Source organism: Pseudoalteromonas sp. NEC-BIFX-2020_002, from assembly GCF_013002825.1.
GTDB classification, from domain to species: Bacteria; Pseudomonadota; Gammaproteobacteria; order Enterobacterales; family Alteromonadaceae; genus Pseudoalteromonas; species Pseudoalteromonas neustonica.
Genome location: NZ_JABEPJ010000006.1, coordinates 1 through 57,671, shown reverse-complemented (window position 1 = coordinate 57,671; position 57,671 = coordinate 1). Strand labels below are relative to the sequence as shown.

General features: G+C 38.7%; 50 protein-coding genes and 1 pseudogene (1 of these 51 running past the window's edge). 17 read left to right on the top strand and 34 right to left on the bottom strand.

Translation table 11 applies throughout. From position 1 onward, the window contains the following. The 7 genes from HJP15_RS08660 to HJP15_RS08630 all read right to left on the bottom strand — a co-directional run. Positions 1 to 1,916 carry the 5' portion of a S9 family peptidase gene (locus tag HJP15_RS08660; RefSeq protein ID WP_170173544.1) on the bottom strand. It extends 574 nt beyond the left edge of the window, so the window shows 1,916 of its 2,490 coding nt (coding positions 1-1,916); its start codon is at positions 1,914 to 1,916; its stop codon lies beyond the left edge, outside the window. 97 nt (positions 1,917 to 2,013) lie between these two features. Further along, on the bottom strand, positions 2,014 to 3,186 hold the full coding sequence (locus tag HJP15_RS08655) for an endonuclease/exonuclease/phosphatase family protein (RefSeq protein ID WP_170173543.1): 1,173 nt from the start codon (positions 3,184 to 3,186) through the stop codon (positions 2,014 to 2,016). After that, positions 3,186 to 4,118, bottom strand: a complete 933-nt coding sequence (locus tag HJP15_RS08650; RefSeq protein WP_099458965.1) for a YeiH family protein — start codon at positions 4,116 to 4,118, stop codon at positions 3,186 to 3,188. The genes HJP15_RS08655 and HJP15_RS08650 overlap by 1 nt, the downstream gene beginning before the upstream one ends. Positions 4,119 to 4,125: 7 nt before the next feature. Next, positions 4,126 to 4,350 carry a DUF2798 domain-containing protein gene (locus tag HJP15_RS08645; protein WP_054452976.1) on the bottom strand — a complete coding sequence of 75 codons (225 nt, stop codon included), beginning with the start codon at positions 4,348 to 4,350 and terminating at the stop codon, positions 4,126 to 4,128. A gap of 56 nt (positions 4,351 to 4,406) precedes the next feature. After that, a complete protein-coding gene (locus HJP15_RS08640; protein WP_054452978.1) occupies positions 4,407 to 5,555 on the bottom strand; it encodes a 5-(carboxyamino)imidazole ribonucleotide synthase in 1,149 nt (382 codons plus the stop codon). Between the two features lies 1 nt (position 5,556). Beyond that, positions 5,557 to 6,042 (bottom strand): 5-(carboxyamino)imidazole ribonucleotide mutase, encoded by a 486-nt coding sequence (gene purE, locus HJP15_RS08635; RefSeq protein ID WP_054204607.1) that lies wholly within the window; start codon positions 6,040 to 6,042, stop codon positions 5,557 to 5,559. Positions 6,043 to 6,438: 396 nt separating this feature from the next. Further along, complete coding sequence (locus HJP15_RS08630) at positions 6,439 to 8,025, bottom strand: ABC-F family ATPase (protein ID WP_082355598.1); 1,587 nt, start codon at positions 8,023 to 8,025, stop codon at positions 6,439 to 6,441. 311 nt (positions 8,026 to 8,336) lie between these two features. Between HJP15_RS08630 and HJP15_RS08625 the strand changes: the two genes are divergently transcribed. Then, positions 8,337 to 9,545 carry a porin gene (locus HJP15_RS08625; RefSeq protein ID WP_170173542.1) on the top strand — a complete coding sequence of 403 codons (1,209 nt, stop codon included), beginning with the start codon at positions 8,337 to 8,339 and terminating at the stop codon, positions 9,543 to 9,545. A gap of 259 nt (positions 9,546 to 9,804) precedes the next feature. Here HJP15_RS08625 and HJP15_RS08620 read toward each other — a convergent pair whose 3' ends face one another. Together HJP15_RS08620 and HJP15_RS08615 are read right to left on the bottom strand one after the other, a co-directional pair. Then, the gene (locus HJP15_RS08620) at positions 9,805 to 10,662 is read right to left on the bottom strand and encodes an alpha/beta hydrolase (protein WP_170173541.1); all 858 of its coding nucleotides are present in this window, start codon (positions 10,660 to 10,662) and stop codon (positions 9,805 to 9,807) included. Positions 10,663 to 10,790: 128 nt separating this feature from the next. Then, on the bottom strand, positions 10,791 to 10,973 hold the full coding sequence (locus HJP15_RS08615; RefSeq protein WP_054204610.1) for a hypothetical protein: 183 nt from the start codon (positions 10,971 to 10,973) through the stop codon (positions 10,791 to 10,793). Between the two features lie 107 nt (positions 10,974 to 11,080). Between HJP15_RS08615 and HJP15_RS08610 the strand changes: the two genes are divergently transcribed. Next, the gene (locus tag HJP15_RS08610) at positions 11,081 to 11,602 is read left to right on the top strand and encodes a TetR/AcrR family transcriptional regulator (RefSeq protein WP_054452988.1); all 522 of its coding nucleotides are present in this window, start codon (positions 11,081 to 11,083) and stop codon (positions 11,600 to 11,602) included. A gap of 165 nt (positions 11,603 to 11,767) precedes the next feature. On the opposite strand, the gene HJP15_RS08605 is transcribed toward HJP15_RS08610, so the two are convergent. The 3 genes from HJP15_RS08605 to HJP15_RS08600 all read right to left on the bottom strand — a co-directional run bounded on the left by HJP15_RS08605 (position 11,768) and on the right by HJP15_RS08600 (position 14,619). Continuing rightward, positions 11,768 to 13,132 (bottom strand): S41 family peptidase, encoded by a 1,365-nt coding sequence (locus HJP15_RS08605; RefSeq protein WP_170173540.1) that lies wholly within the window; start codon positions 13,130 to 13,132, stop codon positions 11,768 to 11,770. Between the two features lie 331 nt (positions 13,133 to 13,463). Next, positions 13,464 to 13,706, bottom strand: a complete 243-nt coding sequence (locus HJP15_RS22410) for a transposase (RefSeq protein WP_502706977.1) — start codon at positions 13,704 to 13,706, stop codon at positions 13,464 to 13,466. Positions 13,707 to 14,151: 445 nt separating this feature from the next. Further along, positions 14,152 to 14,619, bottom strand: coding sequence for a GNAT family N-acetyltransferase (locus HJP15_RS08600; protein WP_249365821.1), 468 nt, complete (start codon positions 14,617 to 14,619; stop codon positions 14,152 to 14,154). A 117-nt stretch (positions 14,620 to 14,736) separates the two neighbouring features. Here HJP15_RS08600 and HJP15_RS08595 point away from each other — a divergent pair, with 117 nt between their 5' ends. Beyond that, positions 14,737 to 14,931 (top strand): CBS domain-containing protein, encoded by a 195-nt coding sequence (locus tag HJP15_RS08595; protein WP_054204615.1) that lies wholly within the window; start codon positions 14,737 to 14,739, stop codon positions 14,929 to 14,931. 296 nt (positions 14,932 to 15,227) lie between these two features. Continuing rightward, positions 15,228 to 16,745 carry a hemolysin gene (locus HJP15_RS08590; protein ID WP_054204616.1) on the top strand — a complete coding sequence of 506 codons (1,518 nt, stop codon included), beginning with the start codon at positions 15,228 to 15,230 and terminating at the stop codon, positions 16,743 to 16,745. Positions 16,746 to 16,829: 84 nt separating this feature from the next. On the opposite strand, the gene htpX is transcribed toward HJP15_RS08590, so the two are convergent. The 5 genes from htpX to bioB form a co-directional block, all read right to left on the bottom strand. After that, a complete protein-coding gene (gene htpX, locus HJP15_RS08585) occupies positions 16,830 to 17,693 on the bottom strand; it encodes a protease HtpX (protein WP_054204617.1) in 864 nt (287 codons plus the stop codon). A gap of 445 nt (positions 17,694 to 18,138) precedes the next feature. Continuing rightward, a complete protein-coding gene (gene bioD / locus HJP15_RS08580) occupies positions 18,139 to 18,822 on the bottom strand; it encodes a dethiobiotin synthase (RefSeq protein ID WP_170173538.1) in 684 nt (227 codons plus the stop codon). Then, on the bottom strand, positions 18,819 to 19,622 hold the full coding sequence (locus tag HJP15_RS08575; protein WP_064435402.1) for a methyltransferase domain-containing protein: 804 nt from the start codon (positions 19,620 to 19,622) through the stop codon (positions 18,819 to 18,821). Before HJP15_RS08575 ends, bioD begins: the two co-directional genes overlap by 4 nt. Then, complete coding sequence (locus tag HJP15_RS08570; protein ID WP_054204619.1) at positions 19,619 to 20,761, bottom strand: 8-amino-7-oxononanoate synthase; 1,143 nt, start codon at positions 20,759 to 20,761, stop codon at positions 19,619 to 19,621. The genes HJP15_RS08575 and HJP15_RS08570 overlap by 4 nt, the downstream gene beginning before the upstream one ends. Beyond that, on the bottom strand, positions 20,761 to 21,801 hold the full coding sequence (gene bioB, locus HJP15_RS08565; protein WP_054204620.1) for a biotin synthase BioB: 1,041 nt from the start codon (positions 21,799 to 21,801) through the stop codon (positions 20,761 to 20,763). Before bioB ends, HJP15_RS08570 begins: the two co-directional genes overlap by 1 nt. A 95-nt stretch (positions 21,802 to 21,896) precedes the next feature. Here bioB and bioA point away from each other — a divergent pair, with 95 nt between their 5' ends. Beyond that, positions 21,897 to 23,186 (top strand): adenosylmethionine--8-amino-7-oxononanoate transaminase, encoded by a 1,290-nt coding sequence (bioA, locus tag HJP15_RS08560; protein ID WP_170173537.1) that lies wholly within the window; start codon positions 21,897 to 21,899, stop codon positions 23,184 to 23,186. 76 nt (positions 23,187 to 23,262) lie between these two features. Here the strand turns inward: bioA and HJP15_RS08555 are convergent, their stop codons facing one another. Beyond that, positions 23,263 to 23,697 carry an AAA family ATPase gene (locus HJP15_RS08555; RefSeq protein ID WP_054204622.1) on the bottom strand — a complete coding sequence of 145 codons (435 nt, stop codon included), beginning with the start codon at positions 23,695 to 23,697 and terminating at the stop codon, positions 23,263 to 23,265. Between the two features lie 288 nt (positions 23,698 to 23,985). Between HJP15_RS08555 and asnS the strand changes: the two genes are divergently transcribed. Beyond that, positions 23,986 to 25,383 (top strand): asparagine--tRNA ligase, encoded by a 1,398-nt coding sequence (gene asnS / locus HJP15_RS08550; RefSeq protein WP_054453000.1) that lies wholly within the window; start codon positions 23,986 to 23,988, stop codon positions 25,381 to 25,383. A 114-nt stretch (positions 25,384 to 25,497) separates the two neighbouring features. Beyond that, positions 25,498 to 26,442, top strand: coding sequence for a substrate-binding domain-containing protein (locus tag HJP15_RS08545; RefSeq protein WP_170173536.1), 945 nt, complete (start codon positions 25,498 to 25,500; stop codon positions 26,440 to 26,442). Positions 26,443 to 26,513: 71 nt separating this feature from the next. On the opposite strand, the gene HJP15_RS08540 is transcribed toward HJP15_RS08545, so the two are convergent. From HJP15_RS08540 to HJP15_RS08520, 5 genes are all read right to left on the bottom strand, one after another. Then, complete coding sequence (locus tag HJP15_RS08540; RefSeq protein WP_054204625.1) at positions 26,514 to 28,070, bottom strand: SulP family inorganic anion transporter; 1,557 nt, start codon at positions 28,068 to 28,070, stop codon at positions 26,514 to 26,516. A 305-nt stretch (positions 28,071 to 28,375) separates the two neighbouring features. Then, positions 28,376 to 28,834 (bottom strand): Lrp/AsnC family transcriptional regulator, encoded by a 459-nt coding sequence (locus HJP15_RS08535; protein WP_016707271.1) that lies wholly within the window; start codon positions 28,832 to 28,834, stop codon positions 28,376 to 28,378. A gap of 88 nt (positions 28,835 to 28,922) precedes the next feature. Then, a complete protein-coding gene (locus HJP15_RS08530; protein WP_170173534.1) occupies positions 28,923 to 29,564 on the bottom strand; it encodes an MBL fold metallo-hydrolase in 642 nt (213 codons plus the stop codon). Between the two features lie 3 nt (positions 29,565 to 29,567). Then, positions 29,568 to 31,373, bottom strand: a complete 1,806-nt coding sequence (locus HJP15_RS08525; RefSeq protein ID WP_054204627.1) for a M14 family metallopeptidase — start codon at positions 31,371 to 31,373, stop codon at positions 29,568 to 29,570. Between the two features lie 184 nt (positions 31,374 to 31,557). Beyond that, positions 31,558 to 33,456: a beta-ketoacyl synthase gene (locus tag HJP15_RS08520; RefSeq protein WP_170173532.1), complete on the bottom strand. Its 1,899-nt coding sequence runs from the start codon at positions 33,454 to 33,456 to the stop codon at positions 31,558 to 31,560. Positions 33,457 to 33,582: 126 nt separating this feature from the next. Between HJP15_RS08520 and HJP15_RS08515 the strand changes: the two genes are divergently transcribed. Next, the gene (locus tag HJP15_RS08515; protein WP_169326420.1) at positions 33,583 to 34,593 is read left to right on the top strand and encodes a GlxA family transcriptional regulator; all 1,011 of its coding nucleotides are present in this window, start codon (positions 33,583 to 33,585) and stop codon (positions 34,591 to 34,593) included. Between the two features lie 55 nt (positions 34,594 to 34,648). Further along, complete coding sequence (locus HJP15_RS08510; RefSeq protein WP_170173529.1) at positions 34,649 to 35,440, top strand: alpha/beta fold hydrolase; 792 nt, start codon at positions 34,649 to 34,651, stop codon at positions 35,438 to 35,440. 24 nt (positions 35,441 to 35,464) lie between these two features. Here HJP15_RS08510 and HJP15_RS08505 read toward each other — a convergent pair whose 3' ends face one another. The 5 genes from HJP15_RS08505 to HJP15_RS08485 all read right to left on the bottom strand — a co-directional run bounded on the left by HJP15_RS08505 (position 35,465) and on the right by HJP15_RS08485 (position 40,603). Continuing rightward, positions 35,465 to 35,980, bottom strand: a complete 516-nt coding sequence (locus HJP15_RS08505; protein ID WP_054204631.1) for an MgtC/SapB family protein — start codon at positions 35,978 to 35,980, stop codon at positions 35,465 to 35,467. A gap of 16 nt (positions 35,981 to 35,996) precedes the next feature. Further along, positions 35,997 to 37,124, bottom strand: coding sequence for a GNAT family N-acetyltransferase/peptidase C39 family protein (locus tag HJP15_RS08500; RefSeq protein WP_054453014.1), 1,128 nt, complete (start codon positions 37,122 to 37,124; stop codon positions 35,997 to 35,999). Further along, entirely contained in the window at positions 37,124 to 38,518 is a 1,395-nt protein-coding gene (locus tag HJP15_RS08495) for a RimK-like ATPgrasp N-terminal domain-containing protein (RefSeq protein WP_170173527.1), read from the bottom strand. The genes HJP15_RS08500 and HJP15_RS08495 overlap by 1 nt, the downstream gene beginning before the upstream one ends. 408 nt (positions 38,519 to 38,926) lie before the next feature. Beyond that, positions 38,927 to 39,853, bottom strand: coding sequence for an electron transfer flavoprotein subunit alpha/FixB family protein (locus tag HJP15_RS08490; RefSeq protein ID WP_054204634.1), 927 nt, complete (start codon positions 39,851 to 39,853; stop codon positions 38,927 to 38,929). After that, complete coding sequence (locus tag HJP15_RS08485; protein WP_054204635.1) at positions 39,854 to 40,603, bottom strand: electron transfer flavoprotein subunit beta/FixA family protein; 750 nt, start codon at positions 40,601 to 40,603, stop codon at positions 39,854 to 39,856. A gap of 195 nt (positions 40,604 to 40,798) precedes the next feature. On the opposite strand from HJP15_RS08485, the gene HJP15_RS08480 reads away from it, so the two are divergent. The 6 genes from HJP15_RS08480 to HJP15_RS08455 all read left to right on the top strand — a co-directional run bounded on the left by HJP15_RS08480 (position 40,799) and on the right by HJP15_RS08455 (position 47,454). Continuing rightward, positions 40,799 to 42,445 carry an electron transfer flavoprotein-ubiquinone oxidoreductase gene (locus tag HJP15_RS08480; protein ID WP_170173525.1) on the top strand — a complete coding sequence of 549 codons (1,647 nt, stop codon included), beginning with the start codon at positions 40,799 to 40,801 and terminating at the stop codon, positions 42,443 to 42,445. Between the two features lie 99 nt (positions 42,446 to 42,544). After that, on the top strand, positions 42,545 to 43,018 hold the full coding sequence (locus HJP15_RS08475) for an acyl-CoA thioesterase (RefSeq protein WP_054204637.1): 474 nt from the start codon (positions 42,545 to 42,547) through the stop codon (positions 43,016 to 43,018). 211 nt (positions 43,019 to 43,229) lie between these two features. Beyond that, positions 43,230 to 43,802, top strand: a complete 573-nt coding sequence (locus tag HJP15_RS08470) for an outer membrane beta-barrel protein (RefSeq protein ID WP_054204638.1) — start codon at positions 43,230 to 43,232, stop codon at positions 43,800 to 43,802. A 94-nt stretch (positions 43,803 to 43,896) separates the two neighbouring features. After that, positions 43,897 to 44,601 (top strand): tRNA (N6-threonylcarbamoyladenosine(37)-N6)-methyltransferase TrmO, encoded by a 705-nt coding sequence (tsaA, locus tag HJP15_RS08465; protein ID WP_054204639.1) that lies wholly within the window; start codon positions 43,897 to 43,899, stop codon positions 44,599 to 44,601. A gap of 90 nt (positions 44,602 to 44,691) precedes the next feature. Further along, entirely contained in the window at positions 44,692 to 46,416 is a 1,725-nt protein-coding gene (locus HJP15_RS08460) for a proline--tRNA ligase (RefSeq protein WP_170173523.1), read from the top strand. A 207-nt stretch (positions 46,417 to 46,623) separates the two neighbouring features. Beyond that, a complete protein-coding gene (locus tag HJP15_RS08455; RefSeq protein WP_054204641.1) occupies positions 46,624 to 47,454 on the top strand; it encodes a UDP-2,3-diacylglucosamine diphosphatase in 831 nt (276 codons plus the stop codon). On the opposite strand, the gene HJP15_RS08450 is transcribed toward HJP15_RS08455, so the two are convergent. The 5 genes from HJP15_RS08450 to HJP15_RS08430 all read right to left on the bottom strand — a co-directional run bounded on the left by HJP15_RS08450 (position 47,451) and on the right by HJP15_RS08430 (position 53,085). Then, positions 47,451 to 50,510 (bottom strand): ATP-binding protein, encoded by a 3,060-nt coding sequence (locus HJP15_RS08450; RefSeq protein ID WP_170173521.1) that lies wholly within the window; start codon positions 50,508 to 50,510, stop codon positions 47,451 to 47,453. The two genes, HJP15_RS08455 and HJP15_RS08450, sit on opposite strands and share 4 nt — an antisense overlap. 281 nt (positions 50,511 to 50,791) lie before the next feature. After that, positions 50,792 to 51,568: a hypothetical protein gene (locus HJP15_RS08445; RefSeq protein WP_170173519.1), complete on the bottom strand. Its 777-nt coding sequence runs from the start codon at positions 51,566 to 51,568 to the stop codon at positions 50,792 to 50,794. Between the two features lie 399 nt (positions 51,569 to 51,967). Beyond that, on the bottom strand, positions 51,968 to 52,105 hold the full coding sequence (locus HJP15_RS08440) for a hypothetical protein (RefSeq protein ID WP_170173517.1): 138 nt from the start codon (positions 52,103 to 52,105) through the stop codon (positions 51,968 to 51,970). Positions 52,106 to 52,123: 18 nt separating this feature from the next. Further along, positions 52,124 to 52,567, bottom strand: a complete 444-nt coding sequence (locus tag HJP15_RS08435; RefSeq protein WP_170173516.1) for a hypothetical protein — start codon at positions 52,565 to 52,567, stop codon at positions 52,124 to 52,126. A 347-nt stretch (positions 52,568 to 52,914) separates the two neighbouring features. Continuing rightward, positions 52,915 to 53,085, bottom strand: a complete 171-nt coding sequence (locus tag HJP15_RS08430; RefSeq protein WP_170173514.1) for a hypothetical protein — start codon at positions 53,083 to 53,085, stop codon at positions 52,915 to 52,917. Positions 53,086 to 53,189: 104 nt separating this feature from the next. Between HJP15_RS08430 and HJP15_RS08425 the strand changes: the two genes are divergently transcribed. Next, positions 53,190 to 56,270 carry a VWA domain-containing protein gene (locus HJP15_RS08425; protein ID WP_349304616.1) on the top strand — a complete coding sequence of 1,027 codons (3,081 nt, stop codon included), beginning with the start codon at positions 53,190 to 53,192 and terminating at the stop codon, positions 56,268 to 56,270. 420 nt (positions 56,271 to 56,690) lie between these two features. On the opposite strand, the pseudogene HJP15_RS08420 reads toward HJP15_RS08425, so the two are convergent. Further along, a pseudogene (locus HJP15_RS08420) lies at positions 56,691 to 57,488 on the bottom strand (transposase); the annotation flags it as partial. Positions 57,489 to 57,565: 77 nt separating this feature from the next. Between HJP15_RS08420 and tnpA the strand changes: the two are divergent. Next, positions 57,566 to 57,671, top strand: a 106-nt coding sequence (gene tnpA / locus HJP15_RS22405; RefSeq protein ID WP_432651944.1) for an IS66 family insertion sequence element accessory protein TnpA, incomplete at its 3' end; no start/stop codon positions are given.

Sequence of the window (57,671 nt, the reverse complement as noted above, 5' to 3'; positions counted from 1 at the left end):
TCAGAGGCGAGTAGCGAGTGGAACATAAATTCACGAAAGTAACCTGACCAACCCATGTGTGAATTTTGTAAATAGCCAGCACCATGGTTGAAGATGACTGCTTTACGGTTTTGGCCGCTTTCGCCCTCTACGTAATCCGCTGGGTAATATACTTTTGCATAAATAGGTTGTTCAGTATGACTAGAGGGAACTGCAATGATTTTAGGTGCAATGAGTTTTTTAGCTAAAAACTCTTCAGATACAGTATTAGTTAAACGTGTAGCTTGAGTGTTAGCTTTTGCCGGTGCTACATAAAGCTCGGCCGGTTGCATAATTTTTGAATGTGTTAGCAACAGTTTAGTTTGATCTGGACTTAATTGATAATCGGTCATCCCATCAAGATTAGTAACTTGCTCTGATTGGCCTGATTCAACATTTACTTTGTAAATCTCGTATAACCCTGGGTGTTCAACATTCGCTTTATAATATATAGCGCTATTGTCATCAGTGAGTGTTAGATTTGAAACAACAAAGTTACCCTTTGTAAGCTCAGTAGCCTTACCTGTAAGCGGCTTTTTATAAATATGGCTATAGCCTGACTCTTCAGATAAATAATACAAGGTGTCTGAGTTATTTAACCAACCAAAATCATTATACGTGTAATTAACCCAGGCATCATCATGAAGACGATGCTGCGATACAAGTTTGCCTTCGTCCACATTAACGGTCGCTAGCCAACGATCTTTGTTATCCCATGCTTCAAGCATAACAGCGACTTGATCGCCTGTATCATTCCATACTATTGCGCCTTGATCCCAGCCCCAATCCATCATTAGGTTTATATCGCGCGGTGCTTTTTCTGATTTATACGTTTTACCATCACGGGCATAGTTTTCTGTTTTTACAGAGGCTAGCACGTCTTCATCAAACCCAGGAAGGCTCGTCATTGAAATTGTTTTTTGGCTATTGTCGGTTAAATCAATATAAATAAGTTCAGAGCCGGCTGATTTTTCATCTGCTACACGTCTGCGTACTTTCTCAGCTTTAATTGTGCCATCGTCACCAATGTAGTTAGGCATTATATCAGCGTCATCGCGCCATGATTTTTGATCTTTAATAACCGCAAGGATGGCTTGACCATTTGGTGATAACTGCGCATTTACCAGCGTTTTGCCTTTACCTAAATAAAATTGGGCATTGGCAATAGAGGTGTTTTGTTTTGTTAACTGCTCTTTACGAGTTTGCTTGTCTTGCTTGTTTTTATGCATCAAAGAGACATAATCAATTAGTTTATGCTGCTCTTTTGCTATATATGTAGCAGGCGCTTCTACACCTTTGGGTTTATCACTTAGCTTAATATTCGCAAGTTCACTTGTAATACCTGTAGCTAAATCAACTTTATTAAAAGTGGTGCCTTGTCGATAAACAAGTGCGCCGTCATTCAAAAATTGTAAATTAGACTCTCTGGCACTACTGTGAGTAACCTGTTTTATAGCACCCGTTTGAACATTTTTTACAAATACATTGCCTTCAAATGTGTACGCTTGCAATTTCTTATCATTTGAATAAACCGCATTTTTAGTGCCAAGTGTATGATGTGCACTTAAGGCAACTTGCTCTGCTGTTTGCGATGTCACACTTTGACTAAATACATCTCGTAATTCATTACCTTGTTGCTTACGCGCATAAAAAATAGTGCTTGAATCTGCAGACCAATATGCACGCTCAGGTTGACGCCCTAACCAATCAGGATGAGCCATTGCTTGCTCTAGTGTAATAGCTGTTGAGCCAGTATCTTGTGGGGTTACGACAACATTTGGGGCTACTGTTTTTGTAATAGGTGCTTGTGATGCTGTTGATTGACAACCTGAAAGCATAAAGCTAGATGCTACGGCAAGTGCAACTAAGGTTTTTTGAGTAGAAGATTTAAAAGTCATAGTGCTTCTGTAAGGTTATTATAATTAACCTAATTTAATCAGAAGCACCTATGTAATAGCAATTTTTTTAGATAAACAACACAACTTTGCTGTTCAATTACTTCATTGAAATATCTAGCCAGACCATACGATGATCTGATGATGCATTGCGGTCTTTAATAAGCCGATACAATTCGCTGTTTTTTACAGGCCAAAAGACACCGCCATCCACTATATCTAATCCATAGGTAGATGGTAATACATAATCAACCCGCGCTTGCCAATAAGCAGTGTACGCAGCACCGTACTTTTGTGGGTAACTGGTTTTAGCCCCTTTACTGTGAGGTACAAATTGGCTATTGATCAACGGGTTTTTTAGTAACTGATTTGTCGTATCTGGGCGTTTTTTATCGCCCTCAGGTGCGGCATTTAAGTCACCAACAATAACAAAGCGCGATTGCGCAGCTAACCCCCCTTTTACGCCTTTGTCATCGTATAAATAGTTTGCGTTGGCAACATAGTCTTTTATTAAGCGTATTTCATCGTGATTACGTTTACCGTTTCGATCTTCAGCGCCATCAAATACCGGTGGTGTTGGGTGTGAAGCAATAACATGAAGTGTGTTGCCTTTTATTTTAACGGGAATATCCCAAAATGACTTTGAGCTTACACGTAGCGCTTGCCATTCTTCATTGTTATACCAATTCTCACCTGTTACTGGATCTACAGGCATTTGAGCACCAGGCATATCTTTATTCTTGAAATTTTGAAGAGTACGAATGTTATCAAAATCGATTGGATAACGTGACAGCACAGCCATACCATAATGGCCTTCAAACAAACCAAAGCCATACGCATCGCCTTTTACACCTGTAACCTGCCCATCATTATCAAGGTCGAACGGTGTTTTTAACCCGGTGTTAACCGGTGCAATGTAGGTATAAGGGTAATTAATAGCAGGTTGTTTGTTTTGGCTTTTAGTTAAATAATGCGTCTTAAAGTATTCAATGCCTTGCTCTTTAGCCACATAATCAAACTCATTGAGGAGTAAAATATCAGGGCGAACACGTTGGATAATTTCGGCAATATTTTTAATTTGTGGGTGGTTATTTTGCAGCGCTTCAATTAATGCATTTGGGTTAACTTGTTCACCTTGTTTGGTATAATTTGTCGCATCCATACTCACATTAAACGTTGCAACGCGTAATGTGTCTGCAGCAAACGCTGCGCTAGAAGTACCGGCAAGTAGTAACACACTACTAATCGCAGCCATATAAACCTTACTATTCATTATATGAATCCATCTAAAATTAATAATAAAATGACACTGCTTACCACTATCCACAAAAATGTAGCCATTATAAAGGGCTTAAGTCCTGCTTGCTTTAATACTGCAAGCGATAACCCACTGCCAATTAAAAATAAAGTCATCACTAATACTTGTTTTGCCGCACTATTGATAAGTTGCCAGGCCTCTGAAAATTGCGGTAAATAGGTGTTGATCAATGCAGCGGCTAAAAAGCCGATGATAAATAAAGGAATGCTGGCTTTTTCTTCTGAGCGCCAAAATACCCCTGCTAATGTGGTATACGGAATGATCCACATTGCACGAGTAAGCTTGACTGTAGTGGCAATGCTCAGTGCAACTGCACCATACGTAGCCGATGCACCCACTACGCTACTAGTATCATGAATAGCTAAAGCAGCCCACAATCCAAATTGTTCTTGGCTTAAGTTAAAATAATGGCCGATACTGGGAAATAACAATAGCCCAACGCCATTAAGCAAAAATACCACCCCAAGGGCAACGGCAACTTCATGATCTTTTGCTTTTATAACTGGCGCCATAGCGGCAATGGCGCTACCGCCGCAAATTGCCGTGCCAAAGGATATTAGCACGCCGGTATTACGATTAAGTTTAAAAACTTGTGTTAAAATTTCACCTAATCCAATAATCGCGGTGATACTGACTATTGTTAATACAAGTGAGCTTCGCCCCACTTCTATTACTTGGTTAAAATCAACAGCAAAACCCAGGCCAACAACCGCCGCTTTTAACATCCACTTACTGGCTTTTTGAGATAAGTCGGCGAAAGGGTTTCCTAAAAATATGGCGAAAGCCGCGCCAATAATCAGAGCACTGCCAGCACCAACCCAAGGTGTAATACACAGAGCAAGTAAAATAAGGTACAAAGGTTGTGTTATCGTGTTTGATAAAGACATTTCAATCCTATGGACGTACTAACTTAGCGGTAAGCTTATCAACCATTGGGGCTACAAATGTAACAGTTGGAAACGCGATACAAAATGCAAAGATCCACGCTTTTAGCCACACAGATATAATAGTATCAATTATGCCAACATTAAAAATTGAAATAACTAACGACATAAAACCAGACATAAACAATGCCATAAAAAAAGCAAATACAATGGCTCGATACCTAGCGCTTATCATTGGCAACATCCTTTTTTAGGTACTATTAAAAAAGCCGAGATAAACTCGGCTTATAACTAATTTAAAATCAGCGCGGTGCTGGTGGCAAGCACTCCGGGATAATCTTCCTCAGGAAGATGCTCTGAGAGCTCCGCTAAGCGCTCCCCTAGCTCATGGAGGGTTGCTGCTGAGACATTTATATGACCCATTTTTCTACCTGGTTTCGCAGTTTTTCCATACCAGTGGCTTGTTACATCGGGTACGCTGAGTACCTGCGTAGGTATAGCGGCTTGACCTAATACGTTTATCATTGCAGTGACTCGTTGTAATTGCGTATTACCAAGTGGTAATCCTGCAACGGCACGCATATGATTTTCAAATTGACTGCTGTGTGTACCTTGTTGTGTCCAATGACCAGAATTATGAACACGTGGGGCAATTTCATTCACAAGTAATTGCCCGTCAACATCAAAGAACTCAATAGCTAATACACCAACATAATCAAGCTCAGTCGCTAATTTGTTAAAGGCATCTTCAGCTTGCTGTTGGATAGTCGTCTTCTCTTTCCCAGCAATTGATAATGTTAGTACACCATTGGTGTGCTGATTTTCAGTTAACGGATAAATAACGGTATTACCGCTTTTGTCTCGCGCACCAATAATCGATACTTCGCGATCAAAAGGGATCATTTGCTCAGCGATAATAGAATGCGGCGCTATATCGGTCCCTGATGCTATAAAGTCAGCCATTTCAGACCAAATTTGTTCGATTTGCTCATCTGACTTTAATCGCCATTGACCTTTCCCATCATAGCCAGCTTGACACGTTTTAATCACTAACGGTTTGCCTAAAGCAATAACGGCTTGTTCTAGATGAGCTTTTTCTGTTATTAACTGATAAGGCGCACATTTTACAGATGTTTTACTAAGCAATGCTTTTTCAAGAGCACGATCGCCCCCTGTTTTAATGGCGGCTTTACCTGGGTAAAACTTATTGCTTGCACAGCATAATGTAAGTACGTCATCAGGGATATGTTCAAACTCAGCAGTAATTGCATCTGCTTGATCAATTGCTTGAGTTAATGTTGTGGTATAAACTTCACCCGTTAATGGATGGACAACTTTTTGGCTACCGACATCGTAAGCAACCACATTTAAATTAAGTGGTGCACCCGCTAAACACATCATGCGTGCTAACTGACCTGCACCTAAAATTAAAATAGTCATATTACTCTGCTGGGTTCGGATTAGCTAAAATTGTTTCAGTTTGTTCTTTACGAAACGCTTCGATTTTTGCAAACATCTCAGGTTGATGACACCCTAAAATTTGTGCGGCTAATAAACCTGCATTTGCAGCACCGGCATCACCTATGGCTAAAGTACCCACTGCAACGCCTTTTGGCATCTGACAAATAGATAATAATGAGTCTACCCCATTGAGTGTTTTTGATTTCACAGGAACACCTAATACTGGTAACGAGGTAAAGGCCGCAGCCATACCAGGTAAATGCGCAGCACCGCCAGCACCAGCGATAATAACTTTAATTCCGCGCTCTGCCGCAGAACTTGCATAATCAGCAAGCAGTTGAGGAGTGCGATGCGCAGAAACAACTTTAGTCTCGTATGCAATGCCAAACTTATCTAGCATAATCGCTGCGTGTTCCATAGTTGGCCAATCTGATTTGGAACCCATAATAATGCCAACAACACTCATAAATACTCCTCAGTAATAGTTTTGTACTAATAGCGGACTTATGTCCGCATTTATGGCACGTATTATATACCCAAGCCACATCAAGATGCGAGTGTCGTTAGCATTAAAAGCGATTTAAGCAAGGCATTGAAGCAAATAATGACTGTGATCTTTTAAAATCGGTAACGTAGTACAAACAGCTTTTAAACCAATTCGAGGGCGCTTCACGGGCACTTACTTTCTGCGTTATTACTCCTTAAAAGGGATCGCCATTATTGCGAAGTCACGCTGACTATTAAGCTATGGGAAAACGTGGAATGTAATCTTTCTGCAGGCCTGTGTATTAATGGCTAAATTGCAAGTATCAAAAAACAAAAAAGCCATGACAGGCATGGCTTTTTTTGAACGAATTAAAATTTAGCTTTCTTTACTCGCTAAGTATTCAGAATAAGTGCCTCTGAAATCAATTATTTTACCGTCTTTAACTTCCCAGATACGTGTAGCAACAGATGATACAAATTGACGGTCGTGGGATACGAATAATAACGTACCTTCATATGCTTCAAGCGCAAGGTTGAGCGCTTCAATTGATTCCATATCCATGTGGTTAGTTGGTTCATCCATTAATAGGATGTTTGGCTTATGCATCATAATCTTGCCAAACAGCATTCGACCTTGCTCACCACCAGAGATAACTTTAACAGATTTAGTTATGTCATTTTGTGAAAATAACATACGGCCTAAGAAACTACGAACAACTTGCTCATCGTCACCTTCTTGTTGCCATTGCTCCATCCATTGAAACAAATTGAGATCTGTATCAAACTCATCAGCATGATCTTGCGCGTAATACCCTATATTATGATTTTCAGACCACTTAAACTCACCTTGTTTAGGTGCTAAGCGCCCTGCCAGCGTATTTAAAAGTGTTGTTTTACCCACACCGTTTTCACCAATAATCGCAATTCGTTCGCCAACTTCAACTAAGCCTTCAAGGTCGGTGAAAAGCATATCGTCAAAACCTTGGCCAAGATTTGTCATTTCTAATGCATTACGGAATAATTGTTTTTCTTGCTCAAAACGAATAAATGGGGTTTGGCGCGATGATGCTTTAACTTCATCTAACTGAATTTTATCAATGCGCTTAGCACGCGAAGTTGCTTGCTTAGCTTTAGATGCATTCGCAGAGAAACGAGAAACAAACTGTTGAAGTTCTGCAATTTGATTTTTCTTTTTAGCGTTTTCACTTAGTAAACGTTCGCGGGCTTGTGTTGCTGCAAACATGTACTCATCATAGTTGCCCGGGTAAATGCGTAATTCACCGTAGTCAATATCGGCCATGTGTGTACACACTGAGTTTAAGAAATGACGGTCATGCGAGATGATGATCATTGTACAGTCACGTTGGTTTAAAACGTCTTCAAGCCACTTGATAGTGTAAATATCCAAGTTATTGGTAGGCTCATCAAGTAGCATAATATCTGGATCTGAAAATAATACCTGAGCCAATAGCACGCGTAGCTTAAAGCCCGGCGCAATTTCAGACATAGGACCGTAGTGTTGCTCAGTCGCAATACCAACACCTAAAAGTAATTCACCCGCTTTTGATTCAGCAGAATAACCATCCATTTCAGCAAATTCTGTTTCAAGATCGGCAACTTTCATACCATCGGCTTCGCTCATTTCTGGCAAGCCGTAAATACGGTCACGCTCTTGTTTTATTTCCCACAATTCCTTATGGCCCATGATCACAGTATCGATTACTGAGTATTCTTCATAGGCAAACTGGTCTTGATTAAGTTTAGCGACACGTTCGTTTGGATCAGTGCTTACATTGCCAGCTGATGGTTCAAGCTCACCACTTAAAATTTTCATAAATGTTGATTTACCACAACCATTAGCGCCGATTAAACCATAACGGTTTCCTTCGCCAAATTTAGCTGAAATATTATCAAATAATGGTTTAGCACCAAATTGCATGGTGATGTTAGCTGTACTAATGATAGCGCTACCCTCCAAGGGGAAAACAAAGGAATAAAATTGGCTGGAGTTTAAACTAAATAACGCAATTTTTCTATGAATTATTAGTGTAATAGCAAAAGCCTGAGTAGCATTATTATTAAATAAAACCAACCCAAAAGAACTGCTATTTTAATGAGTTTTAGCGAACTTAAAACCCTGTTTACGATTAATTTACAGTTAAATTTCCTCCATGCTTTTTAAATGATTTTTTTTCACTTTAGACCCAAATAGAGCTTTGTTAGTCTTCGCCGCTAAACACACAATATGAAATAATTTAAACAAGGCAGTACCGCATGAAGAAAATATTAGTTGCCGCTACTCTCACGAGTATTTTAATTACGCCAAATCTCTATGCTATCGAAATTTATAAGGATGATAAAAATACCGTTACCATAGGTGGGTTTATCGATGCGCGCGTTATTAATACGCAAGGGCAAACAGAAATTGTAAATGGTGCATCACGAATTAATTTTGATTTCAGTAGAGAACTAAACGATGAATGGACGGCGTTAGCCTTACTTGAATGGGGAGTAAACCCTGTTGGCAGTAGCGACATTATTTATAATAACCGCTTTGAATCAATTCAAGATGAGTTTTTATATAACCGATTGGGTTATGTGGGCTTAGCACATGAAAAATATGGTCAGCTGACTCTTGGTAAACAGTGGGGAGCTTGGTATGACGTTGTTTATAGTACCAACTACAGCCTTGTTTGGGACGGAAATGCCGCCGGTGTATATACATATAATAAAGACGATGGCGCTGTAAATGGCACCGGTCGAGGTGACAAGCTACTGCAATACCGAAACACATTTGGTGATTTTAGTATTGCCACACAAGTACAATTGAAAAATGATAACTTTTATACCTGTGATATTGACGCAATATCACAATCAGCATGTGAAGATCTGTGGAATTCAGGTAATACAGCGGCCCAAAAGGTAGAATTTAATTCAACTTACGGCGCTGCGCTGACCTACTCAATGACAAATAAGATAAAACTTACCGCAGGTGTCAACCGTGGTGAATTTAATATTGCCTACGGAGATGGTCAAAATAAGTCAGTCGTTGACTTAATATATGGTGCAGGTATTACCTTTGGTAAAATCAGTTCTCGCGGCCTTTATGTTGCAGCAAATATAAATAAAAATAAAAATCACGACACTGATAATTTAGGCCGGTTAATCAAAGATGCTATTGGTGTTGAGACTTTTGTCGCTTACAGGTTTGATAACGACTTTAGACCATTTGTAGCCTACAACGTATTTAATGCAGGTGCTGACTACGTAATTCAACCAAACTTCAATGCCGACCCAAACGATGTATTTAAGCGTCAGTTTGCGGTGGCTGGTTTGCACTACCTTTTCGATGAAGACACAATTGTATATATTGAAGCGCGTAAAGACTTTAGCGATTTTACAAGTAGCAATAAACAACAACAAGCTTCAATGGAGCAATCTGAAGATGATGGTATAGCATTTGGGTTTAACTATACTTTATAAAATTTAAATAAGCAGAGCTTACATGTTCTGCTTATTTCTGACTTTACTGATCCACACTCTTTTCTTTAGTTCTTTTAATCGTTGTAGCCATAGAAATAATGAAAGTAAACATACTCCTGAAGTAAACTTTCCTTTGGTAATTATTAATGAGCCTTGCACCTTTGTTGAGATTATGATTATCAAAAAAAATGTATGATGTGTTCTTTTTCGTGTGTGATACTAATAAGGAGTTTTCTGTTCAATACTTTGCATATACGCGTCATTTTTCTATAAATTTATTATAGCGAGTTAGCGCACTTTCGACGCTTAATGCTGGGTTCTCAGAATGCTCTGCATGTGCATTTATGGTGCTGTGCCACTCAAGGCGGTCATTTCTATTTACTGTTAATGTATCTTCAAGCTTATTAAACGCATTAAGCATTAGTGGATGCTCAGCCCCACCAACTGAAATGTACAAATAAGTTGGCCGATGTAACTCGTGTAACGATGTTTGTAAAAAATCAGTAAAGTGTTTTACAACAGTCATATCGTCATACCACGCAGCAGGGCTAAACGCGAAATAACCATTAAAAAGCTCTGGTTTTGTATGCAATGTGTAAAGTACAAAACTACCGCCTGCTGAAAAACCACTTAAGATACGATCATCTGTTAGCTTATAATTTGAAGACAGGTAAGGGAGTAATTCAATTTCAATAAATTGTAAAAATTTATCAGCCTCACCTCGCGCTTCAAAATTCGGCTCAGGTCTAGCATCAGTATTTACATCTTGTCGAGCATATGGCGGCACTAAATCTCTATTACGTGTGAATTCCCAAAATTGATTTGGAATTGACACTAATATAACTCCATTTTTAGTGTGTTCGTTAAGCACAGCATCCCATTTTGTTAAGTTAAAATTACCATCAGTCCTGATAATTAACGGGTAAGCTTTATTTGAATCAAAATTCTCAGGTAATCGAATAAATACCTTTCTTGACTCATTCAATACATTAGATTCTATTGTAATATCCATAAAGGAGGATACATAATGATCATTATAACGCGCAGTAAGTGTAATCACTCCCACCAATGCAATGACTAAACAAAAAGTAATTATATGACTTTTATTTATTTTCATTCGTTCTTTGTAATGAGATTTTAGAGTTCACAAAACGTATCAAAAAATAGATAACAAGTCACATCTTTATTATAAGTAAGCACAGTGACTACACTTAAAACAGGCGAACAAGATGAAGGGCTAAATAATCATTTTGTTATAAACGCTTTTTTTAAGGCAAGATACCCCTCTTTTGGGCCTAAAATAAGCCACAGCATGATCAAGCCACCAGGGATCAATATACCTTTAAGTAACGGGCCTAACATGTAAGAATAAAAACCGATGAATGGTAAAAATAAAACATAACCGATAACACGTTTGAAAAAATTCATTTTGCTTCCTTTTTATTGAGCGTGCTCATAAATATAATTGAGCGCGCTCAACAAATCAAGCTATGTAATTTAAGTCACTCTAAAAAACAAATAAAGTAATGAAATAAATGAATAAAAAAAATATAACACGGCATAAAATTTTAGATTCTGCTTGGCTCTTATTTTTAAATCAAGGCTATGAGCAAACATCTACACGGCAAATAGCTAATAATGCAGGTGTTGCAACCGGCACGGTATTTAGTCATTTTGAAAACAAAATTGACCTACTTAAAGCTGGTATGCATCAGCAGATAGGCACAATAATCATGCAGTCAAAAGAGACCGATGTTCAACATTCACCTCGATTGAAATTACATCATTACGCCCAACCGTTATTTGAATTTTATTGTAGTAATATTGAATTTAGTAAAATACTAATTAGCGATATGATTTGGCAAACTGAGTTTTTTGAGCTGCAAATAAATGACTTTAAAGCACTACTATTTAGTGAACAACCTCAATTTGATGACATTAAAGCGTCTATAATGATGGATTGTTATTTTATGACAATTATTTCAGGTTTGAATCAAACAACCCCCGATCCAAAAAAAATGTTACGCATGTTAATGAATAAAATAGCAATTATCTAGCTTATAACTGTAGTTTTAAGCTACTTAATTCACAATATGTAATTAAAGCCTAATATTATTAGGCTACCATTTCCAACCACAGCTTTTATATGGCGCTGAACCTTTTCTATGTTGGTAATTGAATATTACGCAATTTATCAATTGTTAAGTGCAGCTCAACTTAAATTAATTTCTATCGGGTTGTTCATCTAAAAGTTTTATTGCATATTCCAACGCAGAGTCTTTACTCTCCTCAAGGTCTTTGATGTTAGGAAACTCAAATGCATGTTCCACAGGAACTCCGACAAATTCATAGCTTTGCCCTTCACTGTCGGCATAAAACTCATTAGATAACGTAATCCCCCAACCATTTGGTAGTGCTTTTATCAACGCATCACTTAAGGCTCCATAACTATTTTCACCGATGAATATCACATTATTCCTCGCCTTTAATGCTATTAAAAACACCTCTGCAGCACTTGGCGTGAGGTGACTGGTAATCACAACAATTTTACCAACGAAAGGTTTAATGTTTGCGGGGGAAACAAGTATGCCTTTCTTTTCACTCATGCCAGTTGGAACTTTGAAGCTTTTAGTGCCAATTCGAAGTGGTTTATCTATAAGGTAGGACATTATTTGTAAAGCGACTAAATCACTTCCGCCAGAACTATCCCTAAGGTCTATAATCACTCCTTTAGAGCGATTAAAGTGTGGCGTTATCTTTTGCATTACTTCCTGTGTTTCATGTGCATCGAAACTTTCGACTCTAAAGTACGAACCACCACCTTTGAGTTTTGCAATAAGGAAATTATCCGCTAGATATTGTGCAGGTTTGTTGGTAGAAAAATAGGATTCTACATTTTTTATCCATTGCCGATAGATATACCTGTAAACTTGTGAAATATCCGAAAACTCAGAGTTTTCAACTAGATATTCTTTCAGTCTTATTTCTGAAGCAGACTTTCTCGGTGAGTAATGGCTTAGCCTATTTAAAGAGCCATCAATCAATATCGCATGACCATCTCTGATATATTCAAGAAATTCGTCAATGATTTGTTGTAGTTCATCAGGGGTTGTATTGTTATCTGCGCGTTGGAGCCACCGTGACTTCAATGCCTTCCAGTTTAGCTCTTTTTCTTCAGTAAATGCGTAATGATAAGAAAAGCTGTCTAATACAACTCTTAATACCTGACGACTATTGAATACATAGCTATTGCTTTGAAAGCCATTTAGCTCATTAGAAGTACAAGTTTTTGGTAATACACCGAGCTTTGTGACAGATAGAGGGAATAACTTATCAAAGTCTAATTGTTTAGTTTTTTCATCAATGGTTACACCATCTCTTTGAGCTTCATCAGTTAAAAAATGATTCAAAAGACAATAATTATCACTGATATCGTAGACAAGTGGTTTCACATGATTCGTTAAATCAAACACATATCCATACCCTTCAGTTTTCCAAATGGCAGTTGCCGAAGAATGAAAACTACTCATAATTGTAGTCATTAAAAATAACAAACCAATGAGCAGTTGTTTAACTAAATAATCCATATCAATCTCTCATATTTACAGTGCTAAAACACAGCGCACCATCCAGTTGTTTAGTGTTTGAATATGGTATATACCATCTATACCGCTATAAGTCGTTAATGGTCAAGCGCGAAAGGCAGGTTGCCATCTGTACTCAATGCACTCTCAAGTGTTAATGCCTGCGCTAGAAATTTCTCTAACTCTTCTCTTGAGTTTCTTTTAATACGCAATGCGTAACTGCACCGTTGCGATCTAATGCAAGAAAAACGGGCACTTTGGTTATGTCATGGCTTATAAACCCCACGTTTGCGAGCTGGTCTATCCAATTGGCGTTTACCCTTGACCGACTCATTTATAAAGGTTTCATCGGCTTCAATAATCCCACCTGAATATTGATGCCATTCTTGACTGTAAACCAAATGCCTTTTATCTTGTTCTTCATGCCAAATAGTGGCGTATCTGAAAGTGAATTAAACGTCCGAGTGCAGGCTTTGTATTTGTATCGCTTTAGACCTCGCGCTGTTGTTCCGTATTTTGTGAATTCGTGACTACCACAATGGGCGCATTCAGCTTCATCATGCACAATTGCCAACATTATTCGAAAAATCATATCCTCTACATGCTGTCGAAGTCGTTTTAATTCAGTGCCTTTACATACAGCTTAAAGTTGGTTATGCATAATCAAATAAATCGTAAAGACAAGCATGTTTAATACTTAACCAAAGTTTTGAAGGCCTATTTACTTTATATATTAGAAAGCCTTATACAAAGCGGACCTTATTACTCTTGAGAAGCTCAGTTTTAATTTTTTATATTTATAATTTAATAAGTTAGATAAATGCGTCACAAAATTATAGCCATGTCAGCATGCCCAACTAAAGTGCCCTATTCTGACAGCAAGTATTTTTATTGAGCCACCAGCTGTATGATGTGTTCTCAAGTTAACCAAGCTATCCGCTTACAATAAAAACGAACACTGTATATAAAAACAGTGCCATGTATATTAACTGATTCAACGGTACTGTTAATCAAATGGAGCATTAAATAATGGTGCGCATCCACACAGTATTTTCTTTAAGTTCAAAACCAAGCTTGGAGAGTAGTTTTATACACGCTATATTGTGCGGTGATACATTAGCTTGAAAGGTCTGTATTTGATGAGTAAAATCTGGGAAGCCCGTTTCCAACATTCTTTTAGTAATCAGTAGTTCAAGTATTTCAAACATATAGCCACACTGCCAATAGTGCGGGGCTAATTCAAAACCCAGCCACGCAGAGTCACCATTAATATCATAAATACCCACACTGCCTATAAATGCGTTTGTTGTACTTTCAATAATGGCAAGCCTTACTACTTTTTGTTCGTAAAAGCCGCTGATGTCATCTTGGATCATTTGTTTTACGTCACTTCGGCTTAATGGCAAATCATAGTCGTTGAATTCTCCAACCCGTCTATCTGATAATATTGACCAAAGCGAATGACCATCTTTGTGATTTAGTAATCTCAATGAAACTCTAGGCAGTTGTAATGTACTAAACATAATTAAAAGTGTTACTTATGGCTTTATAGCTGCCTATTATTACCTTAAGATACTTAGCTAACAAGTTTAAAGGTATAACATATTATGAGTAAAGATTTTGAAGTGATCCAACCGACTACTACCGTTTACTGCCCAACGAGAGGCGAAGGCTGGACGTTAACGGGGATCACGAGTATTGAAGAATTCACATCTGTGATGTTTAATGGTGTTAGACACACACTCCCCGCCCGTGAAATAATTGAGAGTTTGTTACCTAACCAACAAGCTAGAGAATCTTAACAATTACCAACCAAGGACCATTAATAGAACCAAAAACAATACTTTATTCTAATTTATTTATCCCTACTTACCAGCATTTTGTGTATAAATTATTTCTAAAAGCTCATTTTTGTTGATTTAGTAGTCATTGACTAGGATACTAAAGTTAGTTTTTGAGGTTAATAATGGATGCGCTAGGCTTATAGGAAACAAGCAATACACATTTGGTATTAGGGAAAGACAGCTATAAACCAAATTGTAATTACCTCAAATTTACTGTAGCTGTGTTTATGGAATAAAGTTTAAGGTCTATTATTATGAAATCATCGTTAAAAATTGCTTCTTTATCAATTGCTATTTTATCTTCTTTGCAAGTTGCGCATGCAAATCAATGTTCAGGTCAACTTTATGGGATTAATGCAGGTCGTGGTGACACGGCAATTGTATTTAAACTAGATGAGTTTACACAGCAAGCTCAAGCCCACTCTCGTGCAAAGTATAGCTCTTCAGCTTTAGCACATGTCACAGATTCTAATCGTTTGTACTATATTTCAGCACCTCGCCCTACAGGCTATAAAGTTGAAGTAGACCATCTTGACTTTAACTCAACAGAATTAAAGTCTTTACCTATCAGTGGTAGCAAGTTTAAATATGTAAAACTTGCTTATGTTGATTTAAATACCAATGAACATGTTGAAGTGGGTAAAACTAACAACATGTATCGTTTAACGTATGATCAACAAAATAACCGACTAATTGGTTCATATAAAAATAAACTTTATGCGATCTCTCCTGATACAGCCGAGACCACTGAGCTAGGTGAAATCTCAGGCCTTGAAAATGCGAAAGGCATTTGGCGTGGTGATATGGTTTACAAAAATGGCGAGTTAATTCTAGTTACTAGTAGTAGCCTATATAAAGTTGATGTTGAGTCACTTTCAGCAACTAAATTGTCAGATCACAAGCTAACAACTGTAACCGGTGCTAGTTTAAATCAGCAAGGTGATATCCTTTTAAGCCGTACGTTGTTAACGGACTTAGGCCACTCTAATAAATCACAAATATATAAAGTTAATGAGAATACTGGTAACACTTGCCATGTTGCAGATTTCCCTGTTCGTATTAATGATTTAGCAACGAACCTTAATGAGTCGGTTGCGTGTTATGAAGCGCCTATTTGTACTGTTTCAGATATTCCAACTTTTACATTAGTCGCAATAGCAGACACTGTTGATGAAGGTAACACGTTATCTTATCAATTAGAGCTAAGTAACAGTTATGAAGAAGATATAGAAATTTATATCTCTACCACGCCTGATACAGCCACATCATCAGATTATAATTATCCTGATCAATTAATTACGGTTCCAGCTGGTGAAACGCGTGTCACTATCAGTATTCCTACATCTGAGAACGATGATTTTAGTGAGACAAAAACATTTACCGTTAATGCCGTAGCAGAACAAAATGCGACCGGCTCTAGCTCAGTAACAGCTTCAATATTGAATAATGATGAACAATGTGTTCCTGAAAACTTTACTCGCATCAATTATAGTTTTGTGTCTGAAAGTGCAGGATACGATAATGATTGGGGTGTAAAAGTTAATAATCAGTACATAAAACTACTTGACGAACGTGGTGCAGCTGGTTACTACGATGTTGCAGCAAGCGCCTCAATTACGTATGTACTTGCAGTCAATGGTAATGCAAGTAAACTAAAAACAGCTTATAAAACGCATGGCACTAAGCAGTACTGGGAAGACCAAAACGATAATGACTTTAACGACTTTGTCGTCAACGTTACTACACAGCCAATTCAAAAAGGGTGTAATTAAACACTTAAAGCCTTCGCTTAAAGTAATAAATTACCCCACAAATAAGCCAGCATTGCTGGCTTATTTGTTTTTAATAACATTTAGTTATTTACGTAAAGCATCTATTCGCTCATCCAATGGTGGATGTGATGAGAATAATTCTGCAACACCTTTACCACTGGCAATACCGAATGCCATCATTGATCCTTCTAATTGTGATGGGTGATTCTGTTTTAAACGCTCAAGCGCAGAGCGCATTTTATCGGCACCGACTAACTTAGCAGCTCCCGTGTCTGCAGCAAACTCACGCCTACGACTGTAATAAGCCACAACAATACTCGCCAGCACACCAAATATCATTTGGAAAATTATGTCGAATAAGAAGTAAGTCCAGCTACTGCCGCTCTCTTCTTTATCGCTATTTATAAAGTTATCAACAATACCTGCGAGTACTTTAGCAATAAAAATGACAAAGGTATTTACCACGCCTTGTATCAGCGTCAACGTAACCATATCACCATTTGCTATGTGTGATACCTCATGGGCTAGTACAGCTTCGGCTTGATCTTGGCTCATGTGCTGCAATAAACCAGAACTCACAGCAACCAATGAATTATTTTTACTCGGGCCCGTTGCAAATGCATTCATTTCAGGACTGTCGTAGATCGCTACCTCAGGCATTTTTATACCTGCTTTGTGTGCTTGTTCAGCAACTGTTTGCATTAGCCAATGCTCAGTTTCATTACGCGGTTGTTCAATAACATACGCGCCGGTCGATCTTTTCGCCATCCATTTGGACATAAGCAATGAAATAAACGATCCACCAAAACCAAACACAGCAGCAATCATTAGTATACCGCCTAAACTTCGGTTACTAATGCCAAACACACTCATTAAAATAGACAATACAATGCCTAAAACCAGCATGATTGCTAAATTAGTTAGTAAAAACAAAAAAACACGTTTCATAATATCCTCAGTGTAACAACAATTGTATTAAGTAACGGTTGTATCTCTTTCAGAGATAAATTTGAAACCGCTACTTAATAAAATTACATATCACTGAACAGACTATCGTAAGGACACTATAGGATATGGTCGCTATTGTGTGACAAACTATGTCATAAAAGCAAGTGATTTACTCAAGTCATATCAAGGTACAGGATTCAACGTTTCATAGGAGCTTAAGATCAAGGCTATACTTCGCGATAATGGCAGTCCCTTTTAGGAAAAATAACGTATAGAGTAAGTGCCTGTGAAACGCCCTGCTGGTTGGTTTGAAAGCGATTCAAACTAAGTTACTTTTATAAAAGACTGATTTTAATAAGGGAATAACTATTGTCTGTAATCAATCCCTTGCCTAAATCGCTGTTAACTCCAGCTGAAAACCACAGTTTGATGTGACTTGGTATACCTATGGTTTAATTGATAAAACTTCAAGGAGAGATTTATAAATTTGTAATTTAGCCGGGTTGTCAGCATAAGGGCTTATAGCAAGTAGTGGAAATGGCAAACGCAGTTTCAACGAATCTATATTAGCTTGGTATTCATTCATAGCAGGATCAATCTGATTGGCAATCCAACCCACACAATTTATACCCAGCATTTTAAAATGTGCCGCTGTTAATAATGCATGATTTAAGCAACCTAATTTCATCCCCACAACAAGAATCACCGGCAACTGCTCTTTGCAAACCCAATCATATAAATAATCAGTATCATTTATTGGTAATGCCCAGCCACCAGCGCCTTCGGTTAGAATATGATCACATTCTAACTCACTTAACTTTGCGTAAGCTTGGCTAATACCCTCAACAGTAATAGTTGCATCCGCTTTAGCAGCGGCAATATGTGGCGCTATGGGCGGTGCAAAAGTAAAAGGGTTTATTAGATCATACTTGGCACTGACAGTGGCACTTTCCATTAAGGCAAGCGCGTCATCATTAACCAATTCATCAAAGGCTATTTCAGCACCAGCTGCGAGCGGCTTAAAACCCAATGCACGCTTTTTATGTTGAGCTAATAACTTTAATAATAAACAACTAACATGCGTTTTACCGGCATCTGTATCGGTACCTGTGATAAAAAATTGTTTCATATTTTTTTAAGTTCCATAATCGCTACTTGATAACTAACAATTGCGCGCTCATTTACTAATGGGAAAGCGGCACACACTTGCTGTAAGCGGTGCTTAGTCATCAAACCTTTACGTTTTTGTTGGCTAAGTTGGTTAGTTGCTCCAATAGCTTTTAAAGAGCGCAGTGCTGCCATGGGAGATTCATAACTATCTTGGTAGCAGGTTTGGTTTAAACTGCTGATATCAAGCTTAGCAGCGCTAATATACTGCTGTAATTGAACAAGTGTATGAAATTTATTTACATGACTTTGCGAGTCAACTTTATTAAAAGCTGTTTTGATCTCAGCCAGTGATCCATCGACAACACAACTTAGGTATATTACCCCACCTGGCTTTAAAACCCGATACAACTCTTTTAATAAATGTGGTAAATTTTGCGACCATTGCACGGCAAAATTACTAAATATACAGTCAACACTTTTATCTAATAAAGGAAGTGCATCCATATCGGCACAAATAGCCATCCTAGCCTGACTATGTTTTAACATATCAAAACTTAAATCAAACGCGATTGTAGTGCCAAATAGAGCCTGTAAACGCGCAGTATTCACACCGGGTCCTGCACCTAAGTCTAAACATATCCCTGTAGCGTGTGATTTAACCTTAGCAAATAAATCATCTGCGCTGCGTTTTTGCACATTGGCGTGCTCAGCATAACCTGCAACAGCACGGGAGAATTTAGTCGCAGTTATCTGCTTTATATGCCGAGCGCTAACATCATTATCACTCTCTGTGTTACATAGTTGCTCTACAGCCATCATAAAATAGCCTTAAGTTCACTCACTAATCGGTTAATATCATCATGAGTATGTGCAGCACTTAAAGTTATTCGCAAACGCGCAGTGTTAAAAGGAACGGTTGGTGGGCGAATTGCAGTCAGCCAAATGCCCTTTTCTTTTAATTTATTGGCAGCTTCTAAGGTTTGCTCTGCACACCCTAGCACTATCGGTTGAATCGCAGACATTGATGGCATAACGGCTATTTTATGTGCCAATGCTTGTTTCTTAAAATGGTCTATATTATCAGCTAGTCGATTGCGTCTTAGAGCACCAACGTCACCTACAATCTGCTTAATACGTTGGCGTGTTAAATTAGTAATTAATGGCGATAGTCCCGTAGAGTAAATGTAATCGCGATTAAACTGCTGCATATAATCAACAAGCTCTTTACTTGCTAAAACACACGCCCCGCTGCTGGCCAGTGCTTTGCCAAATGTAATAACGAGCAAATCAGGTTTTATTGTTTCACAGGTCCCTAATCCTTGATTACCAAATACACCAAAACCATGCGCATCATCAATCATAAGCCATGCATTATGTTGCTTAGCTAATTCCTTTAATTTAGCTAATGGCGCCTGATCGCCATCCATAGAGAACACACCTTCACTAATAATGAGCTTATGCTTAGCTGATGATTTTTCTAATCGCGATTGCAGGTGCTGCATGTCATTATGATTAAAACGGATCATCGCCGCTTGGCTATGTAATCCGCCATCAATTAAACTGGCATGATTGAGTTTATCGTGGAAGGTCGCACTTTCTTGTGCTGTTTTCTTATCGTGGAATAACGCTTTTAACACACTATTGTTTGCGCTAAAGCCACTATTGAATAACATAGCCGCTTCAAAGCCCATTAGCTCACACAAATACGTTTCAAGTTGGTGCTGCTCAATACCGTAACCTGTAACAAGCGGAGAACTATTACTCCCTAAGGCAATACCTGTGTCATGCTGGATAACATCAGCGGCAAACCCTAGGTAGTCATTACTGGCAAAGTTTAAGTATTGCTGTGTATTAACAGTGATTTCTCTGCCTGTGGAATGGCTTATTAATTGGCGCTGGCGCGATAGCGCATCGTCAGCGCGTTGCTGAAGATGCGTTTTTATGTATGAAAAAGGCATTAGGCTTCGTAAAACATCTCAGAGGTTGCTTTATCAGCAACAGCCGATGACAACGATGCTTCATACGCTTCATCTGAATAGTCATGGCGCTTTTCAGGGTTCATACCTAATTTTCTAATTAAGTTCATATCGGCATCCGCCTCAGGGTTTTCTGTGGTAAGTAATTTATCGCCATAAAAAATTGAATTTGCGCCAGCAAAGAAACACATTGATTGCATTTGCTCATTCATTGCGTTTCGCCCAGCAGATAAACGTACATAACTCAGTGGCATCATGATACGCGCCGTTGCGATAGTACGAATAAATTCGAAATGATCTAAATCGTCTACATTTTCAAGCGGTGTGCCTTTTACTTTAACAAGCATATTTATAGGGACACTTTCTGGTTGTTGCGGTAGATTAGCTAGTTGCATAAGTAAACCAAATCGATCAGCAGCTTGCTCACCCATACCAACGATACCACCAGAACATACTTTCATACCCGCATCTCTTACATTACCTATGGTATCTAGGCGGTCTTGGAATGTACGTGTAGTAATGATTTGCTCATAATATTCAGGAGAGGTGTCTAAGTTATGGTTATAATAATCAAGTCCTGCGTCACGCAACGCATGGGCTTTATCATTATCAAGCATACCTAATGTCATACAGGTCTCAAGACCCAACTCTTTTACTTCTTTTACCATTTGAGAGATATATGGCATGTCTCTGTCTTTTGGATCTGACCATGCAGCCCCCATGCAAAAGCGCGTTGCGCCTTTTTCTTTTGCTAAGCGAGCTTGCTCTACTACCTTTTCAACTTCAATAAGGCGTTCTCGTTCTAAGTCTGTTTTATAATGACCTGATTGAGGACAGTACTTACAATCTTCTGGACACGCACCCGTTTTAATAGATAGCAAAGTCGAAATTTGCACTTCATTTGGATTAAAGTTTGCACGATGAACTGATGCGGCTTTAAATAATAAATCATTAAACGGCATTTCGAATAAGGCTTTTACTTCTTTATGTGTCCAATCGTGGCGAACTGGTGCAAGCTCCATAACTCTCTCTTTTTATTTTTAATGACGGTGATATTGGCTTAGTCTACTTCTTGACGTAACATTGTCAACGAACCCCAGCAAGTAGAAGTTTACAAATGAGCAATAAACAACCGATCGATCTCGATTTTGATCGCCACCATATATGGCATCCTTATACATCTATGGTTAACCCACTTCCCGTTTACCCTGTTAGTCATACACTCGGGAATAAAATTCACCTACAAACAGGTGAAGCTCTTATTGATGGGATGGCTTCATGGTGGAGTGCTATCCATGGTTATGGGCATCCCAACCTCACCAAGGCAGTCGTAAATCAAGTGAACACTATGAGTCATGTCATGTTTGGCGGTATTACACACCAGCCAGCCGTTGAGTTATGTAAAAAACTCGTTGCGATCACCCCTTCTAATTTACAAAAAGTATTTTTAGCAGACAGCGGATCTGTGTGTGTTGAAGTAGCAATAAAAATGGCGCTGCAGTACTGGTTAAGTCAAGGCATTACAACAAAGCAAAAACTCATGACGCCTTATAAGGGTTACCATGGAGATACTTTTGCAGCAATGAGCGTGTGTGACCCGGTGAACTCAATGCATTCCCTATACAGCGGCTTTTTACCTGAGCATATATTTGTGCCTGCTCCGCAAAGTAAATTTGACCAGCCTTTTGATGAATCTGAAGCCACAATACTTACTGAGTATTTTAAAAACCATCATCACCAAGTAGCCGCTTTTATTATTGAACCTATTGTACAAAATGCCGGCGGCATGAATTTCTATCATCCACACTATTTAAAAACGGTGCGCCAGCTATGTAATCAATACGATGTATTGCTGATTTGCGATGAAATAGCCACTGGATTTGGCCGTACGGGCAAACTCTTTGCTGTAGAACATGCGGATATTGAACCCGATATTATGTGTATTGGCAAAGCGCTAACAGGCGGGATGATGACTCTCTCGGCAACGTTAACTACAGATAAAATTGCCATTGGCATTAGCAATGGTGAAGCTGGCGTACTAATGCACGGCCCTACATTCATGGGTAACCCACTTGCGTGTTCTGTCGCATGTGCCAGCATTGATCTGCTAATGAATCAAGATTGGAAAAAACGCATAACACAATTAAACAACGCGCTGAGCCAACTAAAGTGCTGCCTTACTCTTGAAGGTGTCGTTAATGTTAGAACGTTAGGCGCTATCGGTGTTGTGGAGTTAGACAGAAGTGTTGATGTAGCAAAAATACAAGCGTATTTTATTAAACAAGGTGTTTGGATAAGACCATTTGGTAAGCTTATCTACCTAATGCCGCCATATGTAACAAGCGATGATGATATTAGCACATTAATAACTGCCATTTACAACGCGATTAACGACGGCCATTACTAAACTAACATAAACGCGAAATTACATGTAAAGGAAGCTCACATTACGTCAGCTTCCTTTACATTAGGACCGACTGTTCCTACCATTCAAACATATATGCCATTTTACTGATCATTTTTAAAGGTACATTATGGCCATTACGTTTTGCATATAGATGCTGCAATGACTTATCTTTCACTTCACCAACAATCACTTCTTTTACTTGATACCCTAACGCGATTGCAGCTTGATTATATGCAATAAATTCCCACTTCTTAATATTTGTGTTATCCACGATCACAAGCGGAATTGACTGAGCTAATGCATTAATAAATCGCGCTAAATTTAAATTATGAAATTGCGACTGTTTGAATTTATCAAATTGGTACTCTCCTCGCTCATTATAAAAGTAATCATCTGTTGAACAAATTAAGTACTGACTTTGGTCACCAGCAACTAATTCGTCCGCGAGGTTTTGAGCATAATAAGACTTACCACACCCTGGTAATCCACGTAAAATAAAGACTTGTTTCATAATACCTATAATATTTGGCAAGTTAATTTAAACACCTTGAGTGGATATAATGCCATAAAAGACGTATTGATCGCAGTGTAATTCTGTTTTTTATTGCTATTACGTTTGCTTTTTATGACTAAAAATCACACATTTGGCTATAAAGCATAAAAAAACGATAAAAAAATGAAAAGAATAAGCAAAGAGTTGCTCACACATGTTTTTTTATTTTACATTCAAAGGTAAGATACACCGTTCAAGTGCGATGCAGCACATATAATGTAGGCAACTTATATCATTGGAGTGAAGATGAGCCACTTAGCGATTTCAGAGCTATTAAAAGGCAAGGTTGCGGTAGACAGCCAAGTAACAATTAAAGGCTGGATCCGTACACGCCGCGATTCAAAAGCAGGAATTTCATTTTTAGCCGTTCATGACGGTTCATGTTTTGATCCTATTCAGGCGGTAGTACCTAATTCACTTAATAATTATGATGAAGTTACCAACCTAACAGCGGGTTGCTCTGTATCAGTTACAGGTGTTTTAGTACAATCGGCTGGCCAAGGTCAATCATTTGAAATTCAAGCAAATAGCGTACAAGTATTAGGTTGGGTAGAAAACCCAGATTCATACCCAATGTCAGCAAAACGCCACAGTATTGAATACTTACGTGAGCACGCTCACCTTCGCCCACGAACTAACATGATTGGTGCAGTAACACGTGTTCGTAACTGTTTAGCACAAGCTATTCACCGCTTCTACCATGAACAAGGCTTTTATTGGATCAGTACTCCTATTATAACAGCAAGTGACTGTGAAGGCGCTGGCGAAATGTTCCGTGTATCAACGCTTGATATGCAAAACTTACCGCGTACTGATAAAGGCGATGTTGATTACAGTGAAGACTTCTTCGGTAAAGAAGCATTTCTTACTGTATCAGGTCAGTTAAATGGTGAGACTTACGCATCGGCTATGTCAAAAATCTATACTTTTGGCCCAACGTTCCGTGCGGAGAACTCAAATACTTCACGCCACCTAGCTGAGTTTTGGATGGTAGAGCCTGAAGTTGCCTTTGCTGATCTTGAAGATATCGCAAAACTTGCTGAGAACATGCTTAAATATGTATTTAAAGCGGTACTTGATGAACGTCGTGATGACATGGAGTTTTTTGCTCAACGTGTTGAGAAAACAGCTATATCTCGTTTAGAAGAGTTTGTAGAAAAAGATTTTGCCCAAGTTGATTACACCGACGCAGTCGAAATTCTTAAAAACTGTGGCAAGAAATTTGAATACGCTGTTGAATGGGGTGTAGATTTACAATCTGAGCATGAGCGTTACTTAGCTGAAGAGCACTTTAAAGCGCCAGTAGTAATCAAAAACTACCCACGTGATATTAAAGCGTTCTACATGCGTCAAAATGAAGACGGCAAAACAGTAGCAGCTATGGACGTAGTTGCACCAGGTATTGGCGAAATCATTGGTGGCTCACAACGTGAAGAACGCCTTGATGTACTCGATGCGCGCTTAGAAGAAATGGGCTTAAACAAAGAAGACTACAGCTGGTATCGTGACCTACGTAAATATGGTTCAGTGCCACACTCTGGTTTTGGTCTGGGTTTCGAACGTTTAGTGGCTTATGTAACAGGTATGGGCAACGTACGTGATGTAATCGCCTTCCCTCGTACAAAAGGCAGCGCAACTTACTAAACTAAGTAACTAAGTAACTAATAAAAACCAACCTTTGTGTTGGTTTTTTTGTAAATTTAAAATACTTTTTTAAATTTCAACTATAGTTATAAAAAACAATAACCTGATATATATATGATTAAACACCTATTGCTTGTCACTAATTTATTCTTTTGTGTTGCCGCCTCATCAACACAACTTTCAAACCTTGATACTCAAAAACTTGATACCCAACAGCCTCAAACAATTTTAGTTGCAGGTTCAACCTCTGTAGTACAAATGTTAGAGCTTGTTCAAGCTGACTTTAACAATACTGAACAGAGTGTAATGCAGTTACGAGGGATGGGCAGTGATAAAGGTATACAAGCCATTGGTGAGAACTTAGTAGATATAGGCGCATCTTCTCGCTATATGACCAAAGCAGAGCAAGAACGTTGGCCGAATTTAAAACAAACTGTTTTGGCCCAAGACGCTTTAGTTTTTTTTACCAATATTGAAAATCCAATAAAAAACCTATCCACTGAACAACTCAGTGATATTTATCGCGGTAAATATACCCTTTGGAGTCAGGTGAGTGGTAAAAACACTGCAAAGTCAGAGCAAGATAACCAAATACACTTATTCAGCAAAGGTATTCAACACGGTACATTTGATGTGTTTTTGGAATTTTTAAACCTTGATTACATGAAATCAGCACAACCGGACGCCATTAAATTTAAATCAGCAGGAAATAGAGGGCTCTTTTCCAAACAAGACGTGGCTTTATACAATGAATTTAATCAGGCGTTAGGAATTGTACAACGCATACCAAATGCAATCGCGTTTGATTCCTTTGGTGCAGTATCACAACTTAAAAACTCAAAGCTAATCGATAAGATTAGAATACTAAGTATTAATGATGTCAGCCCAACGCAAGAGACCGTTAAAACTAGCCATTATAACTTTGTAAGACCATTAGTTTTAATTGTAAATACGCAGTCTGCTGAGTCAGTTAAAAAAGGTAAATTAATATCTGACTTTCTAAAGACAAAAGATATCAGAGAATTACTAACTAGCCATCATTATATAATGGTTGATTGATATTATTTATGCGGATAGTAAAAAGCGAAAGCATTTATGCTTTCGCTTTTTAATCCATATGAGAAACGTGCTTATGCAAGTTTATCCGACACAACTTTGTAAGTTGGATCTTCTATCACATTAACCTCAACTAAATCACGTGCCTTATGAAGCAACTGTGTACAGTCAGGGCTTAAATGACGTAAGTGAAGTTGCTTACCTGCTTTAGTGTATTTATCAGCTAAAGCATCTATTGCTTCTATCGCACTATGATCAGCAACACGACTGTACTTAAACTCTATAATAACGTCTTTAGGATCGTTTTTAATATCGAATAATTCAGAAAACTGTTTCACTGATCCGAAGAATAAAGGTCCGTGTAATTCATATACTTTAGCACCCTCTTCATCTATATAGTTTGTAGTAAAGATATGTTTAGCATGTTGCCATGCAAATACTAAGGCCGATACAATCACACCTACGCATACTGCAATCGCTAAATCTGTAATAACTGTCACACCCGATACTAAAACAATCACAAAGGCATCTGACTTTGGTACGCGTTTCATCATTTTGAAACTCGCCCATTCAAACGTGCCTAATACAACCATAAACATTACACCCACAAGAGCAGCGAGTGGGACCATCTCAATTAAGCCTGCAGCAAAAATAATGAAACCTAGCAACATTAATGCAGCGGTAATACCTGATAAACGCGAACGGCCACCTGAATTAATATTGATCATTGATTGGCCAATCATTGCACACCCGCCCATTGCACCAAAGAAACCACACGTTACATTTGCAGCGCCTTGACCAATACACTCTTTATTACTGTGCCCGCGCGTTTCTGTAATTTCATCAATTAGGCTAAGCGTTAGTAATGATTCAATCAAACCAATTGCAGCTAAAATTAATGCATAAGGTAAAATGATTTTAAGGGTTTCAAACGTAAATGGAACCATTGGAATATGAAACTCAGGTAAGCCACCAGCAATTGTTGCCGCGCTATCACCCGTCATATCTTTGAGGAAATCAAGTACAGTGCGTGCTTCTAAATCTAAGCCCATTACCAATGCTGTTACCGTCACAATTGCCACCAGCGTAGACGGTACTGCCGTCGTTAATTTTGGTAGAAAGTGAATAATAGCCATTGTTAAAGCAACTAACCCTAACATGATCATCATCGGCGAGCCTGTCATCCATTGCATACCACCTTGACCATCTGGCACTTTAAACTGACCAAGTTGAGCGAGGAAAATTACAATTGCAAGTCCGTTCACAAAGCCGAGCATAACAGGGTGCGGTACCATGCGAATAAACTTACCAAGCTTAAAGACCCCGGCTAATATTTGCAGTATCCCCATGAGCAGAACAGTGGCAAAGAGATATTCAACACCATGATCCATCACTAAACTTACCATTACTACGGCAAGTGCACCGGTTGCACCTGAGATCATTCCCGGACGTCCACCAAAAATAGCAGTTATCAAACCAACTATAAATGCTGCGTACAAACCAACTAAAGGTTCTACATTTGCAACAAAAGCAAACGCAACAGCTTCAGGGACGAGTGCAAGCGCAACCGTGATACCTGACAGTATGTCGTTTTTAGCAGAGCTTGGCGCCTTGCTGAGTAAGTTAAACATTGAATTCCTCTTGGGTGTGTGGGATCAAAAAAAGCGCTGAATTCTAACAAATTAAGTACAGGTTAACAATGTATACCCAAACAACATCCGGTGCGCGTTTCTGTTATGGGTTTAATAGAGGCTTACACTGCACATTGTTCCTTTTTTAAAAGGGAATAGCATTAATGCAAAGTAATTTAAAGATAATAAACAACGATGATACAGCTAAAGTTTGAATCGTTACGCTGCTTTAGTATAGTAGTATAAATTGTAGAAACAGGTTAAAAAAGAGTAATGATAATCTATTTAACCTGTTAAACATGGTATTAAAGAGGCAGTGACGTGCTGCGTTTAACGCATGTCATAGTCACATTAGAGTGAACTTCTTGAACAAATTCTAGATTTAATAAATTATCACGTACAAACTGCTCATACCCTTCAATTCCTTTTGAAATAATGCGCAACATAAAGTCCATTGTACCTGCCATACTGTAACACTCAGTTACTTCATCATAGCTCAAAATTAATCTTTCAAATTCAGCTAAATTTGTACGGCCATGATTTGATAAGCGTACATGAGCGTAAACTAGCATGTCAAAGCCAAGTTTTTTCTCGTCGAGTAAGGCAACTTTTCCTTTGATATAACCATCTTGCTCAAGTTTAGCAATACGGCGCCAACAAGGCGATTGAGACAAACCTACTTTATCAGCAATGTCAGCTGTAGAAAGACTAGCATCTTGCTGTAATAGTGCCAAAATTTGGCGATCAACATGATTTAAAGACATAATAATTCTTTTTTATATTACTAATTGGTTAAATTATACATTGCTTTATTTAATCCGTCTTGTATTTTTATGCATTCTTTATGCGTTATTAACCAAATTTACCGCTTATAAATGGATTTGATATGCGCTCCGTCACTACTTTAGTGTCCGGTCCATGCCCAGATAAAATACGTGTTTCTTCTGGCAAGGTTAAAATATGTTTTTTAATCGACTCGAGTAGTTGTTGCGCATCCCCTTTAGGAAAGTCAGTGCGCCCTACTGAGCCTTTAAAAATAACATCCCCCACAAATACAACGCCATGCGTCGGTTCGTAAAACACTATATGTCCAGGAGTATGGCCTGGGCAGTGGCGTATTTCAAAACGCAGCTCACCGACAGAAAATATATCACCACCTGATAACCAATGTGTTGGCGTAAATGGCGTTATCGGTTTAAAGCTAAACATCTGAGCTTGCATTGGTAATGCGTCAAACCAAAATAACTCATCCTTGTGCGGCCCTACAATATCAATACTAAAATGATCGGCCAGTATTTTTGCTGCGCCAACATGATCAAGATGACCATGGGTTAACAAAATACAATCTGGAGTTAAATCATATTTAGCAAGCTCAGTAATGATTTTATCTGCATCTCCACCAGGGTCTAAAACCGTTGCTTTACGTGTTTTTTTGCAAATAACAATACGGCAATTTTGTGCAAACGCTGTTACTGGTAACGTAATAATTTCCATGACTTAATTCTTTACTTCTGGTTGAGCATTAAATGCCATTAAGATTGGGTATTTCAAATATGCTTGATCATAAAATGGGGTTTTTTCATATAACCAATTCAATCGAGCTTGAGCATTGTTTGCAAAATTTGAATCTTCCCTAATTTTTTTATCGAATTCAAGTGCCAACGCAGGTTTGTCTTTTAACATTTGGCGTGCATAGGGGGCTAATGCGTAATTTTCCATGTATTCAGTACGTTGAAAAATCGTATTAAACTCCCCCCATGCGAAAAATGAGTCTGGTGCTGCTGGGTGAAGCAAATGTGCAACTAATTCACCTAGAGGTTGCGCTGTAACAACCTTAAACCAACCCGTTAAGTTTTGGGGAGCAGCTGTTTGAATGTCAAACTTCGCATTGACTCTAAAGCGTCCTTCAAATGGCGCTTTATCAAATTCATGTTCAGTGACTACTGCAACCTTTAAGTCATCTACACCTTGTGAAGCTGTCGTTATTTTTTCAACTAAAACACCCTGCAATTTCAATTTTTCAATTATATTTGGGTATGCCGCAGGTATATAAAATGCTGCAGGCACTGTAATTGTCTTAGTAACTTCTTTTTGCCAATAGATAGGTAAATCTGTGTATGCTTGCTTTTCACCTAAATATTTAACTTCCATTTGACCACTGAGGGTACTTTTGCTGCGAGCGTATTTTATGCCTTTGAATTCAATCGAATTGGCTTTTTTTGCATACCCGCGTTGCACTATAAGCTGACTAGGAACAAATTCGTGCTCTTTTTGCACAGCAGCTGCTAATTGCTGATGATGCTGTGCTAACGCAGATATTGCACCATCTAAAAACACATATGTACCAAGTACGCGTTGTTTGTAAGGTTTCAGCGAATGATTTTCAACAAGTATCGTCGGTAACGATCTTAAATCTCCCCACCCATTTGAATAGCGTGGTGTTGCTACCCATCCTGCTAACCCTTTTTTAAACTCGCGTTTATCCATTACAAATACAAGTGGGCCCGGTATATGACCCGACTCTTGTAATTTAGTATCAATTACAGGCTTGAAGTATTGGTTAAGTGCATCTGAAACGCTCGGGGACTCACTTGCAAAAACAGGATTGTAACCGTACGTTACATCGTACTGGTAATCCGCCCCATCAGTGACATGAACGTCAATGTATAAGTCAGGAGAAAATTGATTAATCATATTCATAACCCCTCTTACTTCCGGGGTATCTAGTTTTGTATAATCTCGATTTAAATTAAGGTTGTTTGCATTGGTTCTAAAGCCCATTTTTACAGGCCCACGTTGATTAATACGATTAAACTGGCTACTGCGCTCGTGGCCATCCACATTTAAAATCGGAATAAAGAGTATATTCACTTGGCTTAAAATATCACGACGTTTACCAGTCGCTATATCGCGTAATAACATAAATGTTGCGTCTTTACCGTCAATTTCACCCGCATGAATACCAGCTTGAATAAAGATGGTCGGTTTATTGGTATGCGATAATTGCGAGGCAGAAAACTCGCCGGTTTCACTTGCTATGATCATTTTGATAGCGCGGCCACTTGCACTGTGAGCAATGGTTTGAACTTTAAACTGAGTTGGATTAGCTGCGACAAGACGATCTACAAATTCCATCGTTAACTGATAATTTGGTGATTCTAAACCTTCGCTCAGCTCAAAGTCGGTTGTTAAAGGACCTTTTTGTTGCAGTAGTGCCAAACTTTGCCCTTGCCATGGTAGTAACGGTGGCAAATGGCTATCTAATGTAATACTGGCACTTAATAATAATAAACTGGCAATCATAGGTCTCTCTAACTTTAGCCTTTTAAGTGCTTGAAATTATAACAAGGATACAGAGCAGGTCGCGTAAACTGCGGTAGTTCAACAAAAAAATACAGCCAATGACAATTACAGCTTTTAACACGCACCTATTTTAAACAATAAAAAAGGCGCTATAAAAGCGCCTTGCCATTCAAGAGTTATGTGCTTAAAACATATCTTGATAAGGATTCGTCTTACTAAATTTAATGGCTTTTTCAAAGCCTGGAATATTCATTTGCGTATTAGAAATGACAATGTCATTTTCTTCAATCATGCCATCTCCAAAGCGATAAATAAGCGCATACTGACCTAAATCAGCTTGTTGCTGGTAATCAGCTTGAGCTGCTTTAACTACTTTATTACTTTGTGCGTATTTATTCATAACTGCACTGCCATGGCGCTTAGCAAGCATATTTATTGTTACTTTAGGTGAAAGTACCGTGGCAGTTGCATTATTTCCACCAAAACCTTTTGAGTTAATAAAGGCAATATCCATATCATCACATTGATAATGCGCTGTACGGATATCTAAGTGTTGGCTATGGACGTCATCAGCTACTTTATCTATCGTGGTAATACCCGGCATAATATTGTGTGTAAATACACCTAGCGCCATTGCTAACTGATCGCCACTCGCGGGGGCTAATGTATGACCAACGAACGCTTTAGGCGCTGACACTTTCCAATTATCTATTGCAAATGTTTGTGCCACTCGGTGATAAATAAGTGACTCTGTTACGCGGTTTTGAGGTGTACTTGAGCCATGCGCTAAAATAAAGCTTCGCTGTTGAACAGCGTCAATACCTAAAATATTAGCAGCCAATGCAACCGATTTAGCCATCGTAATGTAATTACCTGGACCTGGGGCTGTAATTGATTTTTTAACACCATCCGCATTAACAAATACATCGGCAACAGATCCCATGATCTGAGCGCCAAGCTCTAATGCAAGTGCATCATCCATCAAAATAACAACTTGCGCGCCTTCACCAATTGTAAAACCACAGTTTTCGCCAAAAGGCCGACTTGTACGACGATGATCCACCGTATCAGTTCCATCTAAACGTTTTAAGCCCTCTTCGTTAGCGAGCGCCCCCATATTACCAAAGCCTTCGATCATCTCAGGTGTAATTGCACACTCAACGCTGGCAACGACTGCAACACGAGTACGCCCCGCTTGAATATCATTTACTGCCGCACGTAAATTGTACAAAAATGTAGCGCATGCACCTGATGTAGTAAATGTAGTGCCTACATTTCCAGTTACATAAGCATTAATAAAGTCCGTAGACATAGTATTTAAACCAAGTGCAAGCTGCTTAGTGCTTACTCTCTCGCCCTGCTGGCGAGAACGAATTAAACCACCAAAACCTTCATCATTAACTTGCCCAGCAATTGACGCTGAATATGTGCCGATTTGATCGGGTTCAACACTGTTCATAATAGATTGCCAATCTAAACCCGTTGACTTAATTGCATCGGTTGCAGCAAAAATTGTCGCTTGCAGCCCGCGCGGTTGGTAACGACTATTGTACATAGTAGATGGATCAAAACCGGTAGGTAACTGACCCGCTGCTTTTATTGGATTATCACGGGTGCTGTCATGTTTAATCGCAACTTCTGCACTGATCGTTATTTTTACTTTTTTATCTTCTAAATCTTCAATAAGCCAGCTAGCAGGTATAGGCTGCGGTAAATCGCGACGGCGCGTTTCAAATACAATGTTTTGTTCATCACTGGCTGTGAAGGTCATTTTTTGCTGCCACGGTGTGGCATCAACATCAAAGTGATTCTTTTCAATCTTTCGGATCAAGGTGCCTGCAATCACTTGCTCGCCAAATAACGACTCAATATCATTTTGCCTAACAACCTTACCAGACTCATCTTTTAATTCACCTTCTTGCATTGAAACAAGATTCATTAAAGTTGCTAAGCCTAAAAATGTTTCTTGGCGAGCATTTGCACTCAAGCTGTCTAACACGATACGACGATAGCCTTGATGAAATGAAGTACGGCCTGCGGCGTTAATTCCGCCCATGCCGACAATAACGGATAATGCTGTCATAATTTACCTTGAGAAAACGTGTTATCGGGTATGTATACAGTTTAGATGGATTTAACATTCCAGATTGTGCTTAAATAGCCAAATAACCAGCCTAACAGGCCAGCGATCACTGGTCGGAGCAATTAAATGGACACAAACAAAAAACAATCGTCATTACAGATCAGTATTTTGGTTTACCAGCATTTATTAATCACTAGTTTAACCTTACCAATAGAGATGCTAAGAGCAGGCGAAGCCTTTGCAAAAAGCCATCTTCAATCAATCCCTTTTCGACCATTAACCATTAATTTAATTGCTGAGAATACACAGCCAATCAAAAATCGTAGCGGGTTAGCTATTTTACCAGATGATACGCACCTTACTGCGCCTCACAGTGACTTAATAATTGTGCCTGGAATTTGGCGAAACCCCCGCCCTGTAGTCCGCGCAAATAACCAGCTAGTTAAATGGCTTGGGGCGAGTTGGCAAAATGGCAGTTCGATTATTGGAGTGGGCACGGGCAATTGTCTTATCGCCGAAGCTGAACTATTAAATGGTCACCCTGCAACAACACATTGGCATTATGCTGAACAATTTAAGCGAGATTATCCATTAGTGTTGCTTAAACCTGATTTTTTTATCACTCAGTCGGAGCGTTTATATTGTGTTGCGAGCTTAAATGCACTCGCGGATGTAATCGTACATGTTATAAGCCAGTATTATGGGCAAGCAGCCGCACAACATGTTGAGCGCAATTTTTCTCATGAAATACGTAAGCCATATGAAGAGCAAAGATATTTAGAGGGTGCCGTTGATAGACATCCAGATGAATTAATTGCACAAATTCAATTTTGGTTAAAAAACAACGTGTCCACTGAGCAAAGTTTAAACGATGTTGCACAACTATTTGGTTTAAGTTACCGTACTTTTACACGTCGTTTTCGAAGTGCGACCAATCAAAGTCCAATAGAGTATTGGCAGCAATTGCGAGTTCAAACGGCTAAAGAGTTGCTTGCTTGCTCTAACTTATCAATTCAAGAAGTGGCTCTTGAGGTGGGATATAATGATCAAGGGCATTTAACCCGCGTGTTTAAAAAAGTACTCTCGCAAACACCAAGTGAGTATCGAAAAGTCGTTAGAAGAAAACTATTTGGCTAATCTATTAATTAAATGCATTATAATATTATATGTATTACCGTCATAAAGGACAGTCATGATCCATCAAGGAACAGGGGAAACCATCGTATTACTGCATGGCGCGACATCATCTTGCAATACATGGAAACACGTTGTGCCTTTATTAAGCCCTTCAAACGAAGTCTTCGCATTCACTGCACTTGGCCATCGAGGCGGTAATAAAGCCACTAGCAGTATAGAAATTAGCGACATAATAGATGACTTTGAGCGATTGTTAGATAAGTACAACATCGATAAACCCCATATCACCGGCAACTCTATGGGTGGGTGGGCCGCTATCGAGCTCGCTAAAAGAGGACGAGCCGCAAGCGTGTGTGCCATATCTCCAGCAGGTTTTTGGAACACGCCACAACATGGACAACATCTTGCGCTTAAAAAATTAAAGCGCCTGGCATTTATTGCTAAAATCACACAACCACTGTTACCTTTACTAGCGAAGTCATCTTTAATAAGAATGTTGGCATTAAAAGACGTTGCAAAATATGGAAACAAGCTCAGTGGATGTGAATTTACTGCCATGGTAGAAGATATGCTGTACTGCGAAGTTAAAAGCTCACTTTTTAATACAAAACAGTCGCTTAATTTTACCGAGCCACTGCCTTGTCCTTGTACTTTGGTATGGCCTGAATGTGATCTCTTATTTCCACCGAATATAAACGCTGTGATAGCTAAAGAGCGCCTCCCCGACGCTCGCTCTCTGATTTTAAAAGACATTGGCCATGTACCAATGATTGATGACCCCCTATTAATTGCTACAACAATTTTAAAAAGCATTGAATATGGTAAGGCTTTTGAACTTAACGAATAGCGCTTTTAATTACTTATAAGCCACTTAATCGTGGCTTTTTTCTTCCTCTTTATTACGCCTGTAATAGCGCTTGGAATAAATTTTAACATGTCGGTGTACGCCTTTACTCAAGCTTTTAAATTGCGCTTCAAGCACATCAACACCATATAAAATGCCCACCACCAGCACTGAGAGCTTAATCGCAGGTGCCAGACTGTGCGTTGCTATCATCACGCCTATTGAGGCCAGAACCCAGATAGTCGCTGCTGATGTTACGCCAACAACAGCCCCGTCTTTTGCTAGCATAACGCCAGCACCTAAAAACCCAATACCAGTAATTATTTGCCCAACCACCCGTGAATGATCTATTACATCGCCCTGTAAATTAAAGGCTGTCGCTAAAAACAAGTAAGTACCCAAGGTAATTAACGCAGAGGTACGAATACCCACAGGTTTTCCTCTTAGTTGACGCTCGGCACCAATAATTGCGCCGCAAAATGCGGCTGTCCCAATAGCAGACCATGAATAAGGCGCCACATCAACAAGCTCGTATAATGTCACTCGCTTTCCTTATAAATTATTTACCCTTAATTCGGGCTGATAAATTAACTGCAACAGCAGTACGTAATCGACTTGTTCCAAAGGCGGCCATACTCGAAAAATCAGCACGCGATACAGGCACATGCTGGCAATCTAGTGCGCGTTGTTTATCGTTTTCACAAAATGGATCATGAACATATAAGCAGTGATCATCAAGATGAGTGATACACACCCAATGCGGTGATTTTTTACCATCAAAACGATAAGTACTGATCAACACTAAGACACTGAAACCACGTTCTACCCACTGCTCTATATGACTTAAATCTACATCACTGTAGTTAATACTTAACTCATGCTGCGAAATTTGCTCAACAAACTGCTGATGGACAGCACGTAGCACTGTTTTTTTAGTCTCACTGCGTACACCATCAACAAATAAGGCATCCTCAGTGTTAAGCATTATTTCCACATCGTAACCGCGTTTATCGGCAGCTAAAGCTAAGCCTAACGGATGACACCCACCATGTCCTGAGGTCATAAATATAGTGGTTGCTTCTCGCCAAATAGCTAACTCAGCGCCTTGATCAAGCACTTGCTTTTGATTCACACTGCCCATAGCCATTAACAAGGCGGATGGCCCACATGTAAACTCTGTCGTTTGCTGATACCAAGGCGTTAAACGTGCAAACTGTAATTCGTCAGTTTGACGAATGTTTTTTTGCATCCGTAGCGCATCACTATGATCATCGTAATAATCACTGTATTGGCCAAATACTCGATAACCTAGCTTTTCATAAAGGCCAATTGCTTGGGTATTATTTACTGCAACTTCTAAGCGCATATACAGTCGTCCACGCTGTGCTGTTGCCTGCTCAAGTGCCTTTAATAATTGCTGTGCAATGCCTTTACCTTGTGCGTGTGGCGTAACTGCAAGCGAATATAACCGCGCCAGCCGCGTTCCCTTATGACACCACACTAAACCATAACCGAGTAATTGCTGCTGACACTGTGCAACGAGTAAGATGCCGTGTTTAGCCGATATCCAACGCTTTAAACTCCGTGCACTTAACCTATCTTGGCTAAAGCTTTGTTGTTCTATTTCAAGTAACGCGTTTAAATCTAAGTCAGTGGCAGCACGAACTGCCACATCATATTGAGTCATTAACCGCGGCCTCTTGCTTCAAGTCGCTGTTTAAATTCATCCATGATGATCATATAAAGTTCATCCCCTAAATAGGCATCTTCTACTTTATGATCAATACTTGGATTGTCGTTTACTTCAAGCACATAAGCACGGCCTTGATGCTCTTTTACATCTACACCATATAAGCCTTTACCAACCGTTTTACACGCTTTTAAAGCGGCGTCTAATACTGCTTTTGGTAACTCAAAAGTTGGCAGTGTTTCAAACCCACCCGAGAAAAACCGTTTTGCATCATGGTTATAAATTTGCCAATGATTACGCGCCATTAAATAGCGACAGGCATAAATAGCGCGTCCATTTAATACGCCCACTCGCCAATCGTATTCTGTGTACATATACTCTTGTGCAAGCACTAATGCGCTAAATTCAAAAAGTTCCGTTAGCTTAACTTTCAGCTCAGTTTGATCAGCAACTTTATAAACACCTTTCGAAAATGACCCTTCTGGCATTTTCAGTACTAACGGGTAAGTAAATGTCGCTTCTAATTGTGTAATTGTTTCGTCTGTTTGATCAGCCACTACCATGGTTTTTAAACTTGGTACTTTTTGATAGTTAAACGCATCATGTAAATATACCTTATTACAACAACGCAAAATCGAATCTGCATCATCAATCACTACGAGCCCTAAACTTTGCGCTTTACTTGCAAGACGGTAAGTTGGGTGATCAATCGCGGTCGTTTGACGAATAAATAGCGCATCAAACTGTGCAATGTTATCAATCTCTTCAAAGCTTAGCGCTTGAGCATGAATACCATGCTTAGCGGCTGCTTTTATAAAGCGCGCAATGGCGTCTTTATCACTTGGCGGCACTTTTTCGTTGTGATCAACCAAAATTGCCATATCCCAACGGTGGCGTTTCTGCATATCACTAATACGCCACTGCGTTTGTGTAAATTCGTTTAGCTTGGCGACAAACTCTTGGTGCTGCTCACTATTAAGTGACGCTAAAGAACCTTGTTGTAATAACCCTGCGTGATCAACAAATAAGATCGGTGCTGGGTATTGTTTAAATACCGCTTTTGCCGCTTTACTTTGCAGTTCATTTACAGCATTACCAAAATAGAACGTACCGTCAATTTGGCCTAAATTAAGCATTAAAGCTTGGCCACTTCGTAAGGCATTGATGGTTTTCACACTCGGTAATACTTGATGTTTACGGGCCTCTGCAAGTAATGAACAATAATAGCCTTTGCTCAAGTATTGGCTCGAATCACACAAGTTAATAATGCGTGTTTTTGGCTCATTAAGCTTTGGGTAGTCACGTAAATAGGTATTGAAGGTAATTACGTTTTCAAATGAGTGAGCAAGGGTTTGCTCGTTGTTATCAACCACGATTAAGGTTTTAAACACGACTTTTCCTAAAAATAAGTCAAAATAAAGTAAATGCGTATATACCCAAGCCACCTCTAGAGGCAGACAAAGCGTTGCACAGGGTTGGTTTAGGTATACGCTTAAATAGAAACACCCATACTGCTAAGTGAGGGTTATAAATAACACGCTAACTTAACAGGATGGGTGCTTTAGCCTAAGCTACGAGTGATTTATAAAGGTTTTTTAACTTTCTGACCAACGAGTTATTTTTAGCGTTAGGATAAGTAAAATTAATCAATAAAAAAATGAAGTGTGATGTATGGTTTTTGAGCTGAAAAGCAATGAAAAGATATTTTAAAATGTGTTTTGAGGTGAATTCAGGTAAGCAAAATAAAAAAGCTGTGCGAGCATGAAAATAGTCACAACAGCTTTTAACAATCAGAGTTATTATAGCGCGCTTTCTAGCTCTGGTAGCACATCAAATAAATCAGCAACTAGGCCGTAATCTGCCACTTGGAAAATCGGTGCATCTGGATCTTTATTGATTGCAACAATCACTTTTGAATCTTTCATGCCTGCTAAGTGCTGAATTGCGCCGCTGATACCCACTGCAATATATAAGTTAGGCGCAACAATTTTACCCGTTTGACCTACTTGCATATCATTGGGTACAAAGCCCGCGTCAACCGCAGCACGCGATGCGCCAATAGCAGCACCAAGCTTATCAGCAATACCATGTAGTAATGAGAAGTTCTCACCGTTTTGCATGCCACGCCCACCTGATATAACCACTTGCGCAGCCGTTAACTCTGGACGTTCAGATTCGGTTTGTTCAACACTAACAAAAGAGCTCAATTGACTGCTAAATACCGCGTCAATAGCCGTAATATCGGCAGCTGTTTGCTCGCCTTGTAAATCAAAGCTGCTCGCACGAACCGTAATCACTTTTTTACTATCTAATGATTTAACTGTCGCAATTGCATTACCTGCATAAATTGGGCGTTTAAATGTGTCGCCATCAACTACGTCAATGATTTCTGAAATTTGCGCTACATCTAATAAGGCTGCAACACGTGGCATAAAGTTTTTACCCGTTGTTGTTGCACTCGCTACAAGGTGTGAATACTCCGGTGCAAGTGATAGCACTAAATCAGCGATATTTTCTGCTAATTGATGAGCATATTCACTGTTATCGGCAACTAATACGCCGTTTACACCCGCAATGCTGGCAACCTCTTCACTCATCGGTGCTAAATTTTCACCCGCGATGAGTACATCAACAGCAAAACCAAGCTTTAAGGCCGCATTAATCGTTTTTGACGTTTCAGGCTTTAAAACACCATTGTCATGATCCGCAATAACTAATGTTTTCATTTAAATCACCTTCGCTTGTGTTTTTAATAAATCAACTAACTGAGCAACGTCGTCAACAATGATGCCACCACTTCGCTTTGCTGGTTCATGTACTTCAACAACGCTAATACGCGGTGTTAAATCTACACCTAAGCTATCAGCTGCAATGACATCTAGCGGCTTACGTTTTGCTTTCATAATATTCGGTAATGAAGCATAACGAGGTTCATTAAGGCGTAAATCAGTCGTCACTACAGCGGGTAATTTAAGTGCGACAGTTTGCAAACCACCATCGACCTCACGGGTTACATTTACTGTGCCATTGGCTACATCTACATTAGATGCAAAAGTACCCTGCCCGCGCCCTGTTAACGCAGCAAGCATTTGTCCTGTTTGATTGTTATCTGAATCAATAGACTGTTTACCTAAAATAACCAGCTCTGGTGCTTCTTGCTCAACAATTTTAGCTAATAATTTAGCCACATGCAGAGATTCTAATTTTTCATCCGTTTCAATATGAATCGCTTTATCAGCTCCTAAAGCAAGCGCTGTACGTAATTGCTCTTGCGATGCTTTAGCACCAATTGTAACTGCAACAACCTCGGTTGCTATACCCGCTTCTTTTAAACGAATTGCTTCTTCAATTGCTATTTCACAAAATGGGTTCATCGCCATTTTTACATTAGTAAGATCAACGTCGCTATTATCTGCTTTGACACGTGCTTTCACGTTGTAGTCAATCACTCTTTTTATTGGTACGAGAACTTTCATAGGAACTCCATTTTAATTTAAACCTACAAGGTAACGTGTACGTCAACCTATTTATTTTATGAATTCAGACTACTTCCTGTTGACGTAAACGTCAACCTAAAATAACCTTAAACTATTCCTAACCTGTAACGTTTCATTTGCAAGTATGAAATTGCCATCGTAAAGGCACAGGTCCGTCACACAAAAGAGGTTAATATGGTCGAACGCGAAACCATGGAATTTGATGTCGTTATTGTCGGCGCTGGGCCTGCTGGCTTAGCTACCGCAATCCGATTAGCGCAACAAGCACAAGAAAAACAACAAGAGTGTACGATTTGCGTAGTTGAAAAAGGCTCAGAAGTGGGTGCCCATATTTTATCTGGTGCAATATTTGAGACCACTGCATTAGATGAGTTGCTGCCTAATTGGCAAGACCTTGATGCTCCCGTTACAACTAAAGTAACCAATGATGAGATTTATTGGTTTAATAATGACAACAAAGCAACTGCCATCCCTCATTTTGCGACCCCAAAAAGTTTTCATAACACGGGTAACTATATTGTCTCTATGGGCAATGTGTGTCGTTGGCTCGCTGAACAAGCTGAGAACTTAGGGGTTGAGGTTTTTCCAGGGTTTAGCGCTCATTCATTAATAATAGAAGACGATACTGTAAAAGGTATTGTTACTGGCGATATGGGCCTTGATAAAGACGGCAACGAAAAAGATGGTTTTATGCCGGGTATGGAGCTTCGTGCAAAGTACACTGTATTTGCCGAGGGCTGCCGTGGCCATTTAGGCAAACAATTAATCAATCAATTTGCCCTTGATGCCGATGCATCACCACAACATTATGGTTTGGGCTTTAAAGAAATTTGGCAAATAGATCCTGCCAAACACAAGCAAGGTAACGTTGTTCACGGAACTGGTTGGCCGCTCGCTGGGGATACAAATGGCGGTGCGTTTATGTACCATAGTGAAAACAACCAAGTTGTAGTGGGGCTGATTGTTGATTTAAATTATTCAAATCCACATTTAAGCCCGTTTGATGAATTTCAACGTATGAAACATCATCCTGTTTTTAAAGATATTCTCCAAGGTGGTGAGCGAATTTCTTATGGTGCTCGCGCAATTGCAAAAGGTGGCCTGCATTCTTTACCTAAAATGCATTTCCCTGGTGGTTTACTTGTTGGCTGTGATGCTGGCACCTTAAACTTTGCAAAAATCAAAGGTAATCATACTGCAATGAAATCAGGCATGATTGCAGCTGAGGTTATTTTTAAAGCCTTGTGTAACGCACAGGCGCACTCTGATCTTACTGAGTATGCACAAGCCTTTAAGCAAAGCTGGGCCTATAAAGAGTTGCACCAATCTCGCAACTTTGGTCCTGCAATGCATAAACTCGGTAAGTTTATAGGAGGAGCTTATAACACCCTTGATCAAAATATGTTTGGTGGCGGCTTACCGTTTACTATTAAAGATAACACACCAGATCACTGCACATTAGTTGATAAAAACCAAGCAGATAAAATTGACTACCCAAAACCTGATGCTGTACTTAGCTTTGATAAGTTGTCATCTGTGTTTTTATCAAACACTAACCATGAAGAATCTCAGCCGTGTCATTTACAACTAAAAAACAACGCCATCCCTATTGACGTAAACCTTGTAAAATTTGACGAACCAGCACAGCGCTATTGTCCTGCGGGGGTTTATGAAGTGCAACAGGTTGACGGTAAAGATGAGTTTGTGATCAATTCACAAAATTGTGTGCATTGTAAAACCTGCGATATTAAAGATCCAAGCCAAAATATTACATGGGTAACCCCTGAAGGTGCTGGTGGGCCAAACTACCCCAATATGTAAATTATTTTAAATTTTGAACTAATCCTAAATTGCAGGGGCTTCGGCCCCTTTTTTGCGCTATGCTCAATAATAACCGTCTAATAGTAAAGAGTAATATGTATGCCGTCGTCAAATGTAGTGTTTCGTTTTTTAGCTGAGCCCACCGATGTTAACTTTGGAGGAAAAGTCCACGGTGGTGTTGTCATGAAATGGATTGACCAAGCTGGGTATGCATGTGCCGCTGGTTGGAGTGGTCACTACTGCGTTACGGTGTCAGTGGCTGGTGTTAAATTTCGCCGCCCTATTCTTGTTGGTCAAATAGTTGAGGTAGAAGCTAAAATCGCTCATACGGGTAAAACAAGCATGCAAATCTTTATACAAGTGAGATGTGGTGATCCAAAAACACAAAATATGGTTGAAACAAATCACTGTGTTATTAGTTTCGTAGCCATGGATGAAACTGGCTACCCTGTTAATGTGCCAGAATACGTGGCAGTGAGTAGCGAAGAGAAACAACTTGAAAACTACGCAATAAAAATGAAAGAAATCGCCATTGAAACTGAAACCTTACTACACAAATGTGAGCCAGAATAATCACTAAGTAAAGTTTACATATCGCCATGAAAAGCTTTCCATGGCGAAACTGAACACATGAATAAAAACACACCAACCTGCTGATAGATTAGACAAAAACACCATTTTTAGCTTTTAATTTAGCCAACTTCAAGCTGGCATAATCAATGCAATTATAAAAGAGACAAGTAACCACGGGTTATTTATTTTTATTTTATAAAGGAGCTATTTAATGATTAAAACACTTTCTCTTTCAGCACTTGCTTTAGCAACTCTTGGCTTTAACTCTGCAGCGCAGGCTGATGTTAACGAGATGGACTCACCACGTATTTATACTGGTATCGGCTACGGTCAATATTCTTTTCAATTTGAAGATTCAGAAAACGACATTGATTTTGACGATGACTCACAAATGCTCAAAGGCTACATTGGTACCCAATTTAATAAATATTTAAGTCTCGAACTTGCTTATCAAAATTTTGATGAAGTAAGTGACATAGACAGCTATGCCGAAGTAGATGGTATATCTCTCGCCGGACGCTTAGCAGCGCCAATTACTGAGAGCTTTTCAGTTTATGCTAAAGGCGGTTGGTTAGAGTGGGACGCAGAAGTAACCAGCGATATCCCTGCCCTTGGCGAAATTTCTGCTGAGCAAAGTGGTGGTGATGTATTTTACGGTGCGGGTTTAGAGTACGCATTTACAAGCAACGTGCAAGTTCGCTTAGAGTATGAACGCTATAAATTAGAAGACGATATTGATACTGATATGGATGTCGCGTCTGTTTCAGTGCAATACATGTTCTAACATTTTTTATATACCCCTTGTTTAAGGCAGCTTCAGGCTGCCTTTTTTAGTATGAACAGGTAGAATGGCGTATCTTCAACAGTCATTGAGTTTCATGAACGATTTTCAACTAACGGCCATTGGCCATATTCAATCTCCATATAAACAGAAGTTTGCTATTCCTCGCCAACCTCGTTTAGTGCCACAAGCCAAAGCAAAGCTTGTGTTTGCTGCTGATTTTAACCGTGAAGAATTTGTTCGTGGCTTAGATGAGTTTAGCCATATTTGGTTACTCTTTCGTTTTCATGAAACCGCTGATAAAGGTTACTCTGCGATGGTTAGACCGCCACGCTTAGGAGGCAATGAGCGTAAAGGTGTGTTTGCAACACGTGCGACCTTTAGACCCAATGCCATTGGTATGAGCGCAGTAAAGCTCGAAGGCATTGAATATAAAAATGGTCAATTATGCTTATTGTTAGCGGGCATTGATTTACTTGATGGCACACCAATTTTAGATATAAAACCTTATTTACCCTATTCTGATGCTATGGTCGATGCAACCGCAGGCTTTGCTGATACTCGCCCAGAAACGCAAATGACCGTTGAATTTAGCTCATCAGTACTCGAGTTTATCAAACAGCAGACCGACTACCCTGATTTACACGACTTTATCAATAATGTCCTTAAGCAAGACCCTCGCCCTGCTTACAAAAAACAAAAAGAGGGTGAACAAAGTTATGGGATGACCTTGTATGATTTTAATATCCGTTGGCAGGTTAACGGCGAACATAACTACGTCACTAGCATAGAAAAAAACTAGAAAAACACACTTAGCGCTTTAGTGTAAAAGCAACCACTGCTAAACTGAGTGCCTTATTGAAATAATAATTTTATAACTATCGGAATAAACATGCGTACCAGTCAATATATTCTCGCAACACTTAAAGAAACGCCTTCAGATGCTGAAATTGTATCGCATCAATTAATGTTAAGAGCGGGTATGATCCGTCGCGTCGCGTCGGGCCTATATACTTGGTTACCCTCTGGTTTACGCGTGTTACGTAAAGTAGAAAACATCGTGCGCGAAGAAATGGATAAAGCAGGCGCTATCGAAATGCTAATGCCTGTAATTCAGCCTGCTGATTTATGGGAAGAGTCGGGTCGTTGGGATCAGTTTGGCCCAGAGTTAGTCCGCTTTACAGATCGCCATAATCGAACGTTTGCATTAGGCCCAACTCACGAAGAAGTGATCACTGATTTTGTTCGTAAAGAGATCAACTCTTACAAGCAACTACCTATCACTTTGTATCAAGTACAAACAAAAGTACGTGATGAACGTCGCCCTCGCTTTGGTGTAATGCGCGCACGTGAATTCACCATGAAAGACGCATACTCGTTCCACTTAAGTGATGAATGTTTAGATGCAACTTACCAAGCGATGCACAAAGCATACTGTAATATTTTTGAACGCTTAAACCTAGATTACCGCCCAGTTATTGCTGACACGGGGTCAATTGGCGGTAGCGTATCGCATGAGTTTCATGTATTGGCTGAGTCTGGTGAAGATGCGATTGCATTTAGTGATGCCAGTGACTACGCTGCGAACATTGAAAAAGCAGAAGCACTCGCACCAAGTGAAGCTCGCCCTGCACCGAGCAAAGAATTAAAAGCATTCCCTACGCCAGATGCAAAAACTATTGATGAGCTTAAAAAGCATTACGGTGTAAAACCACATCGTGGTGTTAAAACGCTGATTGTATATGGCGCGCCAAATGAAGAAGGCCAACGAGGCTTGGTTGCTTTAGTTGTGCGAGGTGATCATGATCTTAATGAACTTAAAGCAGAGAAACACTCATTAGTCGATGCGCCTCTCGAGATGGTAAAAGAAGCTGATATTATTGCCGCTGTAGGTGCAAAACCTGGTTCTTTAGGACCTGTAGGTTTATCTATGCCAATTATTATTGACCGCACAGCCAATGTGATGGCTGACTTTGTTGCAGGCGCTAATAAAGACGACGAGCATTACAGTGGCATAAACTGGGATCGCGATGTAACAGATTACCTAGTTGCTGACTTACGTAACATTGTTGAAGGTGACGCCAGCCCTTGTGGTCAAGGTAACTTACAAATCAAGCGCGGCATTGAAGTTGGTCATATCTTCCAACTTGGGACTAAGTACTCAGAAGCAATGAAAGCCGGTGTATTAAGCGAAACAGGTAAAAACCAAATAATGACCATGGGTTGTTACGGTATTGGCGTGTCTCGCATCGTCGCTGCTGCTATTGAGCAAAATAATGACCAATACGGTATTATTTGGCCTCAGCCTATTGCGCCATTTGACATTGCTATTGTGCCAATGAATATGCACAAATCTCATCGTATTCCTGATATTGCTAATAATCTTTATGAAGGGTTAAAAGCAGCAGGGTTAGAAGTGTTATTTGATGATCGTAAAGAACGCCCTGGTGTGATGTTCAACGATATGGAATTATTGGGTGTGCCTTTCACATTGGTTATTGGCGAACGTAACCTTGATGAAAACAAAGTAGAACTTAAAAATCGCCGTACTGGCGAAAAGCTAATGATTGATATTGATACCGCTGTAGAAGCAATTAAAACTGCGATGAACGTTTAATTTAACGTCAATCTAGTTGAATATAAAAGCCGCTTTATGCGGCTTTTTTGTTCCCTGCTTTTTATCATCACACTACTTTTTTCATTGTAAGCATGTGCTCTATTATGCTGAGCTCGATACTAAGTGTCATAGATGTTTCGTTAAACTGTCGCGTTAACGTCATCAAATTTACCTAACGTAGTTATTATTACACTATCAATAACGACTATGACTAATAACAACACAAGTGATAAACAATACTTTCCCGCAGTATGGATCTCAGATGTACACCTGGGCTATAAAGATTGCAGAGCTGATTACCTACTCGATTTTTTAAACAGCATTGAATGCGATACCCTCTATTTAGTAGGCGACATAATTGATCTTTGGTCTATGAAGCGCAACTTTTATTGGCACTCAAGCCATTACCAAGTTTTAACATGCATTCAAGAAAAAGCATCTCAAGGCACGCGTGTTATCTATATTCCCGGCAATCATGATGAAACATTCAGGCAATATATAAACAACAGCTTATTCGGTATTGAAGTACACCAGCAATATATTCATACCACAAAAGCTAATAAGCGCTTTTTGCTTGTCCATGGTGATGATTTTGACTCTGCCACTCGCTACAACAAGCTAATAAGTATTGCAGGTGATGCGGGTTATGATTTTTTACTTTTTTTAAATCGCTGGACGAACCGTATTCGCCGGCTGTTTGGTCAGAACTACTGGTCACTTGCAGCGTGGATAAAAGCCCGCGTTCATAAAGCACGAGAAGCAATAGAAGCTTTTGAAAATGCAGCTATTCATGAAGCGAAAAAACAAGGTGTTGATGGAATTATTTGTGGTCATATCCATCACCCTGAAATTAAAGTAGTTGATGGGATTGTGTATTGCAACGATGGCGATTGGATAGAAAGCTGCACAGCACTGGTAGAGCAAGCATGTGGAAGGATTGAACTGCTACATTGGAGTGATACCAAAAAAGTGCTTAACTCAGCAGATGAATCATCACACAGCCGAGTTAAAAATAAGGAGCAAAAATCGGCTGCTTAATTAAGCAGCCACATCGCTAACTTGTTTTTCAAGGTTTTTGGTTTAATAGGCTTAGTAATGTAATCATTCATACCCGCTGAAATACACCGTTCCCTATCCCCTGCCATTGCACTGGCTGTCATAGCAATAATCGGGATATGGCGATAGACAATGCCGGCTTTATTATTTCGGATCTCACTTGTCGTATCATAACCATTAAGATTAGGCATTTGACAATCCATTAAAATAACATCAAATGGCTGTTGTTGGTGCGCTTGTAATGCTTCGAGTGCTTCCACACCATCGCTTGCACACGTAATACTGACCTGGGTTCGTTTTAAAATGGCTTTAGCAACTTCGATATTGATCATATTATCATCCACCAGCAAGACTTTGTATCGAGAGAGATCAACATGAACCTCGCCTTCAGAATCAGCTTTCTGGGAAGGAAGTAAAAAGCTATTACTTGCACCAAATATACTTGCCAGCTTATAGCTAAACTGATCTTGTGTTAGCGGCTTATTAAGCATGTGGCAGTTTTCAGGAAAGCTCGCTTTATCAGCCTTACTTAATAATAAATCACGCAAAATTAACATATACTTTTTATTTTGCTGTTCGCATAAAGCGATTAATTTATCGAGCAGTGGGTGCTCGTTATCAATCACCATGAGGTCGACATTGAACGTATCGTACTCTTCTAGATAATCAAAACGTTGTATGTTATTTAAATCAACTTTACAGTTTTTGACAAGTAAATTGGTAATATTTTGAAACACACTCTCTTTTGCAATTAACACGCCTACTTGAATATCTGCGGCTAATTCAATAGGGGTATTTAATTTTTTCTCGGGTGCAACATGAAGATCTACATAGGCAGTAAAGCAGCTGCCTTTGCCTTTTTCACTGGTTACACTTATATCTCCGCCCATTAGTTGCGCTAGTTTTTTACAAATCGATAAACCAAGCCCTGTACCACCAAAGTGTCGAGTAGTACTTGTGTCTTCTTGAGTAAATACATCAAATAATTTATCTATATTTTCTTGCGCAATACCTATACCAGTATCCTGAATAGAAAAACTCATACGTAGTTTATCTTCAGTTAGATATTTACAATCAAGTGTTAAACTTACTTCGCCTTGGTGGGTAAATTTAAAAGCATTATTCAATAAATTGATCAAAATTTGTTTTAAACGATGGCTATCCCCAACAAGCATTCGATCCATGACTTTATCGGTATTTAATAACACTTCGAGCCCTTTTCTCTGGCCCTGTATCGCCATTGAAGTGATCATATCACTGCAAACAGTAATTACATCAAAGCTATGATTATCAATATCAAGCTTACCCGCTTCAATCTTAGAAAAATCAAGAATGTCGTTTATAAGTGTCATTAATGAATTAGCACTACTATTTGCAAAGCTTAAATACTGTAGCTGCACGTCACTTAATGGGTCTTCTTTAAGCATTTCTAGCATCCCCAACACACCATTCATTGGCGTGCGGATCTCATGGGAAATATTCGCCACAAAATCACTTTTAGCTTGGCTGGCTGCAAGCGCTTCTTCTATCGCACTTTCAAGCTCCACTGTACGCTGTGATACTTTTAACTCTAGTGTCTCATTTAATAATTCAAGCTCGCTCTGAGTTTGCTTTAAAGAATTAATATTTCTCAAAATCGCCGCTATTTGATTTCGCTGAGTGAACACATCAAAAACACAGGTTAAAGTAACAGAATAAAAGTGCCGGATGTTATCAGTATCTATATATACAGCTTCAAATGGTGGTTTTGCTCCTTTGTTGATAGTTTCACTTAAACTGTGCTTATCTTTATTTTTTAATTCAAATAACTGCGTAAAATTCGTTTCATTTAATAGTAAATCAAAGCTTTGCAACGCTGTTTTATTTGCATTACTGATCACACCATTTTCTTCTACAGTGACGATTGAATCTAGTGAGTTCTCAATGATTTTATTATTCTGTTCTTTCAATGAGTGAATTTCTAACTTACGGTTAATGTAACGTTGATAAAACAAGACCATAAACAATAAGACTGAAAACAGTGAAAAAACCACTAAAATGAAACTCTCACGCCTATTTGCAATTTCTTTTAGTAATACCGAAGTGTCAATTGACACTGCAAGCTCTAAAGGCAACATGCTAATATCGTTACTATCAAATGCAATACGTTGCTTGAGGTAATACTGATTTGGTAAACCACTCATAGCCAAAGTATCTTGCATACTGATATCTTGGCTTTCATTGAAAACAGTTGACCATGTTATATCTTGACCAAATTCAAACCCAAATGTCAGATCTGACTGCGGGTGCGATAAAAACTGATTTTGATTGTTTAAAAGATAGATATCTACCCCATCAGGAAGACTAAAAATCAAACTATCAAAGAGTTCTTCTGCAAAGTAATTTGTAACAAGTACTGCAAAAACAAACCCTTCCTTATTAAACACAGGTTTAGCTACCCTATAAGTACTTACATAGGGAACTTGGATCTCTCCGTTTTCTCGGTTGTAGTCAATGGGTGATATATAAACAGAGTTTTGGTCTAACATACTGGCTTTAAGCATATAATCTCGCTGGCCCTTATGCTGTAATTGCTCACCTTCTATACGTCTTATAACACCATCTAAATCTCTGTCTACTCTTACAACCTCTTGGCCATCATTGGCTAAAGTTATGTACCTTGCCTGTAATAAATACTCGTCTGTATTCATAAAACCACTGAAAATCCCAGCCAGACGTGTCTGCCATACTTCAATGGGTGTATTTAGAAGCGGATCTATAAAATTATTATCTGTTGCTCTACTAATACCTGAAATGGGCGGTGTAGCATTTAAAAAACGAATAGACGTAACACTACTTTTTAACTGTCTTTTTAAAGATAAGCTTTTTGTACTCAATTCTTGATTGAGGTTTGTTTGAGCTGTGCGGTAAACATCTTGTCTAACTTTAAGCTCGAATATATATAAAGCAGAGATCGCGATAATGCTAAAGACGAGCAGCGCTAATAAAGATATTTTATTGCTGCGAAAAAGATGACTAATTGAAGATTGGAAGTGCATTAATATTGCCATATAGCTTTTCAAATACAGGTTATAGTATAGAGCAAGTAGAATATGAATTTGTTAAATTTTTTAAAATTTGTCTATTTAAGAGAATAAAGAGTAAATTACTTAATATCATACCAACATCAAAATCCCACGTTCCTAAATAAACGTTTTTATGATCCGACATGTAGCTTGTTTCGATTTGACTCTGAATTTTACAGTCTCTAAAAATTGTGGTTCACAAAAACCGATAAGTGAACCGAGATCACTACAGCCGCACTACCATTGGCAATTTATTATTTGAAGCGCTGTGATAAGCTTTCTAAAAATTGGATTGCAGAATGAGTCATATCTGCCTGAATAATCCCTGCTTTGATTTGCAGTTCACTCTCATCAATAAATTTAGAATCAACAGACTTTAGGTTTATATCATAGTCATATGTTTTTATTTGGACAGGAAGAACAGCATGTTGATAACTCACTCTGCGAATAACTTCAGAAAGTGGCTGCTCTAGAATAGCAACAAAGGCTTGGCCAAATTTGCGATCTTCTTTGGCTCTTGAAAGTAACCAGTCATATTGTTTTTGACTCATATACTTATTAGGCAGCTCAAGGTACTGAATTTCATGATCAACATCACCTTCAAACTTTCCAACTAATTTATTGTTTCCTACTTTTTCATAACGTATAAATTCACTTTCATCATTGATAGGATCAATACTCATTTCAAATATCTGTTCTGCCGATATATTAGTGATTTGTGCAGCCATTTCTTTGCGTGCATCTTCTGCTCTTTGGTTAGTAACATTGTAGTCAAGTAGGTAAGCTCGCTGGGTTTTATGCTCAATAACATATTGACCTTTCCACTTTACAGTCATCTCAGTAAGCTTTTCATCTTTTAGCTGGTAATCGGTGCGTAAGTAGGTGTCGTTAACCTTGACTGTAATATCAGCAAAATGCTCACCGCCCTTAATCACTTCGTATTTTACTGTTAAGTTATTGCTATTAGCTATCGTTTGACTGCTTATCAACAAGAAGAAAAAAATAGCGACTAGTTTAATATTTTTTTGCACCTTAACGTATATCCTTATTTATTAATTGCTTATTTTATATTCTAATCTTAATTAAAACACACTAAAATTAATTTTTCAGTAAATTATCCATATACCACTTGCCATCTTTTAAGCCAAAACGGCATTTGTTATAAACTGTGCGCTGATCTTTAAACCTTTTATCATTGGCATCAAATTTATAATATATAAATGCTTGCTCTGTATACCCCCACTTTTTATACGTTTCTTTAACAGCGCTACACTCAGTATTTTCAGAGTAGTTAACAAGCTTTGATTCAACAAGACGAAAGTTTTTATGCCATCGTACTCTTTTGCGTAGTATTTTTTATGTGCCCTATCAACATGTTTGGTGATCGCTTTATCTGCATTGGGATATGATCAACAGGTGTAAAAAGTTGCTTACTTAAATAACTGTTCATCTTTATTTTTTACTATTTCTACTGCTTTAAGGCAGCTTTCTTTTGGGATTGTTAAATCAATCTCTGCGTGGCATGTAAAGCTTGCTAATAGCGACAGTGGCAATAAGTATTGATTCATTATTTATCCTTAACAATATTACGAATTAAAAGAGCTTATAAGGTTTGGTAAATTACTCGCATTGATAATTACTATCACGATAAATAAGCCGACCATCAAGCCAATGTGCCGCTTAAATGGGTAAACCATTTCGCTTGTTCTATCTAATGAAACTGGGTATTGGTATTTTAGTAACGAATATACGAGGGCCTCACTATCAACACTCCAGTGAGAAAGTGCTATGCTCTGCCCTTTTGTAGTATTAAAAACAAGCGATATTAGGTGTGACCTTTTTGTAGTTCTGCCAATAGAGTCATCAATTGTGTCGTAATTGTAATTCCATTTAGCCTCGATGCTGACAATATCCTGTTTAGTTAATGTGCGCGGTTTTTTGTCGGTAAATAGTAACGCCGGCAGATAAAGCTCATCGCTATTTATTTTAATATCAATAAAAGGAGATGTTTTTGCTAAGCTTGAATTCAAGTTTTTAAATCATCGTACAGGAAACAAGTTATTAATATTTAATTGTTACAGGTCTGTTTGATTTTAAATTATTTTTTGCTAAAGTGGTGGTTATGGATGGGTAGGTCAGTCAAGGATGATGGTGCATCACATATTAATTTTTCGTTTTTTTCAATTGATGATGAGCATCAAAGCTTTTTTGGATGCTCCATTTATTCTTCAACACTCTTTGAATGTTCAGCGTTACTTTACTATTCAAATAGTGAATAAAATTTCTAATAATAAGTTTGAAATAATTGAATTTGATTCAACTTCAATTGTGTTATCACATCATTATTTTGATCAAGTTGCATGAATATACAATATACTCAGCCATCAATTGAGCTAAGCGCTAAATATAGTAATAAGTTCAAAGCTAATTTTGCTAAGCTTAATGTGATATTTTCCCCAAAGCCTAAAGTTGAAAAGCCTGACTGCAATATATCTACGAATATTAAAACAACATCGATATTTGAATTAATATCTTTAGTTAAATTCAAACGCTCTCATGCAAAGAAAAAATAATACTTCAAAATAATCAAGGTATTATAGTTGGCAACAACTAGGGTACCTACCAATTATTGTTAATAAAAAGGAATTAATAGTGCAAAAAAGTAAACTAACTAAAAGTGCGTTGTATGTCGGGGTAGCTTTAGCATCGACTTCAGCTATTGCAGCTAATAGCTGGTTGTCACGTGTTAATACGGTTGATCAGCAGCAATATAAAAAAGTATTGACAGCTCAAAAGGTTAAATCTATACCAGCTGTTAGTACTGATTCATCTAAAGCGGTTTTTGATATTACAGTATCATTGCATAATAACCCTGAAGGGTCAGAAAAAGTTGTTTATGAAGAAATATTTTCTCACTTTGCAGATGCTGTTTGTGAGCAGACAAATGGTGAGCATAAGCTTGGTAAAATAAATGTATTTAGAGAGAATAAGCATCGTTCTAAATCAGATATTATATGGGGTAAAAGAGAATGGCCACGAGCTAATGCCTCAGGTTTTGGCGCTAATGGTATGCATATTTGGTTTGGAGATGTTTTTCCTAATGGCTCAGGGCCGGGAATAGACCATAACATGTTACATGATCCTCAAGGGGCAGGATATACTTTAGCTCATGAATGGAGCCATTATGCCTATGGTTTATTTGATGAGTATCAGGGTATAGCTGATTCTGCAGAACCTAATACACCTATTAAGAGTGATGCGCCAACTACGTCTATTATGAGCAATCAGTGGCAAGCATTGACGGCAGGTATGCAATGGTTAAATCATTCTACTAAGGACACCATTGGTAATATTGACCTCACAGCACAAGGTCGTATATATGGTAAAAGTGCCTGGGAAGTGCTACTACAAGATGTGAAAGATGACCCTAAAACAGGTCGTAAAACAGCACAACCAAGCCGAACACGGTTTTTGACTTTGGCAGATAATGCTCCTGATTTAGATACGCCGCTAAAGATCAAATTGCCAGCAGAGCGAGACTCTTGTCAAAACCAGCTTGATGTAGTTTGGATTGAGGGTGATATAGACATGCAAGTTGTGGTAGATCGTTCTTATAGTATGTTAGGTCCAGCAATGAGTAATGCAAAGAAGGCTGCTAAAACTCTTGTGGATGCAACTGCTGAAGGTAGTACATCAATGGGGCTTGTTAGTTTCTCAAGTGACGATAGGGTTCAGCAAGATTATCCTGTTACAAAAATTGAAAGTTCGGATTCATCTGTGAAAAATGAACTAAAAGCAGCAATAGATGCTATCTATGAGAATGGCAGTACAGCGCTTTACGATGGTTTACAGCTGGCATTAGATAACCTAACCAATTATCAGTACAATAAAGACAGTAATGCTCCGGGTGTTGTATTTATTTTGGCTGATGGCTACGATAATGATTCAAGTTATACACAAGAACAGATTATAGCTAATTATCAAAATAGTAACATTACTATTTTTAGCTTAGGTTATGGCTTTGCATCACCCACAGGGCCTTTGTTAACAATTGCTAATGAAACAGGCGGAAAATACTTTTCGTCACCCACTACACTTACAGAAATTGTGGATACATTTTTACAGGCTAATGCCACTGCAACAGACAACCAAAATTTAGCATCCTCAACTTTTATTATAGATAGTTTACAAAGTGTTACCCAAGTTATTGCTATTGATTCAGGGTTGGATAATCTAAATATATTTATCAATTTTAATGCTAACCCTGATGATTTACAGTTAACTCTTTTAAATAGCATCGGCAATGAAGTCAGTGATGTAGCTTTTAACTGTAATGATGCGGCAGAAACATTGTCTTGCAGTGTTTATATTACAAACCAACACATATCGTTGCACGGCACAGGAGAGTGGCAATTACAGATTACCAGTTTAAATGATGTTGATAGTTTAACTGCTACTGTTAATGTAAGTGCAGAACCTAGTTTATCCGGTAGCTATACCTTGAGTGTTGAAGGTTCACAAGGAAATGCGGTCATCTATCCCTCCCCTATGATTCTGACAGCCGCAATCACTAAAGATAAATTAATTACTGGCGCTAATGTTCTTGCAACAATTACAGATCCTAATCAGACCCCAACTGATTTAAAAATGTTTGATAATGGCTTGGAAGGTGATGCAGTCGCCGGGGATGGTATCTACTCTGTAATAGCACCCTATAATGAAAATGGCATTTATCAAGTTGAAGTCAACGTGAATAATGATGATGATAATGCTATTTATACTACGACAGGTTTATTAACACCAACACGTGATGGCTCCGTACCTGAGATGGAAGCTTTACCAAGCATAGATGAAAACTTTATACGTATTGCTAAAGCCTCATTAGTCGTAAGTGATGTGCCACGATCAGACTATAATGATAAGTATTATTTTAGCGATCAATTGATCTCAAATAATGCAGACAAAAGTGGTGTAATAGATGGCCAAAGCGATTTAGACTTTTATGAAATAAATGATATAGATACGACTAAAGAGCTAGTGGTGCGTGTTACGAATTTAAGTTTAGGAATGACACCTAACCTTAATTTATATAAATCAGATGGTACAACTCCTATTAAAGAGAATATCACTTTGCAGAGTAATCCATCCAAAACTGGTTATGTATATTATAAAATTGATCAATCTGAAGTTGAATCAAAAATTTACGCTGCAGTAAAACATCAAGATCCAAATGCTCGTATGGGAGGATATCAAATTAGTACTGGTGAGCCTATTTATACGGATGTGACTATTAACAATATCCCTTCTAACAATGCGCCTGAAGTAAAGGCTGATACTATCTCTGCTTTGTCAGGAGAAGTAACTGTTATTAAACCACTAGATAACGATTCTGATTTAGATGGTGATACTTTGGTTATTGATAGTATACGAACTGATGGGACTATCGGGTTAGTTACTTTAGCACAGAATGAAGTAACTTATGATGCATCTTCTGCATTCTCCGACCAAGCTCCAGGAACGGTTGTAACAGATTCTTTTATTTATATCGTTACCGACAATAAAGGCGCTTTCGTTGAAGGCAAAGTAATTGTTACAGTAACGATCCCAGGTGAAGACTCAGAGCCTGTAGAAGAACCAGACAAAGTTAGTTCACGTAACAATGATAGTGGTAGTCTATTTTGGCTTACAATGATGTTAACACCGCTTTCGTTATTGAGGCGCCGTAAAAAATAACTTAACCGAAAAGCTTTATTAGTTTTAAAAAGGCCTCCGCAATTTATTTTTACGAAGGCCTTTCTTTATATTAACTTTTTACTCTATATGTAAAATGCATCAATGAGACATCTATGCATTTACATTTTTTGTTAACTAAAAGTATTCAAATACAAACGCATAAACCAGCAGATACTGGATAACCGCTCTCGGTATTGTTTTACCGTTTAGTTGAAAAAGGAACTAACAAGACGTTCATTCTAATTTATGAAGCGAAAGCTGTGTTCATATATTTACTTTCTAAGCTAATAATTTCTGTTTTATGACTGCGTTACTTTCATTTCATCATGAAATAAGCAGTTATTATTATTGAACTTAAATTACACGCATGAAAATAATTGCATGATTGCAGCTTTAATTCTTTATTGAAGACTTTTAACTTTATGCCAGCAGCTTTTCGCAGTTACTGACGTTGCTACGCCGTTTTCTGCTCAAGTGTTCACAGTAACTCTCTTGTGAGGTCGTCCTACCTACTGCGCCATGAAACACGCGCGTAAATTGCGTGGTTAGTTTTAACCAGTTTTCAGGAGAAATATTTACACGTCTTAATAACGGTAAAATAGTCTTTTCTATGTATCCTCGCTTACCTTCACGAATACAGCGCCCTGTTAGGTCAACAAGTTCAAGATACGACTTAAGCTCAAACGGTAGCCCTTTTGGCATAATTTGACGTGATCTACCTGCAAAGCGTAATAGCTGTTTAGGTTGCTTACCTATCGTTGCGCTATCTACTCTTTTTTGTACGCTGGTGTGGTCAGACTCTTCTGGTGTTTTAGCCATTTGAGCTCTAATCGGGTTTAAATCAACATACGCCATACACGTTGCTAATGCCGCTTCATCTAACAAAGCTTGTGATTTAAAGCGACCTTCCCAGAACCGGCCTGTACACTTATCTTCTTTGTTTGCTCTTCGTGCAATGTCTTCATTTAACAAGCGCATAAACCAGCTTATACTGGATAACCGCTCACGGTATTGTTTCACTGTTTGATTAAAAAAGATAAGCTCTGCTTTACTTAACTTTTCACCTTGTATGTATTTTTGCGTGAGTAACGTGCCTTTAAACGGTTTATGCCAGCGAATACCAATTGCTTTGTCATGTAATCGATTCACTTTTTTGTCATCAACATGCAGGACTAAATGCGTGTGGTTACTCATTACTGCATAAGCACATACATCGTAAGCGTCTAGCAAAGTGCACCTGCCAGTAATTCGTCAAACCGATTAAGCTATTTCTGAATTTCAATTAGGAGATAGCCATGAGAAAAACACGTAGCCTTGAGCAGTGGCGTAACATTATCGAAGAACAACAAGCCAGCGATTTAACTATTACTGAGTTTTGCCAGCAACATGCCTTATCTAAAA

What these genes read in the sequence shown, in the direction of transcription:
- tsaA (WP_054204639.1), top strand. Translation starts at nt 43,897, where the DNA reads ATGAACGATTTTCAACTAACGGCCATTGGCCATATTCAATCTCCATAT.
- HJP15_RS08570 (WP_054204619.1), bottom strand. Translation starts at nt 20,761, where the DNA reads ATGCCTTTTTCATACATAAAAACGCATCTTCAGCAACGCGCTGACGAT.
- HJP15_RS08625 (WP_170173542.1), top strand. Translation starts at nt 8,337, where the DNA reads ATGAAGAAAATATTAGTTGCCGCTACTCTCACGAGTATTTTAATTACG.
- HJP15_RS08485 (WP_054204635.1), bottom strand. Translation starts at nt 40,603, where the DNA reads ATGAAAGTTCTCGTACCAATAAAAAGAGTGATTGACTACAACGTGAAA.
- HJP15_RS08530 (WP_170173534.1), bottom strand. Translation starts at nt 29,564, where the DNA reads ATGGAAATTATTACGTTACCAGTAACAGCGTTTGCACAAAATTGCCGT.
- HJP15_RS08450 (WP_170173521.1), bottom strand. Translation starts at nt 50,510, where the DNA reads ATGCACTTCCAATCTTCAATTAGTCATCTTTTTCGCAGCAATAAAATA.
- HJP15_RS08640 (WP_054452978.1), bottom strand. Translation starts at nt 5,555, where the DNA reads ATGACTATTTTAATTTTAGGTGCAGGTCAGTTAGCACGCATGATGTGT.
- HJP15_RS08590 (WP_054204616.1), top strand. Translation starts at nt 15,228, where the DNA reads ATGAAATCATCGTTAAAAATTGCTTCTTTATCAATTGCTATTTTATCT.
- HJP15_RS08520 (WP_170173532.1), bottom strand. Translation starts at nt 33,456, where the DNA reads ATGACAGCATTATCCGTTATTGTCGGCATGGGCGGAATTAACGCCGCA.
- HJP15_RS08510 (WP_170173529.1), top strand. Translation starts at nt 34,649, where the DNA reads ATGATCCATCAAGGAACAGGGGAAACCATCGTATTACTGCATGGCGCG.
- HJP15_RS08575 (WP_064435402.1), bottom strand. Translation starts at nt 19,622, where the DNA reads ATGATGGCTGTAGAGCAACTATGTAACACAGAGAGTGATAATGATGTT.
- HJP15_RS08605 (WP_170173540.1), bottom strand. Translation starts at nt 13,132, where the DNA reads ATGGATTATTTAGTTAAACAACTGCTCATTGGTTTGTTATTTTTAATG.
- HJP15_RS08645 (WP_054452976.1), bottom strand. Translation starts at nt 4,350, where the DNA reads ATGATAAGCGCTAGGTATCGAGCCATTGTATTTGCTTTTTTTATGGCA.
- HJP15_RS08540 (WP_054204625.1), bottom strand. Translation starts at nt 28,070, where the DNA reads ATGTTTAACTTACTCAGCAAGGCGCCAAGCTCTGCTAAAAACGACATA.
- HJP15_RS08500 (WP_054453014.1), bottom strand. Translation starts at nt 37,124, where the DNA reads ATGACTCAATATGATGTGGCAGTTCGTGCTGCCACTGACTTAGATTTA.
- HJP15_RS08620 (WP_170173541.1), bottom strand. Translation starts at nt 10,662, where the DNA reads ATGAAAATAAATAAAAGTCATATAATTACTTTTTGTTTAGTCATTGCA.
- HJP15_RS22410 (WP_502706977.1), bottom strand. Translation starts at nt 13,706, where the DNA reads ATGTTGGCAATTGTGCATGATGAAGCTGAATGCGCCCATTGTGGTAGT.
- HJP15_RS08480 (WP_170173525.1), top strand. Translation starts at nt 40,799, where the DNA reads ATGGTCGAACGCGAAACCATGGAATTTGATGTCGTTATTGTCGGCGCT.
- HJP15_RS08470 (WP_054204638.1), top strand. Translation starts at nt 43,230, where the DNA reads ATGATTAAAACACTTTCTCTTTCAGCACTTGCTTTAGCAACTCTTGGC.
- HJP15_RS08615 (WP_054204610.1), bottom strand. Translation starts at nt 10,973, where the DNA reads ATGAATTTTTTCAAACGTGTTATCGGTTATGTTTTATTTTTACCATTC.
- HJP15_RS08655 (WP_170173543.1), bottom strand. Translation starts at nt 3,186, where the DNA reads ATGAATAGTAAGGTTTATATGGCTGCGATTAGTAGTGTGTTACTACTT.
- bioA (WP_170173537.1), top strand. Translation starts at nt 21,897, where the DNA reads ATGAGCAATAAACAACCGATCGATCTCGATTTTGATCGCCACCATATA.
- HJP15_RS08525 (WP_054204627.1), bottom strand. Translation starts at nt 31,373, where the DNA reads ATGATTGCCAGTTTATTATTATTAAGTGCCAGTATTACATTAGATAGC.
- HJP15_RS08650 (WP_099458965.1), bottom strand. Translation starts at nt 4,118, where the DNA reads ATGTCTTTATCAAACACGATAACACAACCTTTGTACCTTATTTTACTT.
- HJP15_RS08490 (WP_054204634.1), bottom strand. Translation starts at nt 39,853, where the DNA reads ATGAAAACATTAGTTATTGCGGATCATGACAATGGTGTTTTAAAGCCT.
- bioD (WP_170173538.1), bottom strand. Translation starts at nt 18,822, where the DNA reads ATGAAACAATTTTTTATCACAGGTACCGATACAGATGCCGGTAAAACG.
- HJP15_RS08535 (WP_016707271.1), bottom strand. Translation starts at nt 28,834, where the DNA reads ATGTCTTTAAATCATGTTGATCGCCAAATTTTGGCACTATTACAGCAA.
- HJP15_RS08545 (WP_170173536.1), top strand. Translation starts at nt 25,498, where the DNA reads ATGATTAAACACCTATTGCTTGTCACTAATTTATTCTTTTGTGTTGCC.
- HJP15_RS08515 (WP_169326420.1), top strand. Translation starts at nt 33,583, where the DNA reads ATGGACACAAACAAAAAACAATCGTCATTACAGATCAGTATTTTGGTT.
- purE (WP_054204607.1), bottom strand. Translation starts at nt 6,042, where the DNA reads ATGAGTGTTGTTGGCATTATTATGGGTTCCAAATCAGATTGGCCAACT.
- HJP15_RS08475 (WP_054204637.1), top strand. Translation starts at nt 42,545, where the DNA reads ATGCCGTCGTCAAATGTAGTGTTTCGTTTTTTAGCTGAGCCCACCGAT.
- HJP15_RS08610 (WP_054452988.1), top strand. Translation starts at nt 11,081, where the DNA reads ATGAATAAAAAAAATATAACACGGCATAAAATTTTAGATTCTGCTTGG.
- HJP15_RS08460 (WP_170173523.1), top strand. Translation starts at nt 44,692, where the DNA reads ATGCGTACCAGTCAATATATTCTCGCAACACTTAAAGAAACGCCTTCA.
- asnS (WP_054453000.1), top strand. Translation starts at nt 23,986, where the DNA reads ATGAGCCACTTAGCGATTTCAGAGCTATTAAAAGGCAAGGTTGCGGTA.
- HJP15_RS08440 (WP_170173517.1), bottom strand. Translation starts at nt 52,105, where the DNA reads ATGAATCAATACTTATTGCCACTGTCGCTATTAGCAAGCTTTACATGC.
- HJP15_RS08555 (WP_054204622.1), bottom strand. Translation starts at nt 23,697, where the DNA reads ATGAAACAAGTCTTTATTTTACGTGGATTACCAGGGTGTGGTAAGTCT.
- HJP15_RS08455 (WP_054204641.1), top strand. Translation starts at nt 46,624, where the DNA reads ATGACTAATAACAACACAAGTGATAAACAATACTTTCCCGCAGTATGG.
- HJP15_RS08595 (WP_054204615.1), top strand. Translation starts at nt 14,737, where the DNA reads ATGAGTAAAGATTTTGAAGTGATCCAACCGACTACTACCGTTTACTGC.
- bioB (WP_054204620.1), bottom strand. Translation starts at nt 21,801, where the DNA reads ATGGAGCTTGCACCAGTTCGCCACGATTGGACACATAAAGAAGTAAAA.
- htpX (WP_054204617.1), bottom strand. Translation starts at nt 17,693, where the DNA reads ATGAAACGTGTTTTTTTGTTTTTACTAACTAATTTAGCAATCATGCTG.